General features: G+C 61.8%; 53 protein-coding genes and 1 tRNA gene (1 of these 54 only partly in view). 24 read left to right on the top strand and 30 right to left on the bottom strand.

Annotation, left to right across the window (positions count from 1 at the left end):
• Nucleotide 1: 1 nt before the first annotated feature.
• Nucleotides 2-790 carry a twin-arginine translocase subunit TatC gene (gene tatC / locus PQR27_RS18765; RefSeq protein WP_408525040.1) on the top strand — a complete coding sequence of 263 codons (789 nt, stop codon included), beginning with the start codon at nt 2-4 and terminating at the stop codon, nt 788-790.
• Between the two features lie 127 nt (nt 791-917).
• On the opposite strand, the gene PQR27_RS18760 is transcribed toward tatC, so the two are convergent.
• On the bottom strand, nt 918-2135 hold the full coding sequence (locus PQR27_RS18760) for a Do family serine endopeptidase (protein WP_408525039.1): 1218 nt from the start codon (nt 2133-2135) through the stop codon (nt 918-920).
• A gap of 19 nt (nt 2136-2154) precedes the next feature.
• Here PQR27_RS18760 and PQR27_RS18755 point away from each other — a divergent pair, with 19 nt between their 5' ends.
• The 7 genes from PQR27_RS18755 to PQR27_RS18725 all read left to right on the top strand — a co-directional run bounded on the left by PQR27_RS18755 (nt 2155) and on the right by PQR27_RS18725 (nt 7303).
• On the top strand, nt 2155-2901 hold the full coding sequence (locus tag PQR27_RS18755; RefSeq protein WP_408525038.1) for a Nif3-like dinuclear metal center hexameric protein: 747 nt from the start codon (nt 2155-2157) through the stop codon (nt 2899-2901).
• Nucleotides 2902-3122: 221 nt separating this feature from the next.
• The gene (gene petA, locus PQR27_RS18750; protein WP_408525520.1) at nt 3123-3743 is read left to right on the top strand and encodes a ubiquinol-cytochrome c reductase iron-sulfur subunit; all 621 of its coding nucleotides are present in this window, start codon (nt 3123-3125) and stop codon (nt 3741-3743) included.
• Nucleotides 3743-5122, top strand: a complete 1380-nt coding sequence (locus tag PQR27_RS18745) for a cytochrome b (RefSeq protein ID WP_408525037.1) — start codon at nt 3743-3745, stop codon at nt 5120-5122. The genes petA and PQR27_RS18745 overlap by 1 nt, the downstream gene beginning before the upstream one ends.
• A gap of 23 nt (nt 5123-5145) precedes the next feature.
• On the top strand, nt 5146-5901 hold the full coding sequence (locus tag PQR27_RS18740; protein ID WP_408525036.1) for a cytochrome c1: 756 nt from the start codon (nt 5146-5148) through the stop codon (nt 5899-5901).
• Nucleotides 5902-5995: 94 nt separating this feature from the next.
• Nucleotides 5996-6607, top strand: coding sequence for a glutathione S-transferase N-terminal domain-containing protein (locus tag PQR27_RS18735; RefSeq protein ID WP_006052302.1), 612 nt, complete (start codon nt 5996-5998; stop codon nt 6605-6607).
• A 73-nt stretch (nt 6608-6680) separates the two neighbouring features.
• Nucleotides 6681-7208, top strand: coding sequence for a ClpXP protease specificity-enhancing factor (locus PQR27_RS18730; RefSeq protein ID WP_408525035.1), 528 nt, complete (start codon nt 6681-6683; stop codon nt 7206-7208).
• A 19-nt stretch (nt 7209-7227) separates the two neighbouring features.
• A tRNA-Thr gene (locus PQR27_RS18725) sits at nt 7228-7303 on the top strand.
• Nucleotides 7304-7567: 264 nt separating this feature from the next.
• On the opposite strand, the gene PQR27_RS18720 is transcribed toward PQR27_RS18725, so the two are convergent.
• Complete coding sequence (locus tag PQR27_RS18720; RefSeq protein WP_408525034.1) at nt 7568-8845, bottom strand: lactonase family protein; 1278 nt, start codon at nt 8843-8845, stop codon at nt 7568-7570.
• A complete protein-coding gene (locus tag PQR27_RS18715) occupies nt 8842-10443 on the bottom strand; it encodes an N-acetyl-D-hexosamine oxidase (protein WP_408525033.1) in 1602 nt (533 codons plus the stop codon). Before PQR27_RS18715 ends, PQR27_RS18720 begins: the two co-directional genes overlap by 4 nt.
• 204 nt (nt 10444-10647) lie before the next feature.
• On the opposite strand from PQR27_RS18715, the gene PQR27_RS18710 reads away from it, so the two are divergent.
• The gene (locus PQR27_RS18710; protein ID WP_408525032.1) at nt 10648-11772 is read left to right on the top strand and encodes a methyltransferase; all 1125 of its coding nucleotides are present in this window, start codon (nt 10648-10650) and stop codon (nt 11770-11772) included.
• A gap of 46 nt (nt 11773-11818) precedes the next feature.
• Here PQR27_RS18710 and PQR27_RS18705 read toward each other — a convergent pair whose 3' ends face one another.
• Nucleotides 11819-13090, bottom strand: coding sequence for a TIGR03862 family flavoprotein (locus tag PQR27_RS18705; protein ID WP_408525031.1), 1272 nt, complete (start codon nt 13088-13090; stop codon nt 11819-11821).
• 351 nt (nt 13091-13441) lie between these two features.
• On the opposite strand from PQR27_RS18705, the gene PQR27_RS18700 reads away from it, so the two are divergent.
• Complete coding sequence (locus PQR27_RS18700) at nt 13442-13651, top strand: DUF1059 domain-containing protein (protein ID WP_408525030.1); 210 nt, start codon at nt 13442-13444, stop codon at nt 13649-13651.
• A 106-nt stretch (nt 13652-13757) separates the two neighbouring features.
• On the opposite strand, the gene PQR27_RS18695 is transcribed toward PQR27_RS18700, so the two are convergent.
• On the bottom strand, nt 13758-14078 hold the full coding sequence (locus PQR27_RS18695) for a type II toxin-antitoxin system HicA family toxin (RefSeq protein ID WP_012434486.1): 321 nt from the start codon (nt 14076-14078) through the stop codon (nt 13758-13760).
• Between the two features lie 383 nt (nt 14079-14461).
• Between PQR27_RS18695 and PQR27_RS18690 the strand changes: the two genes are divergently transcribed.
• Entirely contained in the window at nt 14462-15304 is an 843-nt protein-coding gene (locus tag PQR27_RS18690) for a class I SAM-dependent methyltransferase (RefSeq protein ID WP_408525029.1), read from the top strand.
• A gap of 696 nt (nt 15305-16000) precedes the next feature.
• On the opposite strand, the gene PQR27_RS18685 is transcribed toward PQR27_RS18690, so the two are convergent.
• Together PQR27_RS18685 and PQR27_RS18680 are read right to left on the bottom strand one after the other, a co-directional pair.
• Nucleotides 16001-16555: a DUF1415 domain-containing protein gene (locus PQR27_RS18685; protein ID WP_408525028.1), complete on the bottom strand. Its 555-nt coding sequence runs from the start codon at nt 16553-16555 to the stop codon at nt 16001-16003.
• A gap of 80 nt (nt 16556-16635) precedes the next feature.
• The gene (locus PQR27_RS18680) at nt 16636-17280 is read right to left on the bottom strand and encodes a TetR/AcrR family transcriptional regulator (RefSeq protein ID WP_408525027.1); all 645 of its coding nucleotides are present in this window, start codon (nt 17278-17280) and stop codon (nt 16636-16638) included.
• A gap of 152 nt (nt 17281-17432) precedes the next feature.
• On the opposite strand from PQR27_RS18680, the gene PQR27_RS18675 reads away from it, so the two are divergent.
• On the top strand, nt 17433-18716 hold the full coding sequence (locus PQR27_RS18675; RefSeq protein WP_408525026.1) for an MFS transporter: 1284 nt from the start codon (nt 17433-17435) through the stop codon (nt 18714-18716).
• A 178-nt stretch (nt 18717-18894) separates the two neighbouring features.
• Complete coding sequence (locus PQR27_RS18670) at nt 18895-19488, top strand: nitroreductase family protein (RefSeq protein WP_408525025.1); 594 nt, start codon at nt 18895-18897, stop codon at nt 19486-19488.
• Nucleotides 19489-19539: 51 nt separating this feature from the next.
• Here PQR27_RS18670 and PQR27_RS18665 read toward each other — a convergent pair whose 3' ends face one another.
• Nucleotides 19540-21012 (bottom strand): MFS transporter, encoded by a 1473-nt coding sequence (locus PQR27_RS18665; RefSeq protein WP_408525024.1) that lies wholly within the window; start codon nt 21010-21012, stop codon nt 19540-19542.
• Between the two features lie 189 nt (nt 21013-21201).
• Between PQR27_RS18665 and PQR27_RS18660 the strand changes: the two genes are divergently transcribed.
• Nucleotides 21202-22452, top strand: a complete 1251-nt coding sequence (locus PQR27_RS18660; protein WP_408525023.1) for an Hsp70 family protein — start codon at nt 21202-21204, stop codon at nt 22450-22452.
• 101 nt (nt 22453-22553) lie between these two features.
• Here the strand turns inward: PQR27_RS18660 and PQR27_RS18655 are convergent, their stop codons facing one another.
• Entirely contained in the window at nt 22554-22757 is a 204-nt protein-coding gene (locus PQR27_RS18655) for a cold-shock protein (RefSeq protein ID WP_007180251.1), read from the bottom strand.
• A 584-nt stretch (nt 22758-23341) separates the two neighbouring features.
• Between PQR27_RS18655 and PQR27_RS18650 the strand changes: the two genes are divergently transcribed.
• Nucleotides 23342-24937, top strand: a complete 1596-nt coding sequence (locus PQR27_RS18650; RefSeq protein ID WP_408525022.1) for an APC family permease — start codon at nt 23342-23344, stop codon at nt 24935-24937.
• An 82-nt stretch (nt 24938-25019) separates the two neighbouring features.
• Here the strand turns inward: PQR27_RS18650 and PQR27_RS18645 are convergent, their stop codons facing one another.
• The 7 genes from PQR27_RS18645 to PQR27_RS18615 form a co-directional block, all read right to left on the bottom strand.
• Nucleotides 25020-25805, bottom strand: coding sequence for a DODA-type extradiol aromatic ring-opening family dioxygenase (locus PQR27_RS18645; RefSeq protein ID WP_408525021.1), 786 nt, complete (start codon nt 25803-25805; stop codon nt 25020-25022).
• 167 nt (nt 25806-25972) lie between these two features.
• Nucleotides 25973-26572 carry a UbiX family flavin prenyltransferase gene (locus PQR27_RS18640; RefSeq protein WP_408525020.1) on the bottom strand — a complete coding sequence of 200 codons (600 nt, stop codon included), beginning with the start codon at nt 26570-26572 and terminating at the stop codon, nt 25973-25975.
• A gap of 31 nt (nt 26573-26603) precedes the next feature.
• Entirely contained in the window at nt 26604-26915 is a 312-nt protein-coding gene (grxD, locus tag PQR27_RS18635; protein ID WP_408525019.1) for a Grx4 family monothiol glutaredoxin, read from the bottom strand.
• A 130-nt stretch (nt 26916-27045) separates the two neighbouring features.
• Nucleotides 27046-27888, bottom strand: coding sequence for a peptide chain release factor N(5)-glutamine methyltransferase (gene prmC, locus PQR27_RS18630; protein WP_408525018.1), 843 nt, complete (start codon nt 27886-27888; stop codon nt 27046-27048).
• 7 nt (nt 27889-27895) lie between these two features.
• Nucleotides 27896-28978 carry a peptide chain release factor 1 gene (prfA, locus tag PQR27_RS18625; protein WP_408525017.1) on the bottom strand — a complete coding sequence of 361 codons (1083 nt, stop codon included), beginning with the start codon at nt 28976-28978 and terminating at the stop codon, nt 27896-27898.
• Between the two features lie 125 nt (nt 28979-29103).
• Nucleotides 29104-30390, bottom strand: a complete 1287-nt coding sequence (gene hemA, locus PQR27_RS18620) for a glutamyl-tRNA reductase (RefSeq protein ID WP_408525016.1) — start codon at nt 30388-30390, stop codon at nt 29104-29106.
• A gap of 62 nt (nt 30391-30452) precedes the next feature.
• On the bottom strand, nt 30453-31163 hold the full coding sequence (locus PQR27_RS18615; protein WP_408525015.1) for a response regulator transcription factor: 711 nt from the start codon (nt 31161-31163) through the stop codon (nt 30453-30455).
• Nucleotides 31164-31366: 203 nt separating this feature from the next.
• Between PQR27_RS18615 and PQR27_RS18610 the strand changes: the two genes are divergently transcribed.
• Genes PQR27_RS18610 through PQR27_RS18600 form a run of 3 tightly spaced genes read left to right on the top strand, consistent with a single transcriptional unit; the run spans nt 31367 to nt 34112 of the window.
• A complete protein-coding gene (locus PQR27_RS18610; protein ID WP_408525014.1) occupies nt 31367-31621 on the top strand; it encodes a hypothetical protein in 255 nt (84 codons plus the stop codon).
• A gap of 19 nt (nt 31622-31640) precedes the next feature.
• The gene (locus PQR27_RS18605; RefSeq protein ID WP_408525013.1) at nt 31641-33455 is read left to right on the top strand and encodes an aminopeptidase P family protein; all 1815 of its coding nucleotides are present in this window, start codon (nt 31641-31643) and stop codon (nt 33453-33455) included.
• 33 nt (nt 33456-33488) lie between these two features.
• The gene (locus tag PQR27_RS18600) at nt 33489-34112 is read left to right on the top strand and encodes an HAD family hydrolase (protein WP_408525012.1); all 624 of its coding nucleotides are present in this window, start codon (nt 33489-33491) and stop codon (nt 34110-34112) included.
• Between the two features lie 55 nt (nt 34113-34167).
• Here the strand turns inward: PQR27_RS18600 and PQR27_RS18595 are convergent, their stop codons facing one another.
• From PQR27_RS18595 to ugpB, 6 genes are all read right to left on the bottom strand, one after another.
• Complete coding sequence (locus PQR27_RS18595) at nt 34168-35292, bottom strand: DUF748 domain-containing protein (protein WP_408525011.1); 1125 nt, start codon at nt 35290-35292, stop codon at nt 34168-34170.
• A gap of 262 nt (nt 35293-35554) precedes the next feature.
• Entirely contained in the window at nt 35555-37219 is a 1665-nt protein-coding gene (gene ettA / locus PQR27_RS18590) for an energy-dependent translational throttle protein EttA (RefSeq protein WP_408525010.1), read from the bottom strand.
• 217 nt (nt 37220-37436) lie between these two features.
• A complete protein-coding gene (locus PQR27_RS18585) occupies nt 37437-38525 on the bottom strand; it encodes a sn-glycerol-3-phosphate import ATP-binding protein UgpC (protein ID WP_408525009.1) in 1089 nt (362 codons plus the stop codon).
• Nucleotides 38526-38611: 86 nt separating this feature from the next.
• Nucleotides 38612-39457, bottom strand: a complete 846-nt coding sequence (gene ugpE / locus PQR27_RS18580; protein ID WP_408525008.1) for a sn-glycerol-3-phosphate ABC transporter permease UgpE — start codon at nt 39455-39457, stop codon at nt 38612-38614.
• Nucleotides 39454-40338 (bottom strand): sn-glycerol-3-phosphate ABC transporter permease UgpA, encoded by an 885-nt coding sequence (gene ugpA, locus PQR27_RS18575; RefSeq protein ID WP_408525007.1) that lies wholly within the window; start codon nt 40336-40338, stop codon nt 39454-39456. The genes ugpE and ugpA overlap by 4 nt, the downstream gene beginning before the upstream one ends.
• 68 nt (nt 40339-40406) lie before the next feature.
• A complete protein-coding gene (gene ugpB / locus PQR27_RS18570; RefSeq protein WP_408525006.1) occupies nt 40407-41732 on the bottom strand; it encodes a sn-glycerol-3-phosphate ABC transporter substrate-binding protein UgpB in 1326 nt (441 codons plus the stop codon).
• 404 nt (nt 41733-42136) lie between these two features.
• Between ugpB and PQR27_RS18565 the strand changes: the two genes are divergently transcribed.
• Nucleotides 42137-43111: a glycerophosphodiester phosphodiesterase family protein gene (locus tag PQR27_RS18565; protein WP_408525005.1), complete on the top strand. Its 975-nt coding sequence runs from the start codon at nt 42137-42139 to the stop codon at nt 43109-43111.
• Between the two features lie 106 nt (nt 43112-43217).
• On the opposite strand, the gene ychF is transcribed toward PQR27_RS18565, so the two are convergent.
• Nucleotides 43218-44312 carry a redox-regulated ATPase YchF gene (gene ychF / locus PQR27_RS18560; protein ID WP_408525004.1) on the bottom strand — a complete coding sequence of 365 codons (1095 nt, stop codon included), beginning with the start codon at nt 44310-44312 and terminating at the stop codon, nt 43218-43220.
• Nucleotides 44313-44614: 302 nt separating this feature from the next.
• Here ychF and PQR27_RS18555 point away from each other — a divergent pair, with 302 nt between their 5' ends.
• The 5 genes from PQR27_RS18555 to PQR27_RS18535 all read left to right on the top strand — a co-directional run bounded on the left by PQR27_RS18555 (nt 44615) and on the right by PQR27_RS18535 (nt 49690).
• The gene (locus PQR27_RS18555) at nt 44615-44968 is read left to right on the top strand and encodes a hypothetical protein (RefSeq protein WP_408525519.1); all 354 of its coding nucleotides are present in this window, start codon (nt 44615-44617) and stop codon (nt 44966-44968) included.
• Nucleotides 44969-45033: 65 nt separating this feature from the next.
• Nucleotides 45034-46206 (top strand): UbiH/UbiF family hydroxylase, encoded by a 1173-nt coding sequence (locus tag PQR27_RS18550; RefSeq protein ID WP_408525003.1) that lies wholly within the window; start codon nt 45034-45036, stop codon nt 46204-46206.
• Between the two features lie 122 nt (nt 46207-46328).
• Entirely contained in the window at nt 46329-47054 is a 726-nt protein-coding gene (locus PQR27_RS18545) for a DsbC family protein (RefSeq protein WP_408525002.1), read from the top strand.
• Nucleotides 47055-47148: 94 nt separating this feature from the next.
• The gene (locus PQR27_RS18540) at nt 47149-48939 is read left to right on the top strand and encodes a M61 family metallopeptidase (protein WP_408525001.1); all 1791 of its coding nucleotides are present in this window, start codon (nt 47149-47151) and stop codon (nt 48937-48939) included.
• 154 nt (nt 48940-49093) lie between these two features.
• Nucleotides 49094-49690, top strand: a complete 597-nt coding sequence (locus PQR27_RS18535; protein WP_408525000.1) for an FMN-dependent NADH-azoreductase — start codon at nt 49094-49096, stop codon at nt 49688-49690.
• A 106-nt stretch (nt 49691-49796) separates the two neighbouring features.
• Here PQR27_RS18535 and PQR27_RS18530 read toward each other — a convergent pair whose 3' ends face one another.
• From PQR27_RS18530 to PQR27_RS18500, 7 genes are all read right to left on the bottom strand, one after another.
• Nucleotides 49797-50627 carry a uracil-DNA glycosylase gene (locus PQR27_RS18530; RefSeq protein ID WP_408524999.1) on the bottom strand — a complete coding sequence of 277 codons (831 nt, stop codon included), beginning with the start codon at nt 50625-50627 and terminating at the stop codon, nt 49797-49799.
• 61 nt (nt 50628-50688) lie between these two features.
• The gene (locus tag PQR27_RS18525) at nt 50689-51315 is read right to left on the bottom strand and encodes a CYTH domain-containing protein (RefSeq protein WP_408524998.1); all 627 of its coding nucleotides are present in this window, start codon (nt 51313-51315) and stop codon (nt 50689-50691) included.
• Nucleotides 51316-51345: 30 nt separating this feature from the next.
• On the bottom strand, nt 51346-52131 hold the full coding sequence (trpC, locus tag PQR27_RS18520) for an indole-3-glycerol phosphate synthase TrpC (RefSeq protein WP_408524997.1): 786 nt from the start codon (nt 52129-52131) through the stop codon (nt 51346-51348).
• 18 nt (nt 52132-52149) lie between these two features.
• On the bottom strand, nt 52150-53181 hold the full coding sequence (trpD, locus tag PQR27_RS18515; RefSeq protein ID WP_408525518.1) for an anthranilate phosphoribosyltransferase: 1032 nt from the start codon (nt 53179-53181) through the stop codon (nt 52150-52152).
• Between the two features lie 17 nt (nt 53182-53198).
• Nucleotides 53199-53801 carry an aminodeoxychorismate/anthranilate synthase component II gene (locus PQR27_RS18510; RefSeq protein WP_408524996.1) on the bottom strand — a complete coding sequence of 201 codons (603 nt, stop codon included), beginning with the start codon at nt 53799-53801 and terminating at the stop codon, nt 53199-53201.
• A gap of 13 nt (nt 53802-53814) precedes the next feature.
• Complete coding sequence (gene trpE, locus PQR27_RS18505) at nt 53815-55308, bottom strand: anthranilate synthase component I (RefSeq protein WP_408524995.1); 1494 nt, start codon at nt 55306-55308, stop codon at nt 53815-53817.
• 370 nt (nt 55309-55678) lie between these two features.
• Nucleotides 55679-55898 carry the 3' end of a phosphoglycolate phosphatase gene (locus tag PQR27_RS18500; protein WP_408524994.1) on the bottom strand. The gene runs 497 nt beyond the window's last position, so only the last 220 of its 717 coding nucleotides appear in the window; its start codon lies beyond the right edge, outside the window; it ends in the stop codon at nt 55679-55681.

The following is a 55898-nucleotide window of genomic DNA, read 5'->3' as shown; positions in this document are numbered from 1 at the left end:
TGTGAGCGACCCCCAGCAAACCCAGGACGAAGGCACTGAAGAGACCTTCATTTCCCACCTCGTTGAATTGCGCGACCGTATCATTCGCGCGGGCCTCGCGGTCATTGTGGTATTCGTCGGACTCGTGTACTGGGCGCCGGACATCTTCCGGCTGCTGGCGCGCCCCTTGATGCAGAATCTGCCGAAGGACGGCAAGATGATCGTCACCGACGTCACGGGATCGTTCTTCGTGCCGATGAAGGTGACCATGCTGGTGGCCTTTGTCATCGCATTGCCGATCGTGCTGTATCAGATCTGGGCGTTCGTCGCGCCGGGTCTTTATCAGCATGAGAAGAAGCTGGTCGGGCCGCTGGTGGGCAGCAGCTATACGCTGTTTCTGTGCGGTATGGCGTTCGCGTATTTCGTGGTGTTTCCAACCATCTTCCGCGTGATGGCGCACTACAACGCACCGCTCGGTGCGGAGATGACCACCGATATCGACAACTACCTGAGTTTCGTGCTGACGATGTTCCTTGCGTTCGGCGTGACCTTCGAGGTGCCGATTGTCGTGGTGCTGCTGGTCCGCATGAATGTGCTGACCATCAAGAAACTTAAGGAAATCCGTCCGTACGTGATTGTCGGCGCGTTTGTGATTTCGGCGGTGGTGACGCCGCCGGACGTGTTTTCGCAGCTGATTCTGGCGATTCCGCTGATCGTGCTGTACGAGGCGGGCATCATCGCGGCGCGCCTGATTGTCGGCAAGCAGCCGGTGGCGGCCATCGAAGAGGAGCAGCCGCCAGCTCAAACGTGACGCGTGCCGTGCTTCGCGCGGCCTGGCGGGAAACGGTAAGCACAGGCAATAAAAAAAGGCAGTCCATTCGGGCTGCCTTTTTTATTGGCCGCGGCCGTAGCGGCCACTGCCTGCTCACAGGAGCACTTCAACCGCCGTCGTCGTCCTGCTGATCACTGCTGTTGTCGTCCGGCTGTTTCGGCGGTGGCGGGCGCTTGCCGATGGTCACATCCAGATCCATCTCCCGAGTCTTGCGCACCAGATGAACCTTCGCCGCCGTGCCCGGCTTGATCTGCGCGATCACGTTCAGCAGACGCGTGGTGTCCGTGATCTCCTGGCCGTTCACGCTCATCAGAATGTCGCCCGGCTTGATGCCGGCGCGATCGGCCGGGCCGTTCTTCAGCACGCCCGCGACGATGGCACCCGACTTCTGTTCGAGGCCAAACGATTCCGCGATCTCCGGCGTCACGTCCTGCGGCTCGACGCCGATCCAGCCACGCGTGACCGAGCCGGTGGTGATGATGCTCTCCAGCACGCTGCGCGCCGTGGACACGGGAATCGCGAAGCCGATACCGAGCGAGCCGCCCGAGCGCGAATAGATAGCCGTGTTGATGCCGAGCAGATTGCCGTTCACGTCGACCAATGCGCCGCCCGAGTTGCCCGGGTTGATGGCCGCGTCGGTCTGAATGAAGTTTTCGAAGGTGTTGATGCCGAGGTGATTACGCCCGAGCGCGCTGACGATACCCATGGTCACCGTCTGACCGACTCCGAACGGATTGCCGATCGCGAGCACCACGTCGCCCACGCGCGTCTGGTCCATGCGGCCGAGCGTGATGGTAGGCAGATTGGTCATGTTGACCTTGAGCACGGCCAGATCCGTTTCAGGATCGACGCCGATCACCTTCGCGTTGGTGGTGCGGCCGTCGGCCAGTGCAATTTCAATCTGATCCGCGCCGTCCACAACGTGCTGGTTCGTTAGAATGTAACCTTCCGAACTCACGATGACCCCCGAGCCGAGATTGGCCGCGGGTTGTTCCTGCTGCTTGCCTTTGTTTTTGTCGCCGAAGAAGTAGCGGAACAGCGGATCTTTCGCGCGCGGATCCGGTGGCAGTGAGCCATCCTTGCTCGAGAACACATTGACGACCGCGGGCATGGCCTTTTGCGCGGCGTCCGCATAGGACGCCTGTGCAGGGCCGCTGCCGATGCCTGGCGCCACTTCCCGCAGGGCGACGATTGGTTCGGCGAGTTGCTTGCCGAATTGCCCTTGGCGCTGGAGCCATTGCGGTTTGAGGGTCGCAATGATGAACATGAGCGCCAACAGCACAGTCACCGCTTGGGCAAAGAACAGCCAAAAGCGTCTAAGCATCTGAAGACTAGAGGTTTATATGGATCGGATCGAACTTGAATTGTACTTGAACAATCTCCTTGAAACTGCGCGCTTCAAGGACTATTGCCCCAATGGATTACAGGTGGAAGGGCGTCGCCGGGTCAATAAGCTCGCGACCGGCGTAACCGCCTCGGCCGCCTTCCTGGAGGCCGCGCTCGACTGGGGCGCGGACGCCGTGCTGGTCCATCACGGTTACTTCTGGCGCAACGAAGCGCCGCAGATCACCGGCCGCAAGTACGCGCGCCTGAAGCTGCTGCTTGCCAACGACCTGAACCTGTTCGCCTATCACCTGCCGCTCGACGACCATCCCGAGTTCGGCAACAACGCGCAGATCGGCGCGAAGATGGGCTGGATCAGCGACGCGCGTTTCGGCGAGAACGATCTCGGCTGGCTCGCCACCTTTCCAATGCCGATTACCCTTGCGCACTTCACCGCCCAGGTGGAGCAGACGCTTGGCCGCACGCCGCTCGTATTCGGCGACTCAGACCGCGAACTGCGCCGCGTGGGCTGGTGCACAGGCGCCGCGCAAGGCATGTTCGACGCCGCGATCAACGCCGGCGCCGATGTTTATCTGACCGGCGAGGTGTCGGAGTCCGTGATGCACACGTCGGCGGAGAGCGGGGTCGCGTTTCTAGCGGCCGGCCACCATGCCACCGAGCGTTTCGGCGTGCAGGCGGTCGGCAAGCATCTGTCCGAGTCGTTCGATATCGAACACCTGTTTATCGATATCCCTAATCCCGTTTGAATTGAAAATCGGCATTCGAGAAGCAAAAGGCACGAATAACGCAGAGAACGCTTAAAAGGAGACATAAAAAGGTTTGCGATCCGTACGGAGAAACCCTGACTTATCAAGGGCTTCGCACGGTTTTTGGCAATGGGGCCTTGTAAATGCCGACTCCATTCGCGCAAACTAGCGGCGGTAGAAGCGACGTGAAGGAAAAATCCAACTCAGAAGTGGGGCGTGTAATGCGAGACAAGGAAGATGAACGCGTCGACGGCGGCCGCCGTACCTGGCTGATAGCGACGACCGTAGCAGGTGGCATAGGAGGCGTTGCCACTGTCGTACCCTTTGTTAGTTCGTTTGCACCATCTGAAAAGGCCAAGGCGGCAGGCGCCCCGGTCGAAGTCGATATCAGTAATCTCAAGCCTGGCGACATGATGACCGTTGCCTGGCGCGGTAAGCCGGTATGGATCATCAATCGCACCGACAGAATGTTGGCCGATGTCCAGAAAGCCGATAACGAAGTAGCGGATCCCCACACCAAGAATCCTTTTTCGATGCCGTTGCCGGAGTACTGCAACAACGAATTCCGTTCGCGCACCGATCACAAGAACCTTTTCGTCGCCGTCGCCGTCTGCACCCATCTGGGCTGTACGCCGACGCCGCGCTTCCAGGAGGGCGCGCAGCCCAACCTTCCGGACGACTGGCCTGGGGGCTTCCTATGCCCTTGCCACGGCTCGACCTATGACATGGCCGGCCGCGTCTTCAAGAACAAACCTGCGCCGCAGAACCTCGATATCCCGCCCTACATGTTCACGTCGGCCACCAGCCTCGTGATCGGCAAGGACGAGAAAGGAGAAGCGTAATGGCGATCGAACACGAAGTAGAGACGACCGGGCTGGTCGGCTGGATCGACCGCCGCTTTCCTTTGACGTCCACCTGGAAAAAGCACGTTTCCGAGTACTACGCGCCGAAGAACTTCAACTTCTGGTACTTCTTCGGTTCGCTCGCATTGCTGGTGCTGGTCAATCAGATCGTCACCGGCATTTTCCTCACAATGAATTACAAGCCCGACGCGACGCTCGCGTTCTCCTCGGTCGAGTACATCATGCGCGAGGTGCCGTGGGGCTGGCTGATCCGCTATATGCACTCCACCGGCGCGTCGATGTTTTTCGTCGTCGTGTATCTGCATATGTTCCGCGGGCTGTTGTACGGCTCGTACCGTAAGCCGCGCGAACTGGTGTGGGTGTTCGGCTGTGCGATTTTCCTGTGCCTGATGGCCGAGGCGTTCTTTGGCTATCTTCTGCCATGGGGCCAGATGTCGTTCTGGGGCGCACAGGTGATCGTGAACCTGTTTTCGGCGATTCCCTTCATCGGGCCGGATCTGTCGCTCTGGATTCGCGGCGACTATGTCGTCTCGGACGTTACGTTGAACCGCTTCTTTGCGTTTCACGTGATCGCGATTCCGCTGGTGCTGATTGGCCTCGTGGTCGCGCACCTGGTGGCGCTGCATGAAGTAGGTTCGAACAACCCGGACGGCATCGAAATCAAGGCCAAGAAGGATCCGGACGGCATTCCGCTCGACGGCATTCCGTTCCACCCGTACTACTCGGTGCACGATTTCATGGGCGTGTCGGTGTTCCTGATCATTTTCGCGGCGATCATCTTCTTCGCGCCGGAGATGGGCGGGTACTTCCTTGAAGCGAACAACTTCATTCCCGCCAATCCGCTGCAAACGCCGCAGGAAATTGCGCCGGTTTGGTATTTCACGGCGTTCTATGCGATGCTGCGCGCCACGACCGATCCGTTCAAGATCGTGCTGATGATCATCATCGCGCTACTCGGCCTGTTCGCGCTGGTGCGCGCGCGCGGCAAGTGGAAGCTCGGCCTGCCGGTGCTCGCGGTGCTGGTGATTCTGGCCATGGCCTTCACCGAATCGAAGTTCTGGGGCGTGGTGGTGATGGGCGGCGCGGTGATCTCGCTGTTCTTCCTGCCGTGGCTCGACCGCTCGCCGGTCAAGTCGATTCGTTACCGGCCGTTTTTTCACAAGGTGTTCTACGGGATCTTCGTGCTCGCCTTCCTGACGTTGGGCTTCCTCGGCACCAAACCGCCGTCGCCTGCCTCGACGCTGATTGCACAGGTGTGCGCGCTGATCTACTTCGCGTTTTTCCTCGGTATGCCGTTCTGGACGCGGCTTGGCACGTTCAAGCAGCCGCCCGAACGGGTGCGGTTCAAGCCTCACTAATCGCGAGCCAGGAGAATACGAAGATGAAAAAACTGCTTTCGACGTGCGCGCTGATCGGCGCGACACTGCTCGCGCTGGCGGCCGGCCCGGCGCGCGCGGACGAGAATTTCCCACTCGACCGCGCGCCCGATAACGCGGAAAATTTCGCTTCCTTGCAGCACGGCGCGCAATTGTTTGTAAACTATTGCCTGAATTGCCACAGTGCGAACCTGATGCGCTACAACCGGCTGACCGATCTCGGCATTACGCCGAACGAGATTCAGGCCAACCTGCTGTTCACTACCGACAAGGTCGGCAACACCATGACCGTGGCGATGCGCCCCGACGACGCAAAAGCGTGGTTCGGCGCGAGTCCGCCGGATTTGTCGGTGGAAGCGCGGGCGCGCGGCAAGGATTGGCTCTACACGTATCTGCGCAGCTTTTATCGCGACAATACGCGGCCGACCGGCTGGAACAATCTGGTGTATGAAAACGTGAGCATGCCTCACGTGCTGTGGCAGCTTCAGGGGCAACGTACCGCGAAGTTCGGTGATGAAACCGACGAAAAAACAGGGGAAACGGTGCACAAATTTGTCGGCTACCAGCAGGTCACTCCGGGGACGATGTCGCCGGTAGATTATGATTCTGCTGTGGCCGACCTTGTGTCGTACCTTTCATGGATGTCCGAACCCACGCAGAAAACCCGCAAACAGCTGGGCGTGTGGGTGCTGTTGTACCTCGGCATTCTGAGCTTTTTCGCCTGGCGATTGAACGCCGCGTACTGGAAACATATCAAATAATCACGCCGTCACCGGCGTGGGGCCGGCGCCAGGAAAAGCCTGTGGTACGGTTTTTCCGCGCGCTGGCCTTTCAGCTTTTTGAGGAAACGTAAACATGATGGTTCTGTATTCCGGCACAACTTGCCCGTTCTCCCAGCGCTGCCGGCTGGTGTTGTTCGAAAAGGGCATGGACTTCGAGATCCGCGACGTCGACCTGTTTAACAAGCCGGAAGACATCGCCGTGATGAATCCGTATGGTCAGGTGCCGATTCTGGTCGAACGGGACCTGATTCTGTACGAATCGAACATCATCAACGAGTACATCGACGAGCGCTTTCCGCACCCGCAGCTGATGCCGGCTGACCCGGTGCAACGCGCCCGCGCGCGCCTGTTCCTGCTGAATTTCGAAAAGGAACTGTTCGTCCACGTCGGCACGCTCGAAAACGAAAAGGGCAAAGCCGCCGAGAAGAACCACGAAAAGGCACGTCTCGCGATCCGCGATCGTCTGACGCAGCTCGCACCGATCTTCCTGAAGAACAAGTACATGCTCGGCGAAGAGTTCTCGATGCTCGACGTGGCGATCGCGCCGCTGCTGTGGCGTCTGGATCACTACGGCATCGAGCTGTCGAAGAACGCTGCACCGCTGATGAAGTACGCCGAGCGCATTTTCAGCCGCCCGGCTTATATCGAAGCGCTGACGCCTTCGGAAAAGGTGATGCGTCGTTGAGTTTGGCTTTAGGGCGAGGGCGGCGCGTGCAGATTGTTGATGTGCGCGCCCGCGCCCGGTAAGAGGATTGTTGATGCAAGAGACTTCCACCAAGCCTTATCTGCTGCGCGCGCTGTACGAGTGGTGCACGGATAACGGCTATACGCCGCATATCGCGGTCCGGGTCGATAATCAGACGCGCGTGCCGCGTCAGTTCGTGCGCGACAACGAGATCGTGTTGAACATCAGCTTCGAGGCGACCAGCCAGTTGCAGATGGGTAACGAGTGGATCGAATTCAGCGCGCGCTTCTCCGGCAAGTCGCACAAGATCGAAGTGCCGATCTCCAATGTTCTCGCGATTTATGCGCGTGAAAATGGGCAAGGCATGGCGTTCCCTGTCGAGTCGGCGGGGGGCGAAGCGCTGGATTCGGGTGCGGACGCGGAACTGGCGGAAGAGGCGGAGTCGCCCGCTGCGCCGGTCGGCGCTGCGCCGCGTGCCGTTGCGGCGCCGCCGGCACCGGATGCCGCCACTAGCAAAGCGGATAACGCGGACGACGGCCCGCAACCTGACGACGACGGATCAAAAGGTGGCGGAAGAGGCCACCTCAAGATCGTGAAATGAAGTAGAATCACGGCCTCATGCCGGCTTAGCTCATCAGGTAGAGCGCTTGACTTGTAATCATGAGGTGGCGGGTTCGAGTCCTGCAGCCGGCACCAGTAGTACAAAAACGGGTTTCTGAAGATTTTCAGAAACCCGTTTTTTATTTGGTTATTGCCGTATTGCGACGGTGTCAGGGGCCAGCCACGGTGTCGCTAGACGGCACGGTGCCTGGGGCGCCGCGTGCGCCTTGCTCGCGATGCGTTCGACCCTTGCGGCGTACCCGGGAAAGGCTGACGGTTACCGATCCAGAGGCGCAAAAATAGCGTTTTCGCCCAGATCTCATTCACCTTGTCGATATTGGATTTTTTTGTCTACGTTGCTCACGCCGTCAACGCTAGGCACGTCGGTGCAGGTATCCCTGTCATCCGCTTCGGCTGATCCAGCGTGCCGTTCTCCGCATCGATATTCAGACGCAAAATGTCGCCACCTTGCAGATTGAGCGCATAGAGGCTGGCGCCATCCGGCGCCAATGCCAAGGCACGCGGCCTATTCAAGCCCTCGTGCCACCATTGCAGTTCGACGAGCCTCCCGCTCATGGCGTCGACGTGAAATACCGCGATGCCGTCGGCGGACAAATTGGCCGACGCTACACCGCTGTAGGCGGCGTAGAGAAAGCGTCCCGAGGGATGCAGCGCGACTGCTGTTGCGCTACTTGCACCCGTCTCCCCGACGGAGGACGGCGCAACAGACATTGCGCCCCGCCTCGGTCCGATCAGGCCGCGTCCGGCGTTGTAGCCGTACCATTCCACCGTCGCGGAAAGTTCGTTCAGCACATACAGCCACCGGCCGTCAGGATGCAGCGCCAGCTCGCGTGGGCCGTTGCCGGGTGCTGTTGCGATGCGGTCCCATGCGCTCAGCCGGCTGCCGGCAAGCGTCAGTACGCTGAGCCGGTCGCAGCCCAAATCCGCGCTCAGAATGCGTTCGCCGCTGGGGTCGAATAGCACCATCTGCGGTTGCGCGGTGCGTTGGCGCGTCTTGTCCGGGCCACAGCCGGTTTCCTTCAGGATGCTGGACACATTCGCGAGCCGTCCATCGGGGCCGATCGGCATCACGTCGTAGGCACCCCCGCCGGATAGTGCCACTACCAGCATGCGACCGTTTGGCGATATGGCGGCATGCGACGGCCGCGTACCCGATAGCGAGAGCGGCTGCCGATTCAGCAGCGACAGCCGCCCGTCGCGAGGATCGATTGAGTAGGCCTCGACGCTGCCTGTGGCGAGACCCTGATAGACGTCGATCTGGTTGACGGCATAAAGGAAGCGATTGCCCGGATGGAGCACGAGAAAAATAGGGCGATCGCTGCGCATGACCTGCACTTGCCGCCACCCGTCGCCTACGACAGCAAATACATGGAGCCCGCACGGCGGATGCCCCGCCGCTTTGTTGCCGTCATCCCGGCCTTTCGAGGTGTCACCCGCGGTGCTGACGTAGGCAAAGCGCGGTTGCTTGACTGATTGCACCGATCGAGGCAAGTCCCGGCCGTCGCCTCGCTTTGTGTGGGCGCTGGCATTGAGCGAGGGCGCCAGCATCCCGAACGCCGACAGCGCGGCGCCAGCTTGCAGGAAGCGCCGGCGTCCAGCAACCTGGTATCGGGTCACGACCGGTTCTCGGCCACTGGAGGGCGTATCGACATCGCGTGGTGAAAAATATTGTTCGGATCGTAGCGGCGCTTCACGTCTTGCAGGAACGTGTAAAGGCCGCGGTCGCCGTAATACAGTTGTGGCCAGAATGGGTGGGCCAGCATATCGGCGTCCGGGTAGTTGATGTAGCAACCCCCGTAGCGTTCGCCGGGGTAAGGCGTGCCTTCGTAACGGCGGTCCGGTCCATCGGGCCCGGAATAGACGTCGCGGTACAGGTCACGGATCCAGCGCAGGTGCGCGGCATCGTCGTGCGGCTGGCTCCAGTAGGTCTGGTATTGCAGTTTCATGATTGAGGCGCGCTGCGCTACGGCAGTGCTGTTGGTGAGTTCCGCGCGATTTATCGCGCCACCGTACGAATCCACCTGCACCAGCGACTGACTCAGATCGATGCCCGGCACCGTTCGCGTGAGGTGCGTGTACATGCGTGCTATCTCGTGGGCCGTGAAGTTGCGCTTCATATAGGCCGACTTGTACTTGCCGCGCTGGTTGGGCCCGGAGCCGTTCAGATACTGAGTCGCCGTCAGCCAATCGTAGCGCGTCACGCGATGCGGCTGCGAGCACAGCAGTTCTCCACCTTCGCGCTGCGCCGGACCGTAGCCGGGCACCGGTCCCTTCACCGTCACCGGGCCGCAGGTTCTGAAGCGCTCGAGAAACTCGTTCAGTACGCTCAGGTCGCGGCAGGTCCCGTCCGCGTCGCAAAACTGGCTGACCAGCACAATCTGGTTTGCCGACCGATGGGTCAGCTTAAGCATTGAGAAGAGTCCCCACGTATCCGATTGCGTGCCGCGCGTTTCCCAATAGTCGCCGTACGCGCCCAGCAAAGCGGCAAACCGCGCGTCGGTCATGTCCGCCCAGTCGAACGCGACAGTTGCGATGGCGACCTCGGCTGGCGGGTGAGGCAACTTCGCGAACAGGTAGTCCGTGACGACGCCGAAGTTGCCACCGCCGGCACCGCGACAGGCCCGAAAGAGATCCGGATCGCGCATCGCGTCGACGCGACGTCGTGCCGCCTTGCCCTGCTCGTCGACTGTCACGATGTCGACGCCCGTCATCCAGTCGACGGTCAAGCCATGGCGCCGCGAAAGTAGTCCGTAGCCGCCGCCGCAAATATGGCCGCCCGCCCCGACGGAGTAGCACGAGCCGCCAGGCAGCGTGACGCTGTGTCGCTTGTACAGTTCGAGGTAGCCGGTCCAGTTCTGTGTGCCTGCGGCGATTCGAAAACCTCCGTCGGGATCAAAACCGCTGCGATTCAGCAGACTGAGGTCGAGCAGGGTGCCCCCTGGATTGTTCGACACGAAGTCTTCATAGCAATGGCCGCCGCTGCGGATGGTCGGTCGGGAGCCCGCATCAACGCAGCGTTGCAGCGCGATGACGACGTCTTCAGCGTTCTCGCACAGTTCAATCTTCGCGGCTGCTTGTGAGGCGGCCGCAGGCCAGCGCAGATTGAAACCTTTCGTCAGAGTCCGATAGCGGAAATCTTCATGCGTCACGCTGATCACGAGCAATCCTTTGTTTAGGCAATCGACAGGTCGGAAAGTAGTTTTGACGACAGCCATTGTCAATTGCGCCGGATCGTCGCAGCGGCAACCGACAAGAGACTTCAGACCGCGTGAGAATGGCGAATACCTACCGCGAACCCAAGCGGCAGAGGTACTATTCGGGCGTCACCAAGTATCGCCAGAAGTCACTCTCGCGGGCAAAGCCCCCCGACGACGCGACGTTTCACCGCGTCACTCCTGCAACACAGACCCCACCCGAACATGACCAGCCCCGCAACCATCACCTGGCCCGAAGCCGACGGCCCCCGTACTGCCCGTTGGCGCTCCGAAGCCGCGGTGCCGCCGCCCAAGCGGGTCGTCGTCGCGGACGATCGCACCACGGCCGACTCGGCCTACCGCCTCGCCTGCGAAGGCACGGCGCTGCTGTGGAACGGCGACTTCCAGAACGCCCGCCAACTACTGCAAGCGGTCACACGGCGGCTCGAGCGCAAACCGCGCAAGCAGGGCGAAACGCCGATCGACGCGTTCAACCTGCATCGCCAGGCGCAGTCGCAACGCGCCCGCACGCTTGGCATGCTGCTGATTCCGCTCGACGCGGCTTACGGGATTCCGTTGCGCCGCGCGCCTGAAGTGCAACAGACGTGCATCGAAACCTACGGGCCGTCCGGCGATGAAGCGTCGGTCGTGTCGCTGCGTGAACTGCTCGGCTTGATCGGGGCGCACGAGTGGCGCAAGAAGGGCGTCGAAATCCCCGCACTGGGCGAACGCATCCATCCGCATTACGGCGTGTTTTCGCCGGTGCGCGGCGAGTACGTGGATCTGGTCGCTCGCACGCCGCTGCCTTCGTTGAACAAGGCGTTCGATATCGGCACCGGCACGGGCGTGCTGGCAACACTGCTCGCCAAACGCGGCGTGAAGAAAATCGTCGCGACTGATCAGGATCCGCGCGCGCTCACTTGCGCACGTGAAAACCTCACACGTCTCGGCTACGACTCGCAAATCGATATCGTGCAAGCGGACCTGTTTCCGGAAGGCCGTGCGCCGCTCGTGGTCTGTAATCCGCCGTGGGTGCCGGCGCGGCCTGCTTCACCGATCGAATATGCGATCTACGATCCGGAAAGTCGCATGTTGCTCGGTTTCCTGAACGGCCTCGCGGAGCATCTGTCGCCGGGTGGGGAAGGCTGGCTGATCATGTCGGACTTTGCCGAACATCTTGGCTTGCGCACGCGTGAGTGGCTGCTGGCTGCGATTGAAAAGGCCGGGTTGACGGTGGTTGGTCGCGAAGATATTCGTCCGCGCCACCCGAAGTCGACCGATGAAACCGATGCGCTGCATGCCGCACGCGTGGCGGAAGTGACGTCGTTGTGGCGCCTGAAGGCGCGCTAATCGGCGGACGTGGTGCGCGAAAACGCGCCGCTGAAGAGTCGGCGTGTCAGTTCGATGCGCCGCGCGTCTTCAGATACGCGAGTGCGCCGCGGCCAGCTACCAGGCCGCTAGCGAAGCAGGCGGTCAGCAGATAGCCGCCGGTCGGCGCTTCCCAGTCGAGCATCTCGCCGGCGCAGAACGCGCCTGGCAGACGCTCCAGCATCAGGTGGGCGTCAAGCGCTTCGAACGGAATTCCGCCCGCGGTGCTGATGGCTTCCGCGATTGGGCGGGCCCGCATCAGCCGGACAGGCAGCGCCTTGATGGCACGCGCCACGCCGTTAGCGTCGGCGAACGCTTCTTTCGACAGAACTTCGTGCAATAGCGCGAGTTTTACGCCGCCGATACCGACCCTGCCGTGCAGGTGACTCGACATCGAGCGCGAGCCGCGCGGCCGTGTGACCTCCGCGACCACACGCTCCAACGTCAAGCCTGGCGCCAGATCCAGCTCGATGGTGAGTTCGCCGTCAGCCAGAATTCGCTCGCGGATTGCAGCCGACAACGCGTAAATCAGACTCCCTTCCAAGCCCGTTTCGGTCAGAAGTATTTCACCTTGTCGATTGTGGACGTTTTTGTCTACGTCGGTGAGTGTGATGGCGACCGGCTTGACCGGTTGGCCCGCGAAACGCTCCCGCAGGTATGGGCTCCAGTCGGCGTCGAACCCGCAGTTTGCGGGTCGCAATGGTGCTATCGGCACGCTGCGGGTGGTCATCAGCGGCACCCAGGCGGCATCCGAGCCGAGCCGCGGCCAGCTTGCGCCGCCGAGCGCGAACACGACCGCATCGCAGGTCAGCGTTTGCTCACCTTCGGGCGTCGTGAAGCGCAGCGCATGCGCTGCGGCGTTGTTGTCGCCGTCATCCCAGCCGATCCACTTGTGGCGCATGTGAAACCGCACCCCGGTGTCTCTTAACCGATGCAACCATGCACGCAGCATTGGCGCGGCTTTCATGTCGGTCGGAAAAACCCGGCCCGAACTGCCGACAAAGGTCTCGACGCCCAACGCCTGCAACCATGCGCGCAGCGCGTCCGGCCCAAAAGCGTCGAGCAGAGGCGCGATCTGTCCACGGCGGGCGCCATAACGGCCGAGAAACGGTTCGAGCGGTTCCGAGTGCGTGATATTCATGCCGCCTTTGCCCGCCATCAGGAATTTGCGGCCAACCGATGGCATCGCGTCGTAGACGTCGACCTGCACGCCTTGCTGGGCAAGCGCCTCGGCAGCCATCAGGCCGGCGGGACCGCCGCCGATGACGGCAACGCGGGCGGATTCGAGGAAGGATGACATGCGGTCCTGCAGGTGAGCGGAAGAGATGGCGCGCGACCAGTTGGCTCAGTGGGCCGGCGCGAAGGGCGCTATTTTCACACCGCCGGCATGGCAGGGCAAACGGGTGAAGCGGCAAACAGGCGGCTTGGCTGCGACAGCAGGATTCGCGCGTTCACATCGACAGCGTTCGCGTGGATTGCTTTCCAATTCATCACCGCGGACTATACTTTTCAAACGCCTTCCAATCGACGCTGTTCGCGTCTTTCGCACGCCAAACCAACCCAAAGTTTTCGAGCCGCTCGACGCCGACGCTGCGTCGCCGCGATCGGGCAACGTGGTTTGCGCGCTGTTCCCGGCGTCAAGGAGACTGCCATGAATCGCAAATACATTGATTGCCGTGAATTCCCGAGCGAAACGAACTGTACGGTTGCGCTGTCTGCCGACTCGGACGATGAATTGCTCGACGCCGCCGTGCAGCATGCGGTTACGGTGCACAAGCATACGGATTCGCCGGAACTTCGCACCCAGCTCAAGACCTTGTTTCATGACGGCACACCGCCGGTCGAGGCACCGCGCCGGTGAACTACGGGTGGGCGGTTTTCCGCGAGGGAGAATGTCGCGTGACCAAAGCGGGTGGGTTTTGGCCGCTTTGGCTGCTGGGGGATTTGCCGGCAGCGCCGATGCAGTTTCAGCCCGGATACGCTTCGTCGACCTTGAGGCCCGCGAGCTTGAAAATCACCCGTAGCGTTTGCGGTTTGATGTCGCGGCGTGAGGCGAGTGTCGTCATGACGAAGTCGAGCACTTTTGCGTACTTGAGCATGGTCAGGCAGGTTTCCATGTCGACGCTGCCGTCGCGCATGACTTCGGCCAGACGTAGCATTTCGGTGGAGATATCGCGCGCCATCTCCAGTTCGAGTTGCTGTTTTTCCGACCAGGCGGGCGTGGCGATGAGCTTAGCCAGCATTTCCTGAAACTTCTGCTCGACGTTTCCGTTGGGTACCGTATCCATTGCCGCCTCTTCTATTATCCGAGCGCGCGTCCGGCTGAGATCGCGGCGCGCTGCTGGTTACGTAACGTTCGGCCCGTCTTCCGGGTCCGGCCTCCCCACATGCATTCGGTTCGCGTGATCCACGCCACGGCCGGTAGCCTGTTGTTTTACGCGACGCGGCTTACACCATGGGCTGAGCCGGCACGCGAGCTGTTTTTTGCGCCGCTCCGGAAGGTCCCGCTTCGCGCTTCTTAGCAGGAAGTGTTCCAGTTTGTGGCACTTCTTGCATGATTCAGGCGGCTCCTTAGGTGAGCGGGCCGCACTTTGGGTAAACTGGCAGCAACTTTTCCTTTTTTCCGTCACCTGTCGCACGTTCGCGTTGCAATCGGTAGCGGTTTCCGACGATGTCCAGCAAAACCCACGAAATCCGTCCAAACCAATCCGTCGAACTGTTAAAGGAGCTGCATATCCTGACGCGCGACGGCAAGATGAATCAGGACAGCCGCCGCAAGCTGAAACAGGTCTACCACCTGTTCCAGTTCATCGAGCCCCTTCTCAAGGAGCTCAAGGACAAGCAGGGCGACGTGACGCTCGTCGACCACGGCGCGGGCAAGTCATATCTAGGTTTTATCCTGTATGACCTTTTCTTCAAGGAGTTTCAGGGTGCCGCTGGTGGTGCGTCGCACATATACGGCATTGAAACGCGGGAGGACCTGGTCACGAAGTCCGAGGCGCTGGCCGAGCGGCTGGGCTTTGAGGGGATGTCGTTTCTGAATCTCTCGGTGGCCGATTCGATCACATCGGAGCGCCTGCCGGCCCAGATCGACATTGTGACGGCACTGCATGCCTGTAATACCGCCACTGATGATGCGATTCGGTTTGCTTTGGAAAAGCATGCCAAATTTATTGTGGTGGTGCCTTGTTGCCAGGCTGAGGTGGCGGGGGTTTTGCGGCAGAACAAGGGGAAATCACTTGCGAATGCGCTGACTGAAATCTGGCGGCATCCGCTGCATACGCGCGAGTTTGGGAGTCAGATTACTAATGTGCTGCGGTGTTTGCAGCTTGAAGCGCATGGGTATCAGGTGAGTGTCACCGAGTTAGTGGGGTGGGAGCATTCGATGAAGAACGAGCTTATTATTGCTCAATATAAGGATTTGCCTCGGCGGCGGCCTTCCGAGCGGCTTGATGAAGTTATGCAGACGCTTGGGATTGAGGAGTTGAAAAGTAGGTTTTTTGTTTTGAATTAAAAAGGGGTTGGCCCTCACTGGGGTGTGTTTTTTTTTAATGCCTTTGGCGGCGGCATTTTCCTGGTTCTTGCCGCTTTGGCCTTTCCTTGTTTTCTTATTGGTCTATTAGCGTCGCCCCTGTGCGGGGCGGCACCTACTTTTCTTTGCCGGCCGCAAAGAAAAGTAGGCAAAAGAAAGCGGCTCACACCGCTAATTTTTAAGCGGCTCCCCTGGCTTGGAGGGGATCGTGGCCCCGTAGAGATCGGGCCTGCGCACCTTCTGGCATGAGTGACAATGCCGTCATGCTTCCGGCGGCGCTGCGCGCGCCGGGGCGGTACTTCATAAAACCAATTAGTGTTTTCGGCGCCTCGCCGAGGCGAAGCCGATGGCCCCCACCGCGCACAAACGAAGCGCCCGGTTTCCCTGGCAGACCCATCCGCGACGCACGCAGTGCGGAGTGGGAGCGGATGACGGCTGTGTCACGGGCGGTTATTAACTGAGGTGTGATCCGTTAATCGCGCCACAATCCCCTCCAAGCCAGGGGACCCGCTTAAGAATTAGCGGTGTGAAGCCGCTTTCTTTGCTTACTTTCTTTGCGGCGGCAAAGAAAGTAAGTGCCTGCCCCGCACAGGGGCGACACTAATAGACCAATAAGAAAGCAAGGAAAGGCCAAAAAAAACCAGAACCAGAAAATGCCGCCGCCAAAGGCAAAAAACCCTAAATCTTCATCAACTCATTCCAGCCTGCAAGGCCAACCCTCCTGAGGGTCTCCTGATTCCGCTCAAAAATATCTTCCGCCTCAGGAAAAGCCACAACGGCACGTTCAATACTATTTTCCCGGAGCAAATGTAAAATAGGATACGGCGCCCGATTCGTATAATTTTCAATATCATCAGGCTCACTACCTTCAAACTGATAATGAGGATGAAAACTGGCAATCTGCACAACACCTTCGAGCCGAAGCTGCTTAATCATCCTGTTAGCAAAAAACAAACAATCGTTATATTCGAGAAAATCCCCCAGCGCCTGCGGCAAAATCAGCAAAGTCGTCTCCACAGCCTCAGGATCGGCCACGACCAGCGCCTGCAGTTCGGTCTCGAGGTCGACCAGAACGCCTTCCATATCAGTTGCATCACTCACGGCATATCGAATCTGCCCCTTAACATGCACGGCCTTCGCAAAAGGGCACAAATTGAGCCCGATCACGGCTTGTGTCAGCCAATGGCGAGTGGCGACAACAACGGCATCTTGGGATTCGGCAGACAACGACATGGCAAGCAGCGAGGAAGGGAGAAGCTGTCATTCTACCGGGCAGAGGCACACGCAAACCCAGCCACGAACGCAGCGGGAAATCACGCGGCAGCGGTACGCCCACCACATGCGGCAGCAATCAACTGCGCCGCCACCGTCGGCGCGGCAAGAACCGGCCCGCAACCAGGCCCGTACGTTTGGCTAGCCGCATAGACGCCTTCGATCATCAACCCCAGCGCATTGGCCAACCCCACCGGATCATCGGCGCCGGCTGCCGTCGCCAACTCGGTGATCCGGGCCATCAGCCGTTCCTTGTTGCGAAACACGAACTGTCGCGCCGGATGCGCCGTATCGGGAAACTCCACCGACACATTCACGAATGGGCAACCGCGATAATCGTCAACCGATGCCCGCACCGCCAGGTCGTCGAAATATTGCTGGAGCTGCTTTGCGGGCTCGCCCGGATGTTTCGCAAAACTCCTCTCGACGTAACCGAAAAACTGCTTGTCCTTGCGCTCCAGGTACGCCATCACCAGTTCGTCTTTCGACGAAAACTGGCGGTACAAACTCATCTTGTTGACGCCCGCCCGCTCGACCACAGCATCCACGCCAACCGCCCGCACACCCTCGCGGTAAAACAGTTCATCCGCGGCCCGCAGCAAGTGCTGCTGCGCCTGTGGCCCGGCCGTCTGCACGCCACGCGTGCGGCGTGCGCCATCTGCCTTCGGGGGTTTGCTGTCGGACATGAACGCCACCTAATCGAATTGATGCCTTGACATGTTACCGATCGGTAACTAGTATCGCAACACTATTGTGACAGATCGGTCACAAGTCCTTTACGAAGATTGTAACAATGCGCGCGACGCGGCATGCAGGGCACGCGTCGACTGGAGAATCAATGAACTGGGCAGCGAGACTGATTGGCGGGCGCTTCCACTACGGCTGGCTGACGGTCGCAGTGGTGTTTCTGGTGTTATTGGCGGCAGCCGGCACGCGCGCCACACCGAGCGTGATGATGGTGCCGCTCGAGCATCAATTCGGCTGGAGCCGCGCGACCATCTCCCTCGCGATTTCGGTGAATATCGCACTGTATGGTCTGATGGGGCCGTTCGCGGCCGCGGCGATGCAACGCTTCGGGGTCCGCCCCACGTTGCTGGCCGCGTTGGGCACGATGGCAGCGGGTGTGGCGTTGTCGTCATTGATGACCCATCCGTGGCAGATGATCCTGATCTGGGGTGTGATGGTCGGCGGCTCGACGGGGGTGGCGGCGCTGTCGTTGTCAGCAACGGTCGTCACGCGCTGGTTCACCACCCATCGTGGCCTCGTGATGGGGATTCTCACCGCGAGTTCGGCAACCGGCCAGCTGGTTTTCCTGCCCATGCTTGCTGCTATCGCCGAGCATTACGGCTGGCGGCAGGTGGTGTGGGTCGTCGCGGGCGCGGCGGCCATCGTGCTGCCGCTGGTCGCCTTCCTGCTGCCCGAGCGCCCGGCCGACATGAATCTGCGTCCGTTCGGCGAACCCGCCGACGCGCCGATCGCCTCCACGGTGACCAAACAGAATCCGCTAGCCATCGCTTTCGGCACGCTCGCCATGGCGAGCAAGACGCGCGACTTCTGGCTGCTGTTCTTCAGCTTCTTTATCTGCGGCGCGAGTACCAACGGCTATGTCGGCACCCATCTGATCGCGATGTGCGGCGACTACGGCATGACCGAAGTCCAGGGCGCGTCACTGCTGGCGGCAATGGGCATCTTCGATCTGTTCGGCACGACGTTGTCCGGCTGGCTGTCGGACCGTTACAACAGCCGTGTGCTGTTGTTCTGGTATTACGGCCTGCGCGGATTGTCGCTGATGTTTTTGCCGCACGCCTTCGGCATCGATTTCTTCGGTCTGCCGTTATTCGCGGTGTTCTACGGTCTCGACTGGATCGCTACCGTGCCGCCTACCGTGCGTCTCGCGACAGACGTCTACGGCAAGGAGGCTGCGCCGGTTGTGTTCGGCTGGGTCGTGGCGGGTCACCAGCTCGGCGCGGCGTTCGCGGCGCTCGGCGCGGGCATGCTGCGCGCGAGCCTGGGCACGTACACGGTCGCGTCGATGATTTCGGGCGGCCTTTGCCTGGTCGCCGCGACGATCGTGCTGCGGATCAACCGTCCCGTGAAGGCGCCGGAGCCGCAGGCGGCCTGAAGCAAGGCTGGCGGAGCAAGGTGCGCTAGCTAAAGCGGCCCCGGAAGGCACCGTTTCGCATGCAGCCAGCGTGAAAACTAACTGCGCACTTGATGGAGCGCGAGCGGGCAAGCCCGGTTATGCTATGTGACCCCGGGCAAGCTGCCCGCCGTCCATGAATTTCGACCGAGAGAAGCGCATGCCCAACAAACCCGCCCCTACCGAAGTTGCCATTCACGAACTGATTGCAGGCCGCTGGAGCCCGCGCGCGTATTCGAGCGAGCCGGTGAGCCGGGAGCATCTGCACACGGTTCTCGAGGCGGCACGTTGGGCGCCGTCTTCGTATAACGTCCAGCCGTGGCGTTTCCTCGTGTTCGACCGCAGTGTCGACGAAGTGTCGTTCAAGCAGGCTTTCGCCACGCTGGTGCCGTTCAATCAGGGCTGGAATGCGTCGGCGCCGGTGCTGATCGCGGTGACCATGCATACCCTCACCAACAAGGGCGAAGTGAACCGTTGCGCGCCTTACGATGCCGGCGCCGCAGCGATGGCGCTCGTATTGCAGGCGCATGCACTTGGGCTCGCCGCGCATCAGATGAGCGGCTTCGACCCGAACGCATTCCGCACGACGTTCAAGCTGCCGAACGATGTCGACGTGATTTCGATCATCTCTCTCGGCCACTATGGTGAGATCGACAAACTCGACCCGGTGTTGCGCGAGCGCGAGAAGTCGGTGCGTCAGCGCTTGCCGCTTGGCGATATCGTGTACGGCGGCGGCTGGAAAAAGGCCTTCTGAAGGCCTTATATCCCCGCTATGAAAAACGCGCGGCGCCGTCCGCGCGTTTTTTTATTCCGCGTCGTCCGCAACACTCGACAGCGGCGTGGCGACGTTTTCCAGCGACTTGCGTTCGGCATCCACGCCCCAAATCGCAGCAATCACCGCCGCCGCAAGCATCAGCGCGGAGCCGACCAGGTAGCCTGAGAACACCTGGCTGCGCTGATGCGTATCGATCAACCGGCCAAAAAACGCCGGCCCCACAATGCCGCCCAGCGCCGTGCCGAACGCGTAGAAGACCGCGATCGCCAGCGCGCGAATTTCCAGAGGAAACGATTCGCTGACGGTCAGATACGCCGAACTCGCGGCTGCCGAAGCGAAAAAGAAGATCACCATCCACGCGATCGTCTGCGTCACGACCGTGAGCAACTGCTGCTCGAACAGATAGCCGCTCAGCGTCAGCAGGATGGCGGACAGGCCGTAAGTGGTCGCGATCATTTTGCGCCGTCCGATCACGTCGAAGAGTCGGCCAAGCAGCAATGGTCCGAGGAAATTGCCGAGCGCGAACGGCAGCAGATACCAGCCGATCTGATCTCCCGGCACCTGATAGAAATCGGTCAGCACCAGCGCATAGGTGAAGAAGATCGCGTTGTAGAAGAACGCCTGCGCGGTCATTAGCGACAAACCGACCAGCGCCCGGCGCCGATGCACGTTGAACAGCGTGTGGAACACCTCGCGCAGCGGCGTATGGCCGCGCGCCCGCAGACGCAAGCGCATGAGGTCGCCGTCGGCGAGAGTGTGGCCTTCGTCGCGAAACCGCGTCTCGATGCCTTCGACGATCGCGCGCGCGTCACGCTCGTCGCCATGGGTGAGCAACCAGCGCGGGCTTTCCGGCACCCAGATACGCATTGGAAGAATGGCCAGCGCGAGGACCGCACCGATGAAAAAACAGGCGCGCCAGCCCCAATCGGGCGGCAGCAGGTTGGGATCGAGCAGCACCAGCGAGCCCGCCGCGCCGAGGCCGGCTCCGACCCAGAATGTGCCGTTGATGCCGAGATCGGTCCAGCCGCGCACGCGTGCTGGCGTGAATTCCTGGATTGTCGAATTGATCGCCGTATATTCGCCGCCGATCCCCGCGCCGGTCAGAAATCGGAACAGCAGAAAACTGCCGAGATTCCACGACAAAGCGGTCGCGGCCGTGGCGGCCAGATACAGCGCCAGCGTGATGAAGAACAGCTTGCGGCGCCCGAGCCGGTCAGTCAGCCAGCCGAAACCGAGCGCGCCGAGCACCGCGCCTGCGATGTAAGCGCTGCCGGCCAGACCCACGTCGGCGTTGGTAAACCGCAACGCCGGACTGGACTTCAACGCACTCGCAACTGCGCCCGCCAGGGTCACTTCGAGGCCGTCGAGCATCCACGTCACGCCAAGCGCCACCACGATCAGCGAGTGGAAGCGCCCCCACGGCAGGCGATCGAGCCGCGAGGGCAGGTCGGTTTCGATCACGGCGGCTTTTTCGCGGACTGCGGCGGTGGGCGGCGCGCTCATTGCTATAAGTCTCCTGATTGCCGAAAATTGGCGGCGTATCCTGTCCGCATGAGCAATATTTGTTCCGTTGAGCGGTTTTTTGGCCTTATCGAGGGCGGCCCTGACGCGTCAGTTGATGCTGATTGGGCTTTCGTGATACAAAGCCGCTCCCCTTCCTGTCCGCGCCAGCCGTGAGCGGCGATTCCTGCCATGAACTATTGCGCGATTGACTTCGGTACTTCCAATTCGGCCGTCGCCGTGCCGAACGGTGCTGCGCTGCGCCTTGCCCCGGTTGAAGGCGCGTATACGACGCTGCCGACCGCCGTGTTTTTCAACACCGACGAAAACACCCGCGAATTCGGGCGGGCGGCGCTCGCAGCGTACATCGACGGCTTCGATGGCCGCCTGATGCGCTCGATGAAAAGCATCCTCGGCTCGCCGCTTGCCGAGAACTCAACCGATCTCGGCGACGGCTCGGCGATCAAGTACACCGACGTCATCGCGATTTTCGTCGACCATCTGAAGCGTTCGGCCGAGGCAAGCGCCGGCGGCCCGATCAGTCGCGCCGTGCTTGGCCGTCCGGTGTTTTTTGTCGACGACGACCCGCGTGCCGACCAACTGGCGCAACAGCAACTGGAAACGGCGGCACGCTCGGCGGGTTTGCGGGAGATTCACTTCCAGTATGAGCCGATCGCGGCGGCATTCGACTACGAGTCGCATCTGACGGAGGAGGGCCTGGTGCTGGTGGCCGACATCGGCGGCGGCACCTCCGACTTTTCGCTGGTGCGGGTCGGTCCGGAGCGCATGAAGCGGGTGGAACGTAAGGACGATGTGCTGGCCCACCACGGCGTGCACGTCGCCGGCACCGATTTCGACCGCCGCGTCGAACTGGCGACGATCCTGCGCGAGTTCGGCTATCAGACGCTGGACTCGGAGGGCCGCGAAATCCCCAACCGGATTTATTTCGATCTGGCAACGTGGCATCTGATCAATACCGTCTACGCGCCCAAACGCGTCAGCGAGCTGACGCTCATGCGGCATCTGTTCACCGACGTCAAGCATCACGACCGACTGATGCGTGTCGTCGAGCGGCGCTTTGGCCACGCCATGGCGGCGCGCGCGGAAGAGGCGAAAATCGGCGTGGCGGCTGGCGGCGAGACCGTGATCGATCTGGATCAGGTGGAAGACGACCTGCGTCTTGCGTTCGACGAAGCGCAACTCATCAAGGCCGGGCAGGACGAAACGCTGCGCATCGTGCAGGCCGCGCGCGAAACGGTGCAGGCGGCCGGCGTGGTGACACGCGACGTGAATGCGATTTATTTTACGGGCGGCTCGACGGGGCTGGCATTTTTGTCCGGCGCATTGGCGGCTGCATTTCCAGATGCAAAACCGGTATTCGGCGATCGTCTCGCGAGTGTTGCAACAGGCCTTGGTATTCACGCACGGCGCGTGTTTGGATAACCAGTCGCATACTGCGAAGATAATCCCCGTATCAACTTGATACGGATATAAAAAAACCCCGCCGAGGCGGGGTTTTTTGCGTCCAGAAGGAAGCGTGTTGCTTACACCGGCTTGATGTTAGCAGCTTGCTTGCCCTTCGGGCCCGTCTTCACTTCAAACGTAACCTTTTGGTTTTCTTGCAGCGTCTTGAAGCCTTCCGTACGGATTTCCGAGAAATGCGCGAACAGATCTTCGCCGCCGCCGTCCGGCGTGATGAAGCCAAAGCCCTTTGCGTCATTGAACCACTTGACGGTACCGGTTTCCATATTACTTGTTCCTAAAGATGGTAAATAAGGCCGAAGCCCAATGGGTGCATGAAAATCAAGGAAGGGGGTAATGGGACCAACCGGAGTACCGTTGATGGGCGAACTACGAAAGACCAATTCACTCGCCGCTTGAAATCCTGCCCGAACGTTATACGGTGATTTCGAGAGAAGGTCAACCATCTCCTGACATCTTTACAAATTTTTGAGAGATTGGCGAAAAGTTGCTTACAAAGCTTGCCATTTGCGTAGGAATTTTCCCAGGGAGAACCCTTGATTTCGCTGCAACAACTAGGTGCAACCGTTAAACTACGCGCCGCGCGTCGGTTGCACCTGGCTAGAATGAACTGTCGCGCACGCATGGGTGTCACCCGTCTGCAGCGCCACAAGCGATGTGATGTCACGCGGTGCCAGCATGGTTTTGCAGCAAACTTGCATGGGCAGGCGTCAGTGCTAAAGCACTCACGGCTGCCGACATACGGTGTATGGGACCGGAATAAGTGCTTTGCATGGGACCAGAGTAAGCGTTAAAACGCTAACTCTGATCGACATCTAAAGCGCTAACTCCGGTCGACACAGGAGAAGACGTGAAAAGTTCTATACAACGGAACATCGGACCGGTTGCGCTGTTGCTGACCGGCTTGGGGTCGATCATTGGATCGGGCTGGCTGTTCGGCGCATGGAAGGCTGCAAAAATTGCCGGTCCGGCTGCCATTTGTGCATGGGTCATCGGTGCGGTCGTGATCCTCGCGATTGCATTGACCTACGCGGAACTCGGCGCGATGTTTCCGGAGTCTGGCGGTATGGTGCGTTACGCGCGCTATTCGCACGGCGCGCTGGTTGGCTTCATTAGCGCGTGGGCAAACTGGATCGCCATTGTCTCGGTCATTCCAATCGAGGCGGAAGCGTCCATTCAATATATGAGTACGTGGCCATATCCCTGGGCGCACGCGTTATTCGTGAACGGATCATTAACGACCAATGGGCTATTGCTGTCCGCGGCATTGGTGATCATTTACTTCCTGCTGAACTACTGGGGCGTGAAATTATTTGCACGCGCCAATTCGGCCATCACCGTCTTCAAGTTCCTGATTCCGGGCGCGACGATCCTCGGCTTGATGCTGACGGGCTTCCATAAAGAAAACTTCGGTCAGGTGAGCACTTTTGCGCCGTACGGCTGGTCGTCGGTGCTGACCGCGGTGGCGACGAGCGGCATCGTGTTCGCGTTCAACGGATTCCAGAGCCCGATCAACCTCGCCGGTGAAGCGCGCAATCCGGCCAAGAGCGTCCCGTTTGCGGTGATCGGCTCGATCCTGCTGGCGTTGGTCATCTACGTGCTGCTGCAGGTTGCCTATATCGGCGCGGTGAATCCGGGCGACGTGCTCAACGGCTGGAGCCATTTCAACTTCGCTTCGCCGTTCGCTGAACTGGCGATTGCGCTGAACCTGAACTGGCTGGCGATTCTGCTGTACGTCGACGCGTTCGTCAGCCCGAGCGGCACGGGCACGACCTACATGGCGACCACCACGCGCATGATCTACGCGATGGAGCGCAACAACACGATGCCGAAAATGTTCGGTAACGTGCACCCGTTCTACGGCGTGCCGCGCCAGGCGATGTGGTTCAACCTGCTGGTCTCGTTCATTTTCCTGTTCTTCTTCCGCGGCTGGAGTTCGTTGGCGGCGGTGATCTCGGTCGCCACCGTGATCTCGTACCTCACCGGCCCGATCAGCCTGATGGCATTGCGCCGCGCGGCGACGGACCTCGAGCGCCCGCTGCACATTCCGGGCATGAAGATCATCGCGCCGTTTGCATTCACGTGTGCGTCGCTGATCCTCTACTGGGCCAAGTGGCCGCTGACGGGCGAAATCATTCTGCTGATGGTCGTGGCGTTGCCGGTGTACTTCTACTTCCAGGCCAAGTCCGGCTTCAGCGGCTGGGGCCGCGATCTGAAGGCAGCATGGTGGCTCGTGGCCTATTTGCCGGTGATGGCGACTCTGTCGCTGATCGGCAGCAAGGAATTCGGCGGCCACGGCATCCTGCCTTACGGCTGGGACATGCTAGTGGTGATCGCGTTCTCGCTGGTGTTCTACTACTGGGGTGTGCATAGCGGCTATCGCTCGGAGTACCTCGAAGAGCGTCAGACGCACGACGAAGTGCTCGAAGGCATGGGCGCGCATTAAGTTGACGTGCTGAGACGAAAAAAAGCCCGCCTGAGTTGCTCAGGCGGGCTTTTTTGTTTGAACGTGGCTTGGACTACCGGGGTCAGGCGGTCCCGAAGACGTAGTTCGTCATGGCCAGCGATCGCTGATAGGTCCCGAGCGACTGAATCGTTAGCGAATAATCGTCGTCCGCCGCGCCCAGTGCCGCGAAAACGGGCAGCAGATGCTCGTCGGTCGGATGCATTAGCACGGCATGTGGCGCCTGGCGGCGGTAGTCGAGCAGCGCGTCGATATCGTGGGCGGCGAGTTTTGCCTCGAACCAGTCGGTGAATTCGGTCACACGCGGATCAGCATCTTCCGGGCGCGCGGAAAAATCCGCGGCGCGCAGGTTGTGGGTGATTTGCCCGGAGCCGATCACCATCACGCCATCTTCCTTCAGCGAGCGCAACGCGCGGCCTACCCGGAAGTGATGGGCCGCGTCCATGCGCGGCTGGATCGACAACTGTGCGACCGGTAAGTCGGCTTTCGGGAACATCAGCAGCATCGGCACCCATGCGCCATGGTCGAGCCCGTGCGGCTGGACATCGGTGAGGATGCCGTTCTCGCCGAGCAGCACGGCGGCGCGGCGCGCCACGTCAGGCGCGCCGGGCGCCGGATACTGGATCTCGTACAGCTGACGCGGGAACCCGTAGAAATCGTGGATGGTCTCCGGTGTCGCAGACGTGCTCGCCACCGGCCGCACCGTGCCCCAGTGGGCCGACAGCATCAGGACGGATTCCGGGCGCGGCAGCTGTGCCGATAGCGCGCCGAATTCGGCGGACGGCAGCGACGGGTCGATCGGTAAGGTGGGCGCGCCGTGAGAGAGGAAGAGCGACGGTAAGCGGGACATGGCAGCCGCCGCTGCGTGAGCGCGGCGCGGAAGTTTTGTTGCTACCAATATAGAGTTGCACCAGCGTTTGATAAACGGGTGAAAACGGAATTGATTGCGTCGCACAAGTTGTTAATCGACTTGGCACTTCGAATTCCGCGACGACGCGCGCAACGCCAATTGGCGCGCTATTCCTGCGCGCCGCGTAACCCTTGCCACGCCGGCGACAGCGCCGGTCCCAGCGCAAACAGGTCCAGCACGCGCGCAACCGTGTGATCGACCATTTCGTCGATCGAGGTGGGCTGGTTGTAGAAGGCCGGCAGGGGCGGGAAGATCACGCCACCCATTTCGGTGACAGCGGTCATATTGCGCAGGTGCGCAAGATTGAACGGCGTTTCGCGCACGAGGAGCACGAGGCGGCGGCGCTCTTTCAGCGTGACATCGGCGGCGCGGGTGATCAGGTTGTCCGAAAATCCGTGCGCGACGCTCGCCAGCGTCTTCATGGAGCAGGGGGCGATTATCATGCCGTCGGTCGCAAACGAGCCCGACGCGATGCTTGCGCCGACGTCACGAACCGAATGGACTACATCGGCAAGCGGCTGAACGTCTTCTTTGCTTAACTGGAGTTCGTGCTGGATATTGAGCCAGCCTGCGCTCGAAATCAGCAAATGGCTCTCGACGCCGCCCAACTTGCGCAACGTCTCGAGCAAGCGGATGCCGTAGATCGCACCGGTCGCGCCGGTGATCGCGACGATCAGCCGGCGGGGCGCCGCAGCGCGTGTTTCCATGGCTCGCGGCGCCTGATCGGACAAAGATCGCTCAGGCGGCGGCAAACAGTTGCTGCAGTTCGCCCGACTCGTACATTTCCATCATGATGTCCGAGCCGCCGACGAATTCGCCCTTCACGTAAAGCTGAGGAATGGTCGGCCAGTTGGAGAACTGCTTGATGCCCTGGCGGACTTCGTCGTCTTCGAGCACGTTGACGGTTTTGAATTCGCCGACGCCGCACGCCTTGAGAATCTGGATGGCGCGGCCCGAAAAACCGCACATCGGGAACTGGGCGCTGCCCTTCATGAAGAGGACGACGTTGTTTTCGTCGACGATTTGCTTGATGCGTTGTTGCGTATCCATGACTGACCTTGCGGTTCCGTTATGTGTAGGGAATAGGCTGAAATGATAGCGGATTTCGGTAAGACCGGCCGAGGCACGCGTCGATCTGCTTTTTTGCCGCTGGCTTAAGGGGGCGAGTTCGAGGTTGAGGTCAGCCGGGCAGCCGGCCGCCGCTGATCCGTTCGATCCCGGCGAGATCCCGCTCCGAGCAGACTTGCGAGAAACCCTGCGCTGACAACAGGCCGCGAACGGCTCCGGCCTGGTCGTAGCCGTGTTCGATCCACACTACGCCATTGGCGCTTAACCATGCGGGTGCACCGGCGACGATCGCGCGGATGGCGCCGAGGCCGTCCGCTTCGTCGGTGAGCGCGCCGCGCGGCTCGAAACGCAGATCGCCTTCGGACAAATGCGGATCGCCGCTCGCAATGTACGGCGGGTTGCTGACGATCACGTCGAAGCGCAGCGCGGGGTCGAGCGAGCTGTACCAGTCGCTCTGCTGAAGCGTGAGGACGCCTCCGGGGCGGTTGGCGTCGAGCAGGCGCGTGGCATTGCGCGTCGCGACCGCTAGCGCCTGGGCGGAGCGATCAAGCGCCCAGACTTGCGCATCGGGTCGCATCGACGCAAGCGCCACCGCAATGGCGCCTGTGCCGGTGCCCAGATCGAGCACGCGCGGCCGCGAGATGCCTTCCATCGCCGACAGCGCGGTTTCGACCAGCAACTCGGTTTCCGGACGCGGAATCAGCACATCCGGCGTCACCTCGAAATCGAGTCCAAAAAATTCGCGCGCACCGACCAGTTGCGCGACGGGCTCGCCAGCCACGCGGCGTGCTTCGAGCGCCCGATAACGCGCGATCGACGCCTCGTCGAGCGTGTCATCGCTGCGCGTAATCAGCTGGGTATGCCGCCAGTCGAGCACGTGCGTGAGCAGAATCCGCGCTTCGAGCGGCGGCAGTGGCGAGGCGCGCAACAGCGCGGCAGGGGTAGCCGGGCTCATGCGCGCGTTAGTCCGCGTCACCCAGCGATGCCAGCAACTCTGCCTGATGCTCGCTGACCAATGCCGCGATCAACTCGTCGAGATCGCCGTCCATGATCGCGTCGAGGCGGTATAGCGTCAGGTTGATGCGGTGATCGGTCAGGCGCCCTTGCGGGAAGTTGTATGTGCGAATCCGCTCCGAACGGTCGCCCGAGCCGATCAGGCTCTTGCGCGTCGCCGCTTCCTTCGCCTGCTGCTCGTGTGACTGCTTGTCCTTGATTCGCGCGGCGAGCACCTTCAGCGCGCGATCCTTGTTCTTGTGCTGCGAACGATCGTCCTGACATTCGACGACGATGCCGGTCGGTAAGTGCGTCACGCGCACGGCGGAATCGGTCTTGTTGATGTGCTGGCCGCCCGCGCCGGACGCCCGGAACGTGTCGATCCGCAGATCGGCCGGATTGATCTCGACTTCGCCGATTTCGTCCGCTTCCGGCATCACTGCGACCGTGCAGGCCGACGTATGAATGCGGCCCTGCGTTTCGGTGGCCGGCACGCGTTGCACGCGATGACCGCCCGACTCGAACTTGAGCTTCGAATACGCCGCTTCGCCGGCGATCCGCACGATCACTTCCTTGTAGCCGCCCAGATCCGATTCGCTCGCCGACATCATCTCGACCTGCCAGCGATTGCGCTCGGCAAAGCGCAGATACATGCGCAGCAGATCGCCCGCGAACAGTGCGGATTCGTCGCCGCCGGTGCCGGCACGAATTTCGAGGAAGATGTTGCGGTCGTCGTTGGGGTCTTTCGGCAGCAGCATTTTCTGCAATTCGGCGCCGAGTTTTTCCATTCGCTCGCGGGCCGCGCGAATTTCATCTTCCGCGAAATCGCGCATCGACACGTCCCCCAGCAATTCCTGCGCGGTCGCTGCATCGTTCATGGCCTGGCGCCACAGCGCGTAATGCTCGACAACCGGACCGAGCTCGGCGTGTTCACGCGTGAGCTTGCGGTATTGGTCGAGATTCGCGGTGATGTCCTCGCGGCTCAACAGATCGTTCAGTTCGGCCAGCCGGGTAGTGAGCTGGTCGAGCTTGCGTTGCATGCTCGTTTTCATCTGAGGGGTTTCGGAGCGGACTCCGGCAAGGACGACATAGGGGAGTGGGCAGATGCCCTGGTCAGAAGCACGTCGCGGGCCACTTTCGGGTGACGCTCGCGAACTGCGCGCCGGTGGCTGCGCCGCTAACGCTCCGAAGAACCGGAGTGTTTGTAGAAGCCGCTCATCAGTTCAATGAGCGTGTCACGGTTTTCGCTGCTCGCGCGATTGAGCGCGTGCGTAGGCCCGTGGATCAATTTATTGGTGAGCGATTGCGACAGCGCTTCGAGCACCGCCGCCGGATCGTCGCCGCGCGCGAGCATTTTCTGCGCGCGTTCGACTTCGGCACGGCGCAGCACGTCGGCCTGCGTATGCATATGGCGGATCACTGGCACGATGCTGCGTGCGTCGAGCCATTGCATGAAATTCTGCACGCGCGTTTCGATGATCGCTTCGGCCTGCGCAACCGCCGCCTGCCGCGACGCGTTGCCTTCGCGCACGATCGCGCCGAGGTCGTCGACGGTATACAGGAACACGTCTTCGAGTTGGCCGACTTCAGGTTCAATGTCGCGCGGAACGGCCAGATCGACCATGAAAATCGGCCGGTGACGACGCGCTTTCACCGCCCGCTCCATGGCGCCCAGACCGATGATCGGCAAGGTGGACGCGGTGCACGAGACGATGATGTCGAACTCATGCATCCGCGAGGGCAGTTCCGACAGCGGAATGGCCCGGCCATTGAAGCGCTCGGCGAGACGCGTGCCGCGCTCGGCGGTACGGTTCGCGACCACCAGTTCCTTCGGCTGCTGCGCAGCGAAGTGCGTGGCGCACAACTCGATCATCTCGCCCGCGCCGATAAACAGCACGCGCTGGTTCGACACCTTGTCGAAAATCCGTTGTGCGAGCCGCACGGCGGCAGCCGCCATCGACACGGATTGCGCGCCGATTTCGGTGGTGCTGCGCACTTCCTTCGCGACGGCAAAGGTGCGCTGGAACAGCTGGTTCAGATACGTGCCGAGCGCTCCGGCTTCGGACGCGGTGCGCACCGCATCCTTCATTTGTCCGACGATTTGCGTCTCGCCCAGCACCATCGAATCGAGCCCCGAGGCGACACGGAAAGCATGACGCACGGCTTCCGACTGCGGCAGCGCGTACACGTGCGGCGCGAGTTCGGCGACGGGCAGGTTGTGGTACTTCGAAAACCACTGGATCGCGGCTTCACGCGCAGCTTGATCGTCGGTCGCGCAGTAGAGTTCGGTGCGATTGCAGGTGGAGAGGATGGCGGCTTCCGGCTCGGTACGCGCGGTGCGGCCAAGCCAGACGCTCTTGAAGGTGTCCAGTGCCGGCTTGATCTGTTCGAGCGGAAACGCCACGCGTTCGCGCAAGGCGATAGGCGCAGTGTGGTGATTGATTCCGATCGTTAGAAGCTGCATATGGGGAGCGATGGTTTAGCCCAATATTATAGCGTTTCCACGATTCTTTCATTCTGCGCGCGTCAACCGGCGTCCACAACGGCTTCCGCCGGGACGGAGTCGAGCTGGTAACCGTAGCCGTAGAGCGGTGTCAGGCAGTAACCGTGCTCCGGGCGCAACTGCAATTTGGTGCGTACGCGCGATGCATGGGTATCGACGGTGCGCGACCTTACGTCGCGGCGCCGGGTCCAGATGGCTTCGAGAATATGCGCGCGCGACACGGGCCGCGACAGATTGGAAAACAATAGCAACGCGAAGCGGAACTCCTTCGGTGTCAGAGCCACGGTCTGGCCGCTGAACGTGACGCGAAAGTGCGTTGCGTCGAACGCATACCCGCCGATGACGTCGCGGCGCCGGTTCTGCGGCCGCCGCAAGCCCGCGCGGCGCAGCAGCGCGCCGACCCGCGCGAGCATTTCCGGTCCGCGGACTGGCTTGGTCAGGCAGTCGTCCGCGCCGGCGTGCAGCGCGGCGACGATCTGGCTTTCGCGCGGTTCCGATATCAGGACGATCACCGGCAAGCTCGGCAGAATGGAACGGGCGCGCGGGATCACGTCTTCCGCGGGGCGGTCGCCGGCCCAGTTTTCGATGAGCAGCAGATCGAAGAATTCGTCGGCGGCGCGATTCAGGAACGGCGTGCTGGCGATGAAGTGCTGGCACACGTGGCCGCCGGCAAAGATCAGCCGGCCAACCAGTTCAGCGTGACGCAGGTCCGGCTCGATAAGGGCGATACGCATGAGGCACTTTCAGCATGGCGGGCATCGGCAACTAGGTTTCTCCGTAAGGCTTGCGGCTTGCCTTACATCACCCCGACCCCTAAACTCAACCGCTATGCGGAAAGCGCCGTGCTGAACCTTTATAGTTAAGAGACAAAAATGCTAGCTGTCCAGGTGTCTTGCGCCCATGAGACGAATCCGAAACTGCGCGAGGCCTGCCGCTAATGGGGTGGCCCGGAATTGTGGTCCTGGGGGCCGTGATTGGCCTCGCGGGCTGGTGGCTGCATCCGCTGCGCCGCTCAAGCCGCGCGCAATGGTGGATCGCACTCGCTGCCGGCGTGCTCGGCGCGTGTGTCGCGCGAATGGCCGGCAATGTGGTTGGTCTCTTTCATGATGGTGATACGCTCGAATGGCCGGTTTGCACCGCCGCCGCTGTGATCGCCGTCGCTGTGACGGTCGGCTTGCTTTCCCGTCGATGAATTTTTGCAGGTGACTCCGATGAATGCCCGACTCCCCGAAACCTCCTCCATTCCCGAACGGCTCGCAACCTTGCGCAACGCAATGGCGCGCGAAGGCGTAGCCGCCTATCTGGTGCCGTCCGCCGATCCGCATCTGTCCGAATATCTGCCAGGACGCTGGCAAGGCCGGCAGTGGTTATCGGGCTTCACCGGCTCGGCCGGCACGCTGGTCGTGACCACCGACTTCGCCGGCGTGTGGACCGATAGCCGCTATTGGGAACAAGCCAACGCGCAACTGGCCGGCACCGGTGTGCAGTTGATGAAGATGACTGGCGGCCAGCAGACCGCGCCGCATTTCGACTGGCTCGCGCAAAACGTCGCAGCCGGCGGCACGGTCGGCGTGGACGGCGCCGTGCTCGGCGTCTCGGCGGCGCGCGCGCTGACCCAGGCGCTCACCGCACGCGGCGTGAAATTGCGCACTGACGTCGATCTGTTCGACGCGATCTGGCCGCAGCGTCCGTCGTTGCCGGTTGACGCCGTGTTCGAACACGCCGCGCCGCACGCAAGTGTCGCCCGTTCGGAAAAGCTCGCGCAGATCCGCCATGCGATGGTGGAAAAGGGCGCGCAGTGGCACTTCATTTCAACGCTCGACGACCTCGCGTGGCTGCTCAATCTGCGTGGCGCGGACGTCAGCTATAACCCGGTATTCGTTGCGCACGCACTGATCGGACTGGAGCACGCGTCGCTTTTCGTCGCTGATGGCAAGGTGCCGCAAGCGCTCGCCGACGCGCTCGCGCGTGACGGCATCAGCGTTGAGCCGTACGCGAAGGCGGCAGACGCACTCGCCGCACTGCCCGCCGACAGCACGCTGCTGATCGACCCGCGCCGGATCACGTTCGGCTCGCTGCAATCGGTTCCGTCGACGGTGAAGATCGTCGAGGCCGTCAATCCGTCTACCTTCTTCAAGTCGCGCAAAACCGCCGCCGAGGCGCAGCATGTGCGCGAGACGATGGAGCAGGACGGCGCGGCGCTCGCGGAGTTTTTCGCGTGGTTCGAAAGTGCACTCGGCCGCGAGACGATCACCGAACTGACGATCGACGAGCGTCTGACAGCAGCCCGCGCGCGTCGGCCGGGCTTCGTGTCGCTGAGCTTTGCGACGATCGCGGGTTTCAACGCGAACGGCGCGATGCCGCACTACCGCGCCACCCAGGAATCGCATTCGGTGATCGAAGGCAATGGCCTGTTGCTGATCGATTCCGGCGCGCAATACCTGAGCGGCACCACGGACATCACGCGCGTGGTGGCGATCGGCACCGTCAGCGAGGCACAGCGGCGCGATTTCACGATCGTGCTGAAAGGCACAATGGCTTTGTCGCGCGCAAAATTTCCGCGCGGGATCCGTTCGCCAATGCTCGACGCGATTGCCCGCGCGCCGATCTGGGAAGCCGGCGCCGATTACGGTCACGGTACCGGCCATGGCGTGGGTTACTTCCTGAATGTGCATGAAGGCCCGCAGGTGATCTCGCACTACGCGCCGGCCGAACCATGGACGGCAATGGAAGAGGGCATGATCACGTCTGTCGAGCCGGGTCTTTACCGGCCGGGCAAGTGGGGCGTGCGGATCGAAAACCTCGTGCTGAACGTGGCGGCGGAGCAAACTGAGTTCGGCGATTTCCTCGCGTTCGAGACGCTGACCCTGTGCCCGATCGACACGCGCTGCCTCGAGCTGTCACTGCTGCGCGAAGACGAGCGCGCATGGCTGAACGCGTATCACGAGACCGTGCGCATGCGCCTGTCGCCGCATGTATCGGGCGAGGCCAAGGCGTGGCTCGAACTGCGTACGCAACCGGTCTGATCACGGCAATCCCACGTTACTAACGGAGAGTGCATGGCCATCAAGGCAGTGGTGTTCGATTTCGGCGGCGTGCTGATCGACTGGAGCCCCGAGTATCTGTATCGGGAACTGATTCCGGACGAAGCAGAACGGCGCTGGTTTCTGACCCACGTCTGTTCGATGGACTGGGTGATCCGCCAGGACGGCGGCCAGCCGATCGCGGAGGCAACAGACGAACTGATCGCGAAATTTCCCGATCACGCGCCGTTGATCCGCGCATTCTATGAACGCTGGCACGAGATGGTGGCCGGCGTGCTGGAAGAGGGCGTGGCGATCATGGAAAAGCTCGAAGCTGCCGGCGTGCCGCTCTTCGGGCTGACCAACTGGTCGGCGGAGACTTTCCCTTATGCGTGGGAGCATTACCCGGTACTGCGGCGATTTCGCGACATTGTCGTGTCGGGGCGCGTGAAGCTGGTGAAGCCCGATCCGGCGATTTTCGCGGCGATGCGCGAACGGATCGAAGCGCAACTGCCGGGTATCCAGCTCGCTGAGCTCGTTTTCATCGACGACAACCTGAAGAACGCCGAGGCCGCAACGGCGCTCGGCTGGCACGGCGTGCATCATACGAACGCCGTGCGGACCGAAGCCGCGCTGCGCGAACTGGGCTTGCCGGTTTGAGCGGCAAAGTGTGAAGGCAGCGGCGTCGGCGTTGCACCGGCGTCCGCCTGACCCGCTATTGACCGAGCAGATTTTTCAACGCGTTACCCAAACCCTTCACCGTTTCCCCAGCGCCCTTCGCTACGCCTTCTACGCTTACGCCCAGCGCCTTTGCAAAACCGGCGCCGAGGCGCGTCATCAGGCCTTCCCGCACCGAAAACTTCGGATCGCGCAGATCCCCGTCCAGCACGAAATGCAGTGTGATATCGCCGTTATGCGACTTGAGCGCGGCGAGCGCGGCCTTGGTCGGAATCGACAGGAAGGTGTCGAGCGGGTTGTCGCTGTCGGCGAGTTGCAGGTGGTGGAGGGTCACCACACCCGGCGCGTGCAGCTGATAGTTACGCACCGTCGACTCCACCGTCAGATCGACTGTGCCGCCCGTCACCTGTGCCTTCGCGCCGGTCTTTTTGATCAGATACGGATCGAGCATCACGATATCGACGCCACGCAACTGGCTGGTGGTCTGCGAGTCCTTGCTGGCGATCCTGATCCATCCGGCGAACGACACGGTGCCCGTGTGCTGCGGGCCTTTGATCGAGCCGGTCACGTTGACGTTGGTCGGCTCGGTGAGCGCGGGCAGATGCAGATGATCGACAGTCGCGTTGGCGTCGCTCACCGTGACCTTGAAGGCCGGGCTGCCCACCGTCATGTCGTAGAAATGGAAATTGCCTTGCTCGAAGCTGACGTGGTCAACCAGCTTTTCGCGTGAGGCGGGCGCGATTGTGCTGCTGGCGTCGTCCTGATCGGCTTTATTCAGCGACTCCCGCAGATTCGGCAGCAGACGGATCGAACCGTCTTTGCTACGCAATACCGCCATGTCGAAGCCGCGCACCACCACGCTGCGGATATGCATACGCCGCGCGACCAGATCGCGGATGTCAGGCGTGAGGGTGATTTCATCGGCGCGGAGCGGGTCGCCGGCGGGCCAGCCGGGCGGCGCCTTGAGGAGGACGTGGGTGAGATGTACCGAGGTAAGGCCGACGTCGATGTGTTCCGCGCTGCCCAAGGGGCCGAGCGCCCTGATCACGCGTTCCTTGACTTCGCGTTGCGCGATTTGCAAGGCGCCGAGTGCGACGACGATCAACACGAGCAGCACGCCGCCTGCGGCAATGGCCCAGCGCTTGCCCTTCGACATCGCCATGCTTGCCTCCTCGTCGCCGCGCGTCGCGCGGCGTGGCTGTGACCGGCCAGAATGCATGCTGTTTTGACGCGCGCCGGATGGGCGGAAACGGATGCCCCGCACCTCAATGACCTGTATCACGCCGTGGCACGCAATGCGTGTGCCCCGCCGCACGTCCGGCAAGGATCAGGCGCAGTCCGACCGCCCATGCCGCGGTGAGCGGCAAGAGTCAGTCATGACGCGGCCCGCCGTCAACGGACGGACAGACCGCGAGGCCCGCGTTTTAACGCGCGATCGGCTTGTAACGCAGACGCTTCGGACGTGCTGCTTCTTCGCCGAGACGCGCGCGCTTGTCCGCTTCGTATTCCTGGTAGTTACCGTCGAAGAACGTGATTTGCGAATCGCCTTCGAACGCGAGAATGTGCGTCGCGATCCGGTCGAGGAACCAGCGATCGTGCGAAATCACCATCACAGAGCCGGCGAATTCGAGCAATGCGTCTTCGAGCGCGCGGAGCGTTTCGACGTCGAGATCGTTCGACGGTTCGTCCAGCAGCAGCACGTTGCCGCCCGCGATCAGGGTCTTCGCCAGATGCAGCCGGCCGCGCTCACCGCCCGACAGGTTGCCGACGGTCTTCTGCTGATCGCCGCCCTTGAAGTTGAAGCGGCCGATATAGGCACGCGACGGCGTTTCGTACTTGCCGACCGTCAGCACGTCCGCACCGCCGGAGATTTCCTCGAACACGGTCTTCGAACCGTCGAGCGCGTCGCGGCTTTGGTCCACGTACGCGAGCTTGACCGTCGGCCCTTGCACGATCTCGCCCGAGTCCGGCTGTTCGCGGCCGGTCAGCATGCGGAACAGCGTGGACTTACCCGCGCCATTCGGCCCGATAATGCCGACAATCGCGCCCGCCGGGATCTTGAAGCTGACGTCGTCGAGCAGCAGACGGTCGCCATACGACTTGCTGACGTTCTTGAACTCGATCACTTCGTTACCCAGGCGGTCGCCGACCGGGATGAAGATTTCCGAGGTTTCGTTACGCTTCTGGTAGTCCTGGCTGTTCAGTTCCTCGAAGCGGGCAATACGCGCCTTCGATTTCGCCTGACGGCCCTTCGGGTTCTGGCGCACCCACTCCAGTTCCTTCTTGATCGCCTTCTGACGCGCCGATTCCGACGACTCTTCCTGCTTCAGGCGCTCTTCCTTCTGGTCGAGCCAGCTGCTGTAGTTGCCCTTCCACGGAATGCCGTGGCCGCGGTCGAGTTCGAGAATCCACTCGGCGGCGTTATCGAGGAAGTAGCGATCGTGGGTCACCGCGACGACCGTACCCGGGAAGCGCGTGAGGAACTGTTCGAGCCAGTCGACCGATTCGGCGTCCAGGTGGTTGGTCGGTTCGTCGAGCAGCAGCATGTCCGGCTTTTCGAGCAGCAGCTTGCACAGCGCGACGCGGCGCTTTTCGCCGCCCGACAGGTGTTCGATTTTCGCGTCCCAGGCCGGCAGGCGCAGCGCGTCGGCGGCGATTTCGATCTGCTGTTCCGCGCTGCCGTCGGTGGTGGCGAGAATAGCTTCGTACTTCGCCTGTTCGGCGGCGAGCGCGTCGAAGTCGGCGTCCGGCTCCGCGTAGGCGGCGTAGATTTCGTCGAGCTTTTTTTGCGCGCCGAAGACGTCGCCCAGACCTTCTTCGACTGCTTCACGCACGGTCTTTTGCGGATCGAGCTGCGGTTCCTGCGGCAGATAGCCGATGTTCAGGTTCGGCATCGGCGTGGCTTCGCCTTCGATGTCCTTGTCCACACCGGCCATGATGCGAATCAGCGTCGATTTGCCCGAGCCGTTCAAGCCGAGCAGACCGATCTTCGCGCCGGGGAAAAATGACAGCGAGATATCTTTCAGGATTTGGCGCTTGGGCGGCACGATCTTGCCGACCCGGTTCATGGTGAAGACGTATTGGGCCATTTGCTTGCAATAGACGTTGACGACGCCGGCCACGCGGGGGGCGGGCGATCGTTGGGTGGATGGGTAATCGATGTTATGGCCGGGCAGTGTGCCCGGCTCCGGCCGGCGCGGCGTCAAGCTCAAAGTTGCAGCGCGCGCGGGCGGGTTGCGCAGATGGCATTGTACTTCGGGGCGAGGGCAGGGCGGCAGAGGGCGTCCGCCTTCGCGTCAGTTCGCGTCAGTTCGCCCGCCGACCGCTCGCCGGATCGAAGAAATGCAGATGCTGCGCGGGCAGCGACACTTGCAGCGCTTCGCCCGCCGCCGGCCGATGGGCATGCGGCAAGCGCACCGTCACGTCGTGCTTGCCCCAGCGGCCGTGCGCGAGATTATCCGCGCCCAGCAATTCGCAGGAATCGACCGTGAGCGTGGCGTGGGCGGCGTCAGCCTGGCCGGGCGTCATATGCTCCGGACGAATGCCGAGCGTCCATTCGCGTCCTTTTGCAACTTCCCGGCCGATCGAAGCGACACCCTGCAGCGGCAGCTTCGGACCGTTACCGGCCACCTCGAACGTCAAGCCGTCGTCGGACACGCGGCCTTCCAGCAGATTCATCCCCGGTGAGCCGATGAAGCTCGCGACGAACACCGTCGCCGGCCGTTCGTAGACTTCGGTCGGTGCGCCGATCTGTTCGGCGTGGCCTTTGTTCATGACGATCACGCGCTGCGCCAGCGTCATCGCCTCGATCTGGTCATGCGTGACGTAGAGACTCGTGGTGGAAAGGCGTGCGTGCAAACGCTGGATTTCAAGGCGCATCTGCACGCGCAGGCGGGCGTCGAGATTCGACAGCGGTTCGTCGAACAGAAACACGGCCGGTTCACGGACGATTGCGCGCCCCATGGCAACACGTTGCCGTTGACCGCCGGACAACTCGCGCGGCTTGCGCGTGAGCAACGCTTCCAACTCCAGAATTTGCGCCGCTGCCTGCACGCGCTTTGTAATCTGCGCGCGATCCACGCCCGCGATCTTCAGCGCGTAGCCCATGTTCTCGGCGACACTCATATGCGGATACAACGCGTAGTTCTGGAACACCATCGCGATGTTGCGATCCTTCGGCTCCAGTTCATTGACCACTTTGCCGGCGATCGAGATGCTGCCCTCGGAAATACGCTCGAGCCCGGCCACCATCCGCAGCAGGGTCGATTTGCCGCAACCCGACGGCCCGACCATCACGACGAACTCGCCATCCGTGACGTCGACGTCGATGCCGTGCAACACGAACTGTTTGCCGTCGTAGGTCTTTTTAACGCCTTGCAGAGTCAGTGCAGCCATGCCGTTTTAGCCTTTTCTTTTGGTGCGTGCCGCGTGTCGCGGCGTCTTTTTGTTCCAATCTCGAAGCGCGCGCCGGACCGCACGGCTTACTTCTCCGAATCCACCAACCCGCGCACGAACCAGCGCTGCATCGTCAGCACGACAGCAAGCGGCGGCAACATCGCGAGCAGCGTGGCGGTCATCACGAGGTGCCATTCGGTGGCGGTGTCGCCGGAGGCAATCATGCTTTTGATGCCGACCACGGCGGTGGTCAGCGATTGCTGGCTGGTGATCAGGATCGGCCACAAATACTGATTCCAGCCGTAGATGAAGGTGATCACGAAGAGCGCCGCCATATTCGTTTTGGACAGCGGCAGCACCACGTCCCAGAAGAAACGCATGGCGCCCGCGCCGTCGATGCGCGCCGCTTCCATCAGTTCGTCCGGCAGCGTCATGAAGAACTGCCGGAACAGGAACGTCGCGGTTGCCGACGCGATCAACGGCAGCGTCAAGCCGCTGTACGTATTGCTCAGGTGCATCGACGAGACAACCTGCACGGTCGGGAAGATGCGCACTTCCACCGGCAGCATCAGCGTGATGAAGATCAGCCAGAACGCGAGATTGCGAAACGGGAAGCGGAAGAACACGATCGCATACGCGGAAATCATCGAGACGGCGATCTTGCCGATCGAAATCACCAGCGCCATCACCAGACTGTTGAACAACATACGTCCGAAGGGTGCCGCCGCGTTGCCGCTGCCGTGCGACCAGACGGTTGCGATGTTCTCGAACAGATGCGTGCTCGGCACCAGCGACAGCGGCACACTGAACACCTCGTGCTCGCTCATCGTCGCCGCGCAAAAAGCGACGTACACCGGAAACACCACCAGCGCGACGCCGACAATCAGCACCGCGTGGCAGAACAGGTCGAAACCGCGGCGGTTCTCGATCATGAGTATTGAACCCTGCGTTCGATGAAACGGAATTGCACGACGGTCAACGCCACGACGATCAGCATCAGCACGACCGATTGTGCGCCCGAGCTGCCGATGTCGAGCCCCTGAAAGCCTTCGGCGAAAATCTTGTAGATCAGCGTGCGGGTCGATTGCGCGGGCCCGCCGCCGGTGGCCGCGTCGATCACGGGGAAGGTGTCGAAGAACGCGTAGGTGATGTTGATCACCAGCAGGAAGAAGCTCGTGGGCGACAGCAGCGGTAGCGCTATGCCGAAGAAACGGCGCACCGGACCGGCGCCGTCGATCGCGGCGGCTTCGATCAGCGAACGTGGAATCGCCTGCAGGCCTGCATAGAAGAACAGGAAGTTATAGCTGACCTGTTTCCATACCGACGCGAGCACCACCAGAAACATTGCCTGGCCGGCATTCAACGCGTGATTCCACACGATGCCTTGCTTCGCCAGCGCATAGGTGACGAGGCCGATGCTCGGATTGAACAGGAACGACCACAGCACGGCGGCGATCGCGGGGGCGACCGCATACGGCCAGATCAGGAGCGTCTGATAGGCCTTCGCGCCGCGCGTCACACGATCGGCGCAGACCGCCAGCAGCAGCGAGATCACCAGTCCGGATACCGTGACGAGCGCGCAGAAGATCAGCGTCGTATTGAACGACGACAGGTAGAGCGGATCGGCGAACAGCTGCCTGAAGTTGGCGAGTCCAACAAACTCGCTCGACGTACCGAACGCGTCCTGGCTCTGCGTGGATTGCCACAGTGCCTCGCCGGCCGGCCACAGAAAGAACAGCAACGTGATCAGGAGTTGCGGCGCGACGAGCAGGTACGGCAGCAGACTGGTGCCAAAGCTGGAGCGCTTTTCCATCGAGAATTCCCAAGGTTCTGCATACGCGGGTTTCAGCGCGAGTGCACTGAAACCCTGTCGGACAGCGCTTAGTTGCCGGCCTTCTCGAAACGGCGCAGCAGCTCGTCACCGCGCGATACGGAGGCGTCGAGCGCCTGTTGCGGCGTATTTTTCTGCGCCCACACCTGTTCGAGCTCTTCGTCGATGATGGTGCGGATCTGCGGCATATTGCCCAGACGCAAGCCCTTCGTGTACGGCAGCGGCGGCTTGTTGAGCATCTGCTTGATCGCCGTATCGCTGCCCGGGTTCTTCTCGTAGAAGCCTTGTTGCTGCGTCAGCTGATACGCGGCGGTCGTGACCGGCAGATAGCCAGTGTCCTGATGCCACTTCGCGGCAACCGGCGCCGACGACAGATACGACAGGAACTTCGCCACGCCCTTGTAGGTGGCCGCATCCTTGCCGGAGAGCACCCACAGGCTCGCCCCGCCGATGATCGCATTCTGCGGCGCACCCTTGACGCTCGCGTCGTACGGCATCATCCCCGTGCCGAAGTTGAACTTCGCGTATTTCTTGATCGTAGCGAGCGAGCCTGACGAGTTCGTGATGATCCCGCAGTCGCCGCTGTAAAACTTCGACACCGGTTCGTCCTTGCGGCCGACATAGGTGAAGGTGCCTTCCTTGAGCATGTTCTGCAGGAACTGGATGTGCGCAACTTGCAGCGGCTTGTTGAACTCGAGTTGTGCGTCGGCGCCGTCGAACCCGTTATTCTTCGACGCAAACGGCGCGCCGTGCCACGCGCTGTAGTTTTCCAGCTGAATCCAGCTCTGCCAGCCGGACGAATAGCCGCACGCCATGCCCGACGCCTTCAGCTTCTGCGCGTCCGTCTGCAACTCGGCCCAGGTTTTCGGCGGCTGATTCGGATCGAGCCCGGCTTTCTTGAAGGCGTCCTTGTTGTAATACAGCACCGGCGTTGAACTGTTGAACGGCATCGAGATCAACTGGCCGGTTTTGGCGTCGCTGTAATAACTCGCGATGGTCGGCACGAAGGCTTTTTCGTCGAGCGGCACGCCGGCTTGTTTGAATACTTCGGAGACCGGAATCACGGCCTTCCTGGCCTGCATCATGGTCGCGGTGCCGACTTCGTAGACCTGCAGGATGGCCGGCGCGTTGCCGCTGCGATAGGCGGCGATGCCGGCGGCGAGGGTCTGGTCGTAGGTGCCTTTGAATACCGGCACGATCTTATAGTCGCTTTGGGACGCGTTGAACGCGTTGGCAATGTCGTTCAGGCGTTCGCCGAGGGCGGCCTCCATGCCGTGCCAGAACTGGATTTCAGTCGCGGCGTGAGCCGCTTGGCTGACGCCGAAGCTCAGCACGGCGGCAACGGAAAGCGAACGGAACAGCGGCTTGCAACTCATCGATTGGTCTCCAGTGTCGACCGGAGTTAGCGTGTCGACCAGGGTTGGCGCTTTAGCGCTTACCCTGGTCCCATAGCGCTTACTCCGGTCCCATGCAAAGCGGTTTCTGATCGGAACAGGCGCGGGTGCGAATCGCGCGATTCTATTTGTGTTCGATGACAGTCCGGCGAAGGCTGTCGGGACGTGGCCCGCTTGTGGCCCGCGCCGAATGCCGCAATTTAACACCGGCGGTCGGCAAACGGAAAGGGCGGGCGTCTGAAGCTCACGACTTGAGGCAGATCAAGGCCGAAGGTGCAGTGCTGAACGTTGTTGCCCGCTTGTAGGCATGATGGACGGCGCGGCGGGTATCGTGCTTGGCTTGATCCCGCACGTTTCGCAACGATGCTTATCAATCAGGATTCCAGATGCTACGTTCAATGCGATGGGCGGTGGGTGGTTCGATAGCGGGTCTCATGTTGGCGGGTTGTGCGTTGACGTCGGTGCCCGCGGACGCCAGGGTAGCGTCGGTAACGTCGTTGCCGAAGATCATCGCGCATCGCGGCGGCACCGGCGATGCGCCTGAAAACACGCTCGAGGCGATTCGACAGTCGGTCGTGCATCAGGCCGACGCAATGTGGCTCACCGTTCAGTTGAGCAAGGATGGCGTGCCCGTACTCTATCGGCCGGCCGATCTATCGGCATTGACCGACGCAAAGGGTCCCGTATCCGCGCTCACCGCGGCGGAGTTGATGCGCGTGAACGCGGGCTGGAGTTTTCGTCGCGGCGACGCGTATCCGTATCGGGACCGTCCCCTCGGTATACCGACGCTGCGCGAAGCTTTGCGGGCGATCCCGCTGGCGATGCCGGTCATCCTCGATATGAAAGCGCTGCCCGCCGCGCCGCAGGCGGAAGCGGTGGCGCGTGTGCTGAGCGAGGAGAATGCGTGGTCGCGAGTGACGATCTATTCGACTGAAGCAGACTACCAGCAGAGCTTTGCCGTTTATTCACAAGCGAAGCTGTTTGAGTCGCGCGACGCAACGCGTGGACGGCTCGTGCGGGTGCTGCTCAATCAAGGCTGCGTGGATGCGCCGGCCGAACACACGTCCACAGCGTTCGAGTTGCATCGCGCGATGACAGTGGTGGAGAAGTTCACGCTGGGCGAAGGCCGCTCCGAGGTTCAGGCGACCTTATGGACACCTGCGACCGTAGCCTGTTTCCGGCAGAAGCCCGATGTCAGGATCGTGGCGATCGCGGTGAACAATGCTTCTGATTATCAACGCGCTGCGTGTCTTGGAATCGATGCGGTGCTGGCGGATTCGCCCGCGAAGATGGTGCCTGTCAAGATGGGGATGACACTGCCCTTGAAATGCGCAGGGCTCGACGCGACGGCGCATCAGTAAAACAAAATGCCCGCATTGAGCGGGCATTTTAGTCAGGCTGGGTGAGCGGCGTTCGGCGTTCGGCGTTCGGCGTTTCGCCGGTTGCCGCCGTGTGCCGGGGCTTACGTCAAACGTTGAACAGGAAGTTCATCACGTCGCCATCGTGCACGACGTATTCCTTGCCTTCCGCACGCATCTTGCCCGCTTCCTTCGCGCCCTGTTCACCCTTGTAGGTGATGAAGTCGTTGAAGGCGATGGTCTGCGCGCGAATGAAGCCGCGCTCGAAATCCGTGTGGATCGCGCCGGCCGCCTGCGGCGCCGTGTCGCCAACGTGGATGGTCCACGCGCGCACTTCCTTCACACCTGCCGTGAAGTACGTTTGCAGGCCCAGCAACTTGAAACCCGCGCGAATCACGCGGTTCAGGCCCGGCTCTTGCATGCCCATGTCGGCGAGGAACACTTCCATGTCGGCTGGTTCGAGGTCGGCGATTTCGGCTTCGATCGCGGCGCACACGGCGACGACCGGCGCGTTTTCCGCAGCCGCGAACTTCGACACCGCGTCCAGATGCGGGTTGTTCTCGAAACCGCCTTCCTTCACGTTAGCGACGTACATGGTCGGCTTCGCGGTGATCAGGCAGAACGGCTTGAGCGTGGCCTTTTCTTCATCCGACAGGTCGAGCGCGCGAACCGGCTTGGCCTGATCCAGTTGTGCGCGCACCTTTTCCAGCACGGCCGCGTTCCTGGCGGCTTCCTTGTCGTTGCCCGACTTGGCGGCCTTCGAATAGCGCGTGAGCGCCTTCTCGACCGTTGCGAGGTCGGCCAGCGCCAGTTCGGTGTTGATGACTTCGATATCCGACAGCGGGTCGATCTTGTTCGCGACGTGTATCACGTTCTCGTCTTCGAAGCAGCGCACCACGTGCGTGATCGCGTCGGTTTCGCGGATGTTCGCGAGAAACTGGTTGCCGAGCCCTTCGCCCTTGCTCGCCCCGGCCACCAGACCGGCGATGTCGACGAATTCCACCACCGCCGGCAGGATGCGCTCCGGCTTGACGATTTCGGCGAGCGCCTGGAGCCGCGCGTCCGGCACCTCGACGATGCCGACGTTCGGCTCGATCGTGCAGAACGGGTAGTTTTCGGCGGCGATACCCGCCTTGGTCAGCGCATTGAACAGGGTGGACTTGCCGACGTTAGGCAGGCCGACGATGCCGCATTTGAGGCTCATGGAAATCCTTCAGTGAATCAGTAAGTTGCGTGATGCGCTCGACGCTGCGGGCAGGATGCGGCAAGCATTCGTGATGGCGTGGCGGCAGACCGCAGCGGAGCGGGACAAGTCACGCAATCGGGCGTTGGCCCGGCGATTGTGTGCGAGTTTTGTCACGGAAGGCGTAATTGTAACCCGTTCGGATGGTCTTCCTGGAAAGGGCGCCGCAAACCGCGCCCGGCCGGAAATTTTTTCTGTCGGATCATTGTAAGATGGCGGTCCGGGGCCGCTAGAGCCCTTTCCGGGGATGTACTGTGACAAAAATGAAATGGGTCGGCTGGGCTTTGGGTATCGCGCTGGCGGGCGGGGCGATTGCAACGTGGCTCACGCCGAACTATGACGACGCCCAGGCGGCAACAGACCGGCAGACCGTGAATTGCATGCTGAATCAGCTTACGCCAGACGATAAACTGCAGATCGCGCAGTTCGCCGACACCAACGATTCCGACTCCCTGTGGCGCGTGTATGACCGGGTTTTCCCAGACTGCACGGTGCGCGGCGACCAGCGCGACCGTAAAAGCGAACTGGAGGCGAGCGCCTGGCGCGTCCTCTCATCCGATCGCGATTTCATGCGGCTGCGCGAATCCCATGCGGCTCACGCGGCGCTTGGGCACTAGGTTTCAGGCGGAAGTGCCGTACGTCTCGATCCGTCCCCCGCAACCCCCGCAGCTATAATGCGCGGATGAACGCACACCATCAGACTTTTGATGCCGCCGTGATCGGCGGCGGGCTCGTCGGCAAGACTGCGGCGCTTGCGCTGACACAAGGCGGCCTGCGCGTGGCGCTGCTCGCACAAGCCTGTGCGCCTTTGCCTGCGGGCGCCAGTTTCGATTCGCGGGTCTACGCGCTGTCGTCGAGCTCACAGGCTCTGCTGGAGCGGTTGCGGGTCTGGCAGGCGCTCGATCTGTCGCGGCTCGGCCCGGTCTACGACATGCGCGTCTACGGCGATGCGCACGCCGAACTCCATTTCTCCGCGTTTCAGGCGTCCGTGCCGCAGTTGGCGTGGATCGTCGAATCTTCGTTGATCGAGCGGGCGCTTGACGCCGCGCTGCGTTTCCAGCCGAATCTCACGTGGATCGACAGCCGCGCTCAGGCGCTGGATTTCACCGCGGACGCCGCAAGCGTAGGTCTCGCCAATGGCAATGTGCTGGACGCCGATCTGCTGGTCGGCGCGGACGGCGCGCATTCGTGGGTGCGCGCGCAGATCGGTTCGAAGATGACCCGGCGCGATTACAAACAGACCGGCGTGGTGGCGAACTTCAAGGCTGGCAAGCCGCATAGCGAAACCGCATATCAATGGTTCAGGGACGGCGAGATCATCGCGTTGCTGCCGATGCCGGACGGCCACGTGTCGCTGGTCTGGTCGGCGCGCACGGAACACGCCGAACAACTGCTCGCGCTCGATCCGGCGCAGCTGGCCGCCGAGGTCGAACGTGTGACGGGCGGTCAATTCGGCGCGCTTGATTGCGTGACACGCGCGCAAGGCTTCCCGCTTGCGCTGCAAACCGTCGACCGGCTGGTCGCGCCTCGTGTCGCGCTGGTCGGCGATGCCGCGCATCTGATTCATCCTCTGGCCGGTCAGGGCATGAACCTTGGCTTGCGCGATGTCGCGGCACTGGCCGAGACGGTCGCCGGTAAGGAGGCATTCCGCGATCTCGGCGACATGGTGCTGTTGCGCCGCTACGAACGCGCCCGTCGCGAAGACATCCGCGCGCTGATGATCGCGACCGATGGTCTGCAAAAGCTCTTCTCGGTGCCCGGGCCGTTTGCCAAGGCATTGCGCAATTCCGGCATGGCGTTTGTTGGCGCGCAGCCGTTCATCAAGCGCTGGCTGGTGTCGGCTGCGCTGGGATAAAGCGATTGCCGGGCGTGCCCGATCGGCGAGACGGGTATCATGAATGGATGGACGTCATTCCGATCAGACCCGAAAACGTCGCAAAAACGCGCAACGCGCGCGATTGAACCCAGGAATTCAGTATGAAAAAATCTTTCCGTATCGTGGCTGCTGCGCTCGCGATTGCCGCCATTACGATCGGCTGCTCCGCGCAGGCCGATCAAACAACCGACAAGATCAAGGCCACGCTGCAAACGCGTCTCGCCGACGTGACGATCAAGAGCGTTACGAAGTCGCCGATTGCCGGTCTGTACGAAGTGAACCTCGGCTCGCAGATCGTCTATAGCGACGCAACAGGCGATTACCTCGTGCTTGGCGATATCGTCGACTCGAAGACCCGCAAGAATCTGACTGAAGCGCGTCTGTCGGATACCAACCGGATCGACTTCGCGAGCCTGCCGTTCGGGAACGCGGTGAAGGTCGTGAAGGGCAACGGCGCGCGCAAGATCGCCGTGTTCTCGGACCCGAACTGCCCGTACTGCAAGCAGCTCGAAACCACGCTCAAGTCGATCGATAACGTGACGGTCTACACCTTCCTGTACCCGGTGCTGTCGCCGGATTCGACGGCCAAGTCCAAGTCGATCTGGTGCTCAACTGACCGCGCGAAGGCATGGGAATCCTGGATGCGGGATCATCAGGCGCCGACGGCAGCCGGTACCTGCGACACCGCTGCGATCGACAAGAACCTGGCGCTCGGCCGCGCGATGAATGTCGAGGGCACGCCCACGGTATTCCTCGCCGACGGCCGCCGCCTGCCTGGCGCGGTGCCGGCAGACCGGCTGGACAAGGAAATGTCCGCTGTGCGCTGAACACGCATCACCTACGAGCAAAGGAGGCGCAGTAAGCGCCTCCTTTCGCATCAAGCCCCGAACATCCCCGTCTGACATCACCTAATCGCCGCCGATGAAGCCGATCCGCTACACCATCGTTCCCAAGCAACCCGTCGCCCACCTGTTCGAAGTCACCGTCACCGTCGCCGATCCCGATCCGGCCGGCCAGCGTTTCACGCTGCCGGTATGGATTCCGGGCAGCTACATGGTGCGAGAATTCGCGCGCAACATCGTCACACTGCGCGCTTTCAATGATGCGGGTCGCAAGGTGCGTATCGAAAAGACCGATAAGCACACGTGGCAGGCCGCGCCGGTCAAAGGCGCGCTGACGCTGCGCTACGAGGTGTATGCGTGGGATCTGTCGGTGCGTGCCGCGCATCTGGACGACACGACCGGATTCTTCAACGGCACGAGCGTGTTTCTGTCGCCGCTCGGTCATGAAGAGGCGCAGTGCGTGGTCGATATCCAGAAGCCGGAAGGCGCGGATTATCGCAACTGGCGTGTCGCCACCGCGTTGCCGGAAGCGCGCGGCACGAAGCGCTATGGCTTCGGCGAGTATCGCGCGCAGAACTATGACGAACTGATCGACCATCCGGTCACGTTGGGCGAATTCGCCCTGGCCACGTTCAAGGCGCACGGCGTGCCGCACGACGTCGTCATTGCCGGGCGCGTGATCGGACTCGACATGGCGCGCCTGTGCGCCGATCTGAAGCGCATCTGCGAAGCGCAGATCGCGTTGTTCGAGCCGAAATCGAAGAAGGCACCGGTCGATCGCTATGTGTTCATGACGCAGGCGGTCACGGACGGCTACGGCGGGCTGGAGCATCGCGCGTCGACTGCATTGATCTGCAACCGGAGCGATCTGCCGGTGGAAGGCCGCGAGGCGCCCACCGAGAGCTATCGCACCTACCTCGGTTTGTGCAGCCACGAATACTTCCATACCTGGAACGTGAAACGCATCAAGCCGGCCGTGTTCGCGCCGTACGACCTGAACGTCGAAAACTACACGTCGCTGCTGTGGCTGTTCGAAGGCTTCACCTCTTACTACGACGACCTGATCCTCGTGCGCAGCGGCCTGATTTCGCAGGACGACTATTTCGGCATGCTCGGCAAGGTAGTGGGTGGTGTGCAGCGTGGCAGCGGCCGCCTGAAGCAGAGCGTCGCGGAAAGCTCGTTCGACGCGTGGGTCAAATACTATCGGCAGGACGAAAACGCGCCGAACGCGATCGTCAGTTACTACACCAAGGGCTCGCTCGTCGCGCTTGCCTTTGATCTGACGATTCGCGCGCAAACCGGCAACCGCAAGTCGCTCGACGACGTGATGCGTCTGCTGTGGCAGCGTTTTGGGCGCGACTTCTATCGCGGCAAGCCGGTTGGCGTCGATGAAAGCGAGGTCGAAGCGATCTTTGCGGAAGCGACCGGTGCCCAGTTGGGCGAACTGTTTGCCGAGGCCGTGCATGGCACGCGTGATCTGCCGCTCGATACGTTGCTCGCGCCGTTCGGCATTTCGCTCGCCCCCGATCTGGACAAGAACGGCAAGCCGGCGCTCGGTGCGCGCGTGCGTGGCGGCGCCGATTGCACGCTGGTGTCGGTGCATGATGGCAGCGCTGCGCAAAAAGCCGGGCTCTCGGCTGGGGACGTGCTGATCGCGATCGACGGCCTGCGCGCCACCGGTGCGAATCTTGACGCGCTGCTTGCGCGCTATCTGCCGGGTGCCAAAGTCGAGATTCACGCGTTCCGCCGCGACGAACTGCGCGTCACGCAACTCAAGCTGGACGGGCCTGAGGTGGCGCGTTACAAGCTCACGGTGAGCGACAAGCGCCCCGCCGCGCGCAAGGCTCGCGAGCGCTGGCTGGCGAGCTGACCGAAACCCGGGCCGCCGTCAATCGGCGGCTCGGGGCGGCGGATTGTTCTACCCATGCAACAATCCTTCGCTGCCGGATGGCTTTATCCCGGGACGGTAAAAAAACACAATGGCTCCACTCGCGCAACACTGCGCGCCCCTACTGGAGTCAACCATGACCACGATCCTGCAAATCAACTCGGCAGCCCGCTCGCAAGGCGCGAACTCGACGCTGCTCGTCAACGAGCTGACCGCAAAGCTGCAACAATCGAATCCGGGCGCGCAAGTCGTCGTCCGTAACCTGCAAGCTGAACCGCTGCCGCATCTGGACGACGCCGTCCTCGGCGCGTTCTTCACGCCGGCTGAGCAACGCACGCCGGAACAGGCTGCGATCGCTGCACGCAGCGAAGCGCTGATCGCCGAGTTGCAAGCCGCCGACGTCGTTGTGATCGGCGCGCCGATGTACAACTTCGGCATCTCGTCGCAACTGAAGACGTACTTCGACTTCATCGCACGCGCTGGCATCACGTTCCAGTACACCGCGAATGGTCCGGAAGGCCTCGTGAAGGGTAAGAAGGTTTTCGTCGTGTCGGCACGCGGCGGCAAGTATCTGGGCACCCCGAACGACAGCCAGACGCCGTATCTGCAGAGCTTCCTCGGCTTCCTCGGCATGACCGATGTGAACTTCATCTACGCCGAAGGCCTGAACATGGGCCCGGACGCTGCCGAAGCAGCACTGGGCGCCGCACGCGAAGCGATCGCCGCAGCGTAATGCTGCATCCGCCGCGCGATCGCGGTGGAATAAAAAACGCCACGGAGTGTGAACTCCGTGGCGTTTTTTTGCGCTTGCGCTTGCGCAAGCGCTGACGTGATCGGCGTCAGGCCAGCATTTGCGCTTCGTCGGGCAGGCGCCAGTCGATCGGGTCGCGGCCCTGTTTCGCAAGATAGTCGTTAGCCGAAGCAAAATGCCCGCAACCCAGAAAGCCGCGATGCGCTGAGAGCGGTGACGGATGCGGCGCTTCCAGCACGTAATGTGATTTGCCGCCGAGCAACGCGCGCTTGGCTTGCGCATGCGCCCCCCACAGCATGAACACGAGGCCGTCGTGGCGCATCGCCAGTTCATGGATCAATGTGTCGGTGCATTTCTCCCAGCCGCGCTTTGCGTGGCTGGCGGCCGCACCGCCTTCGACGGTCAGCACCGTGTTCAACAGGAGCACGCCTTGCTTTGCCCAAGTGTCGAGGCAGCCGTGACGCGGCGTCTCATGGCCGAGACTCGCGGCAATTTCCTTAAAAATGTTGCGCAGCGAGGGCGGCGTACGCACGTTCGGCGCCACGGAAAACGCGAGACCGTGCGCCTGCGGCGTGCCGCGATCTTCGCCGTGATATGGGTCCTGGCCGAGGATGACAACCTTTACTTCGTCGGGACTGGTGAGGCGCAGCGCGCGGAACACGTCGGCGGGATAAATGGTTTTGCCGGCCGCGCGTTCACCGTCGACGAAACGGCACAGCGGCGCGTAGGCGTCGCTATGGATGAACGGCTGCAGAAGTTCGCGCCATGCAGCGGGCAGGGCGGCGAATTGCGCTTCAAGCGTGGGCGGCGTGTCCGCGGCAGGCGGCTGTGCGATTGTTGCGCCGGCCGGCGTAGCGGCGGTGTCGCCGAACAACGAGGCCTGCGACGAAGGGGAGCGGGTGCGGGAAGCTGAGGTCATGGCGGGGAAGTGTCGCAGCAAACGGGCTGCGGCTCAAGCGGTGTCTGCCGCACGCCGCGGCTCAGCCCGCGCGCAACTGATAACCGCGCTGCGCCTTGCTGATGTTGTCCGGCGCGAGGCCGGCGATCTGCTTGCCGAGTTCCTGCGCAAGCGTGTTGAGTACGGCTTCGTTACCGGACTTCAGTTCGAGTTCGACTTCGGAGATCGGCGCGCGACGGATTTCGCCCTTCACCTCGGCGATAACGTCGCCCTGGTCGATCGCGGCTTCGACTTTCGCGCCGTCCAGTTCCACCTGCCATAGCGTGCGGGTGAAATTCGTGCGGAACAGTTCGATCAGTTCCGGCGTGGCCTGGCGCAAAGCGTCCGCCGCGGTTGGCTCGTCACACTCGCGCAGCAGCGCATCGATCTCCAGCTTTTCGCCCGCTACCGGCATTTCCCATTCGTGACGGCTGTGCAAGCCGTCTTTTGCTTGCCCGACCGTCTTGAAAGTTTGCAGCCAGCCATCCGGCGTGTGGCGCAGACGCAATGCGCTCTTTGAATTCGCCAGGGCCAGCTTCGGCGTATCGAAGTAAATATTCGCCAGTTCGATCGGGCGGCCTTCATTGCCGGTTCGCGCGACAAACCACTGCGTTGCCGCCTCGACTTGCGCAGCCGGCAAAGTCAGTTTGATTTCACGTTCCATGGCCATGGGCTGCTCCGCTCCGTACGCTCGGTGTGCTCAGAAAAACATCCGCGCAAGTTCCACACCCGGCTCGTCCGCCCGCATGAACGCTTCGCCGACGAGGAATGTATTCACGTCCTTCGCCCGCAAGCGTTCGACATCGACGCGCGACAGGATGCCCGATTCCGTGACCACGATACGGTCGTCAGGAATCGAGTCGAGCATGCCGATGGTGGTGTCGATCGAGGTTTCAAAAGTACGCAGATTGCGGTTGTTGATGCCGATCAGGGGTGTTTTCAGCGTGAGCGCTTCCATCAACTCGTTCTTGTCGTGCACTTCAACCAGCACCGCGAGGCCCAGCGAATGCGCGAGCGCTTCGAGGTCCTGCATCTGCGAGGTTTCGAGCGCGGCGGCAATCAGCAGGATCGCGTCCGCGCCCATCGCGCGGGCTTCGACGATCTGATACGGATCGATGATGAAATCCTTGCGCAGCACCGGCAGGCTGCACGCGGCGCGCGCTTCCTGCAGATACGCCACGCTGCCCTGGAAGAACTGCACGTCGGTCAGAACGGAAAGGCAGGCCGCGCCGTGCTTTTCGTACGAACGCGCGATCTCGGCAGGCACGAAATGTTCGCGCAGCACACCTTTGGACGGACTCGCCTTCTTCACCTCGGTGATCACCGCGGCAAGACCTGCTGCGTGTTTGGCGCGCAATGCGCCGACGAAATCGCGGATATCGCGCGACGATGCTTCGAGGCGCAGCTCTTCGAGCGGTGCGCTCTGTTCGGCCGCGCGGACTTCTTCGCGTTTGACCGCGATGATGCGGTCCAGGATGTCGCTCATAAGTGTCTCACTACGTAGTTACTGCTTGAATTGCTGGGTGAAGCGGACCAGCTCGTCCACTTTCGCACGGGCCTGGCCGCTCGCGATCGCTTCGCGCGCCAACTGGATGCCGTCCGCGATCGATGCCGCCACGTTCGCCGAGTACAACGCGGTGCCCGCGTTCAGCGTGACGATTTCACGCGCGACGCCCGGCTTGTTGTCGAGCGCATCGAGGAGCATCGCCTTCGATTCGGTGGCGTCGGCCACTTTCAGCGAGCGGTTCGACACCATCTGCATGCCGAAGTCTTCCGGATGGATCTCGTACTCGTGGACCTGCCCGTCGCGCAATTCGCCGACTTGCGTGGCCGCGCCGAGCGACACTTCGTCCATGCCGTCCATACCGTACACCACCAGCACGTGCTTCGCGCCGAGACGCTGCATCACGCGTACCTGAATGCCGACCAGGTCGCCGTGAAACACGCCCATCAGCTGATTGGGCGCGCCGGCCGGATTGGTCAGCGGTCCGAGAATATTGAAGATGGTCCGTACGCCGAGTTCGCGGCGCACCGGCGCGATGTTCTTCATTGCCGGATGATGGTTCGGCGCGAACATGAAGCCCATGCCGGTTTCCGCAATCGACGCCGCCACCTGTTCCGGCTGCAGATCGATATTGACGCCGAGCGCTTCGAGCACGTCCGCGCTGCCCGACTTGCTCGACACGCTGCGCCCGCCATGCTTGGCCACTTTCGCGCCCGCCGCGGCGGAGACGAACATCGTTGCCGTGGAGATGTTGAAGGTGTGCGCGCCGTCGCCGCCAGTACCGACGATATCGACGAAGTTCGAGTTGTCCTCCACCTCGACGTGCCGGGCAAATTCACGCATCACCGTAGCAGCGGCGGTAATTTCGCCGATGGTCTCTTTCTTGACGCGCAAACCGGTGATGATCGCCGCCGACATCACGGGCGACAGTTCGCCGCGCATGATGAGCCGCATCAGATGCAGCATTTCGTCGTGGAAAATCTCGCGATGCTCGATTGTCCGTTGCAGCGCTTCCTGGGGCGTAATCGACATGATTTCGTCTCTCTTCATCAGGCGTTGCGGTTGGACGTTCTGGCGGACGCGGTCTTCGACTGTTTCACGAAGTTCTCGAGCAGCGCGTGGCCGTGTTCGGACAGGATCGATTCCGGATGGAACTGCACGCCTTCAACGGCCAGTTCCTTGTGCCGCACGCCCATGATTTCGCCGTCGGCTGTCCATGCGGAGACTTCGAGGCACTCCGGCAGCGATTCGCGTTCGATCGCAAGCGAGTGATAGCGCGTCACGACAAAGTGCTTCGGCAGGTCGGCGAAAACGCCTTTGCAGTCGGTTTCGATCGTGCTCACCTTGCCGTGCATGATGGTTTGCGCGCGCACCACGCGGCCACCGAATGCTTCGCCAATCGCCTGATGGCCGAGGCACACGCCGAGAATCGGCATCTTGCCGGCGAATTCGCGCAGCACGTCGAGCGTGATGCCGGCGTGTTGCGGGTTGCTCGGTCCCGGCGACAGGCAAATGCGCTCAGGGTTGAGCTTCGCGATGTCGTCCAGCGTGATTTCGTCGTTGCGATAGGTGCGCACGTCTTCGCCGAGTTCGCCGAAGTACTGCACCAGGTTGTAGGTGAACGAATCGTAATTGTCGATCATTAGCAGCATGGTTTGTCTCCGGTCAGAAGTCGCTATCGAGGCCGTCTTGCACCTGCTCGGCGGCGCGCAAAACAGCACGCGCCTTGTTCTCGGTCTCTTGCCATTCGGACTCGGGCACCGAATCCGCGACTACACCCGCTGCCGCCTGAACATACAGATTGCCGTTCGCAATCACGCCGGTGCGGATCGTGATCGCCAGATCCATTTCACCAGTGAACGACAGGTAGCCGACCGCACCGCCATACAGGCCGCGTTTGATCGGTTCCAGCTCGTCGATCAATTCCATTGCGCGGACCTTCGGCGCGCCGGACAGCGTGCCGGCCGGGAAGGTGGCGCGGAGCACGTCGAAATTGGTGGTGCCGGGCTTCAGTTTGCCTTCGACAGAACTCACGATGTGCTGCACGTGCGAGTACTTTTCGATCACCATCTGATCGGTCACGACCACTGAGCCGATCTGCGAGATACGGCCCACGTCGTTGCGCGCGAGGTCGATCAGCATCACGTGTTCGGCGATTTCCTTCGGGTCGTTCAGCAGTTCGGTGGCGAGTTCCGCATCGCGTTCCGGCGTGTTGCCGCGCGGACGCGTGCCAGCGAGCGGCCGGATGGTGACGATACGGTCTTCACCACGCTTTTCCTGGCGCACCAGAATTTCCGGCGACGCGCCGACCACGTGGAAGTCGCCGAAGTTGTAGTAATACATATACGGCGACGGATTCAGCGAACGCAGCGCGCGATACAGCGAAAGCGGATTGTCGCGGTACGGCTTGGTCAGCCGCTGGCCGACCTGCACCTGCATCAGTTCGCCGGCCGCGATGTATTCCTTCGCGCGGCGCACGGCGGCCAGATAGTCGTCTTTCGCGAATTCACGGTAGGTCTCGGTGCGTACGCTGGCCGACGTGACCGGCGGCTGCACGGTCGTGCGCAAACGCTGGCGCAATTCGCGCAGACGTTGCCTGGCTTTCGTGTAGGCCTCCGGCTGTGTCGGGTCGGAGTAGACCACCAGATACAGCTTGCCCGCGAGGTTATCGATTACCGCGACCTCTTCGGTCAGCAGCAACTGGATGTCGGGCAGGTTCAGATCGTCTTTCGGCGCGCTGTGAGCGAGCTTCTTCTCGATGTAGCGCACGGCATCGTAGCCGAAATAACCGGCCAGACCGCCCGCGAAACGCGGCAGCCCCGGGCGTTGCGCGACTTTGAAGCGAGCCTGGAATTGCTGGATGAAGTCGAGCGGATCGCCCTCATGCGTTTCGACGACCTTGCCGTCCTGCACCACCTCCGACACACCGTTGCGGGTGCGCAGCAGCGTGCGCGCCGGCAAGCCGATGAACGAATAGCGGCCGAAGCGCTCGCCGCCCACCACCGATTCCAGCAGGAACGAGTTCGCGCCGTTGCGCTCGGTTTGCGCGAGCTTCAGGTATAGCGAGAGCGGCGTTTCGAGGTCGGCGAGCGCTTCGGCGATCAGCGGAATGCGGTTGAAACCCTCATTGGCGAGGGACTGGAATTCGAGTTCGGTCATGTTCCGATCCTGTTCATAGGTCCGGCGACAGCGTGCGTCGGACAAAGCGGGGCAGTGCGCGGCCGGTCAGACATGGGGTCGACGTATCGATAGATGATACCGACCGGCGCGAGTTTCCATCGACGCGAACACGGTTTTTTGAGCGCACGACAATGCCTGGTGGGCAGGCGGCGGCTATGGCTAACCGATGCAGCGAAACAATATGATGGAAGAAACGCGTAAGCGCAGCGAAGTAAAAAACGGTTGCCGAAGACGAGCTTCAGCGTACCTCAGGCGAGGTTAGCGCGACCAGCGACGCCAGGGCCAGGCTCCCCGGTCGATGCTAATCAGACTCCGTTTTTTATTCAGAAACATGAGGATGAGGGACTTTTCAGGTCGTGGATTGGTGCGCTGCGATTGCCTTCGCGGCATCGAGCAGCGAGGCAACTATACCATCGGATTTTATTTCTTGTATAGCTCGGCCGTGGTTGTAGCCGTACGGTACGGTGAGCGTGGCCATGCCTGCCGCGCGGCCTGCCAGCGCATCGTTTTCCGAATCGCCGATGGCCACGGTCACGCGCGGCTCAACGCCCAGTTGCTCGGCGGCGGTG

The sequence above is a fragment of the Paraburkholderia fungorum genome (assembly GCF_046027215.1).
GTDB lineage: Bacteria > Pseudomonadota > Gammaproteobacteria > Burkholderiales > Burkholderiaceae > Paraburkholderia > Paraburkholderia fungorum_D.
Note: the sequence above shows the minus strand (reverse complement) of the source record. Positions and strands in the feature narration are given on the sequence as shown.

Coding starts and splice junctions, on each gene's coding strand:
- PQR27_RS18760 (WP_408525039.1), bottom strand. CDS start 2,135: ATGCTTAGACGCTTTTGGCTGTTCTTTGCCCAAGCGGTGACTGTGCTG.
- PQR27_RS18755 (WP_408525038.1), top strand. CDS start 2,155: ATGGATCGGATCGAACTTGAATTGTACTTGAACAATCTCCTTGAAACT.
- petA (WP_408525520.1), top strand. CDS start 3,123: ATGCGAGACAAGGAAGATGAACGCGTCGACGGCGGCCGCCGTACCTGG.
- PQR27_RS18745 (WP_408525037.1), top strand. CDS start 3,743: ATGGCGATCGAACACGAAGTAGAGACGACCGGGCTGGTCGGCTGGATC.
- PQR27_RS18740 (WP_408525036.1), top strand. CDS start 5,146: ATGAAAAAACTGCTTTCGACGTGCGCGCTGATCGGCGCGACACTGCTC.
- PQR27_RS18735 (WP_006052302.1), top strand. CDS start 5,996: ATGATGGTTCTGTATTCCGGCACAACTTGCCCGTTCTCCCAGCGCTGC.
- PQR27_RS18730 (WP_408525035.1), top strand. CDS start 6,681: ATGCAAGAGACTTCCACCAAGCCTTATCTGCTGCGCGCGCTGTACGAG.
- PQR27_RS18715 (WP_408525033.1), bottom strand. CDS start 10,443: ATGGCTGTCGTCAAAACTACTTTCCGACCTGTCGATTGCCTAAACAAA.
- PQR27_RS18710 (WP_408525032.1), top strand. CDS start 10,648: ATGACCAGCCCCGCAACCATCACCTGGCCCGAAGCCGACGGCCCCCGT.
- PQR27_RS18705 (WP_408525031.1), bottom strand. CDS start 13,090: ATGTCATCCTTCCTCGAATCCGCCCGCGTTGCCGTCATCGGCGGCGGT.
- PQR27_RS18700 (WP_408525030.1), top strand. CDS start 13,442: ATGAATCGCAAATACATTGATTGCCGTGAATTCCCGAGCGAAACGAAC.
- PQR27_RS18695 (WP_012434486.1), bottom strand. CDS start 14,078: ATGGATACGGTACCCAACGGAAACGTCGAGCAGAAGTTTCAGGAAATG.
- PQR27_RS18690 (WP_408525029.1), top strand. CDS start 14,462: ATGTCCAGCAAAACCCACGAAATCCGTCCAAACCAATCCGTCGAACTG.
- PQR27_RS18685 (WP_408525028.1), bottom strand. CDS start 16,555: ATGTCGTTGTCTGCCGAATCCCAAGATGCCGTTGTTGTCGCCACTCGC.
- PQR27_RS18680 (WP_408525027.1), bottom strand. CDS start 17,280: ATGTCCGACAGCAAACCCCCGAAGGCAGATGGCGCACGCCGCACGCGT.
- PQR27_RS18675 (WP_408525026.1), top strand. CDS start 17,433: ATGAACTGGGCAGCGAGACTGATTGGCGGGCGCTTCCACTACGGCTGG.
- PQR27_RS18670 (WP_408525025.1), top strand. CDS start 18,895: ATGCCCAACAAACCCGCCCCTACCGAAGTTGCCATTCACGAACTGATT.
- PQR27_RS18665 (WP_408525024.1), bottom strand. CDS start 21,012: ATGAGCGCGCCGCCCACCGCCGCAGTCCGCGAAAAAGCCGCCGTGATC.
- PQR27_RS18660 (WP_408525023.1), top strand. CDS start 21,202: ATGAACTATTGCGCGATTGACTTCGGTACTTCCAATTCGGCCGTCGCC.
- PQR27_RS18655 (WP_007180251.1), bottom strand. CDS start 22,757: ATGGAAACCGGTACCGTCAAGTGGTTCAATGACGCAAAGGGCTTTGGC.
- PQR27_RS18645 (WP_408525021.1), bottom strand. CDS start 25,805: ATGTCCCGCTTACCGTCGCTCTTCCTCTCTCACGGCGCGCCCACCTTA.
- PQR27_RS18640 (WP_408525020.1), bottom strand. CDS start 26,572: ATGGAAACACGCGCTGCGGCGCCCCGCCGGCTGATCGTCGCGATCACC.
- grxD (WP_408525019.1), bottom strand. CDS start 26,915: ATGGATACGCAACAACGCATCAAGCAAATCGTCGACGAAAACAACGTC.
- prmC (WP_408525018.1), bottom strand. CDS start 27,888: ATGAGCCCGGCTACCCCTGCCGCGCTGTTGCGCGCCTCGCCACTGCCG.
- prfA (WP_408525017.1), bottom strand. CDS start 28,978: ATGAAAACGAGCATGCAACGCAAGCTCGACCAGCTCACTACCCGGCTG.
- hemA (WP_408525016.1), bottom strand. CDS start 30,390: ATGCAGCTTCTAACGATCGGAATCAATCACCACACTGCGCCTATCGCC.
- PQR27_RS18615 (WP_408525015.1), bottom strand. CDS start 31,163: ATGCGTATCGCCCTTATCGAGCCGGACCTGCGTCACGCTGAACTGGTT.
- PQR27_RS18610 (WP_408525014.1), top strand. CDS start 31,367: ATGGGGTGGCCCGGAATTGTGGTCCTGGGGGCCGTGATTGGCCTCGCG.
- PQR27_RS18605 (WP_408525013.1), top strand. CDS start 31,641: ATGAATGCCCGACTCCCCGAAACCTCCTCCATTCCCGAACGGCTCGCA.
- PQR27_RS18600 (WP_408525012.1), top strand. CDS start 33,489: ATGGCCATCAAGGCAGTGGTGTTCGATTTCGGCGGCGTGCTGATCGAC.
- PQR27_RS18595 (WP_408525011.1), bottom strand. CDS start 35,292: ATGGCGATGTCGAAGGGCAAGCGCTGGGCCATTGCCGCAGGCGGCGTG.
- ettA (WP_408525010.1), bottom strand. CDS start 37,219: ATGGCCCAATACGTCTTCACCATGAACCGGGTCGGCAAGATCGTGCCG.
- PQR27_RS18585 (WP_408525009.1), bottom strand. CDS start 38,525: ATGGCTGCACTGACTCTGCAAGGCGTTAAAAAGACCTACGACGGCAAA.
- ugpE (WP_408525008.1), bottom strand. CDS start 39,457: ATGATCGAGAACCGCCGCGGTTTCGACCTGTTCTGCCACGCGGTGCTG.
- ugpA (WP_408525007.1), bottom strand. CDS start 40,338: ATGGAAAAGCGCTCCAGCTTTGGCACCAGTCTGCTGCCGTACCTGCTC.
- ugpB (WP_408525006.1), bottom strand. CDS start 41,732: ATGAGTTGCAAGCCGCTGTTCCGTTCGCTTTCCGTTGCCGCCGTGCTG.
- PQR27_RS18565 (WP_408525005.1), top strand. CDS start 42,137: ATGCTACGTTCAATGCGATGGGCGGTGGGTGGTTCGATAGCGGGTCTC.
- ychF (WP_408525004.1), bottom strand. CDS start 44,312: ATGAGCCTCAAATGCGGCATCGTCGGCCTGCCTAACGTCGGCAAGTCC.
- PQR27_RS18555 (WP_408525519.1), top strand. CDS start 44,615: ATGAAATGGGTCGGCTGGGCTTTGGGTATCGCGCTGGCGGGCGGGGCG.
- PQR27_RS18550 (WP_408525003.1), top strand. CDS start 45,034: ATGAACGCACACCATCAGACTTTTGATGCCGCCGTGATCGGCGGCGGG.
- PQR27_RS18545 (WP_408525002.1), top strand. CDS start 46,329: ATGAAAAAATCTTTCCGTATCGTGGCTGCTGCGCTCGCGATTGCCGCC.
- PQR27_RS18540 (WP_408525001.1), top strand. CDS start 47,149: ATGAAGCCGATCCGCTACACCATCGTTCCCAAGCAACCCGTCGCCCAC.
- PQR27_RS18535 (WP_408525000.1), top strand. CDS start 49,094: ATGACCACGATCCTGCAAATCAACTCGGCAGCCCGCTCGCAAGGCGCG.
- PQR27_RS18530 (WP_408524999.1), bottom strand. CDS start 50,627: ATGACCTCAGCTTCCCGCACCCGCTCCCCTTCGTCGCAGGCCTCGTTG.
- PQR27_RS18525 (WP_408524998.1), bottom strand. CDS start 51,315: ATGGCCATGGAACGTGAAATCAAACTGACTTTGCCGGCTGCGCAAGTC.
- trpC (WP_408524997.1), bottom strand. CDS start 52,131: ATGAGCGACATCCTGGACCGCATCATCGCGGTCAAACGCGAAGAAGTC.
- trpD (WP_408525518.1), bottom strand. CDS start 53,181: ATGTCGATTACGCCCCAGGAAGCGCTGCAACGGACAATCGAGCATCGC.
- PQR27_RS18510 (WP_408524996.1), bottom strand. CDS start 53,801: ATGCTGCTAATGATCGACAATTACGATTCGTTCACCTACAACCTGGTG.
- trpE (WP_408524995.1), bottom strand. CDS start 55,308: ATGACCGAACTCGAATTCCAGTCCCTCGCCAATGAGGGTTTCAACCGC.